The organism is Methylophaga thiooxydans DMS010, from assembly GCF_000156355.1.
Classification (GTDB): Bacteria; Pseudomonadota; Gammaproteobacteria; order Nitrosococcales; family Methylophagaceae; genus Methylophaga; species Methylophaga thiooxydans.
On the sequence record NZ_GG657906.1, the window covers coordinates 148248 to 205231 of the forward strand.

Below are 56984 nucleotides of genomic sequence, written 5' to 3' on the forward strand. Positions count from 1 at the left end.
TTTATGTTTACGCCGTATCATGTCCACACGAAACTGTAGGCCATTAAGACGCCGCAAGTCGTCTTTGGTTTTCGCATGCCCTTTAATGTATTGCTGGAGTGTTGCAACTCGCTTTTGTTCGAAAGCAATGCAATCTTGTTTGGCTAATGTGGCCCATTCATCAAAGTTAAATGCCATGGGGTACCCCCCTGAGCAATATGCATCAGTGTTTAACTTTATGACAGTGTCGTGGGGAAACAGTTGCCTTGAGTCCAGGCATAAAAAAACCGGAGCCTGAAAAACAGACCCCGGTAAGGGTATAACCAGAACGGTTATTACGGTACAGGCAGGTAAATTAATTCGCCTGCTTTCATATCCGGCACCATGACAGATTGACCATCTACAGATAATGCAATATCGGCAGCGGCTTTAAAATTATCGGCAATCAGTTGTGGTGTCGCTTCTGGCGTGCTTAGCTGCCACACCTTGCCATTTTTCCAGTCACTGACATAAAGAAAACCACGTGTATCTTTGACGAGCCCATCAGCGCCACCAAAACCTTGGTTAAGGTGCTGCGTTTTTCCTGATGAAAGATGCGTACGGTATAGATCACCAGTGCCGAAATCAGCAACGAGTAGGGTGCCTACGCCATCCATCAATAAGCCGTTAGGACGTTTGATGCCTGAGTCGCTATTAATGACTTCGCTGACTTTGCCATCGGTAGTGATTTTGTATACGCCACCATGAGTACCATCTTCTGTGCCGCTATCTGACACGTAAACAGTACCGTTACCATCAATCTCGACATCATTCAGAAATTCGGCTTTACCCGGAAAGTCAGATTTATCGGCAACGATAGTCACATTGCCATCCATATCAATTTTGAAGACTTGATTGATATCAGCAACGTAGATTTCGTTATTCCACAAGTCGATGCCTTTCGGATCGTTCAAGCCAGCTGCCAAGGTTGTCTTCGTGCCATCGCTGTGGATGATGCTGACTTGACCATCGCCACCTTTACCAAACTCACCGATTTCACTGATAAATGTGCGGCCATCGGTGTGACTCACCACAGATTCAGGCATGGCAAAGCCCGTCAGTTTATTGGTGTTGGTTTTGACGGGTGTTGTGCTCGCTTGTTGCTGACCATGACTAACACGATAGATGACGCCATTGTAGTCGTCAGATACAAGTAATGAACCATCTGGCAGCTCTAAAACATCTGTCGGACGGCCCCATGCTTCACCATCATTTAACCAGCCATCAATGAAAACTTCCTGGCCACTGACTTCGTGGTTATCATCAAAGGTCACACGCATCAGCTTATAGCCGACAGGTTCTGTACGGTTCCATGAACCATGCTGAGCAATAATGGCATCGCCTTGATAATCCGTTGGGAACATTTTGCCCGTGTAGAATTTAAAGCCAAGATTAGCGGTATGTGCCTGAAACTCAACTTCAGGGAAAGTCACATCTTGTGGTGGCTGTTTGTCTTTCCAGTCATCATGACGTGCTTTACCGCTGGCGTAGAATGGGAAACCAAAGTGCATACCGGCTTTTGGTGCCGCATTGAGCTCACCCGGTGGGTTATCATCGCCCATCATGTCGACATTATTGTCGGTAAAGAACAGGGTGCCGGTTTCAGGTTGGAAATCCAGACCGACGGAGTTACGCACACCGTGGGCATAGATTTCAGCATCAGTACCATCCGGGTTCATCCGCATGATAGTGGCTTCATTACCACTGACATCACAAATGTTGCATGGTGCACCCACTGTGACATAGAGCTTATTATCGGGCCCGAAGCCAATATAACGCCAGCCATGGTGCGCTTTATCAGGCAAGTCTTCAAAGACGACTTCACGCATTTGGGCAAACGGTAACGTCAGATCAAAGCCTGGCGCCGCATAACGTGCAATGCGGTTTTGCTCTGCGACGTACAAGTTGCCTTGATACATTGCAACACCATTACCGATTTTAAGATCATCGAGAATAGTGACTACATCATCAGCTTTACGGTCTTTATTCTTATCAACCACCGCGTAAACGATTTTGCCACGGGTACCGACGAATACGGTGCCTGTTGATTGGCCAATTGTCATTTGGCGGGCATTAGGTACTTCTGCATAAACTTCAATATTGAAGCCATCCGGCAGATTGAGCTTATGCAAGTTAGCTTCAGCATCAGCACGATCAGCGATGGCGGGTAAAGCCATCATGCCTAGTGATGTTGCTGCGAGCGTTGCGAGAGAAAGTTGTTTCAATTTCATGATTCCTCCATTAACAAAAATTGTCCAGCCTCAGGCTTCGAGGAAGGGATAATCGATATAGCCGCGTTCATCGCCGCCATAAAAAGTGCTTGGGTCTGGTTCGTTCAGTGGTGCTTGCTTGATATAACGAACCGGTAAGTCAGGGTTAGCAATAAACAGTTTGCCGAATGAAATGGCATCAACATCACCGTTTTGAATCGCATCGTTGGCTTTTTCAAGGGTGTAGTCGAAATTGCTCATATAAACGCCATTCCAGAGTTTGCGAAGTGTTGAAATATCAAACTCAGGGCCTGCAGCTCCTGGCGCATCTGTCCCCATTTCAGTGATATGTAAATACGCTAAACCATACTGATTTAATTTTTCGACGGCATAGCGGAAGGTTTGCTCAGGCTGGCTGTCTTTAATATCGTTAAAGGGTTGCAGCGGGGAAAGACGAACACCCACGCGATCGGGGCCCCAGATTTTGCATACTTCATCCATCACTTCAAATAACAGGCGGGCACGGTTTTCAAGGTTGCCGCCGTATTCATCTGTACGCTGATTGCTGCCATCACGCAGGAACTGGTCGAGCAGATAACCGTTGGCACCGTGAACTTCAACACCATCAAAACCAGCAGATAGGGCGTTATAAGCGCCTTCTCTGAATTGCTCAATCACAGTGGCAATTTCATTGCTAGTCATTGCCTGAGGTGTTTCGTAAGGTTTCATGCCTTCATAGGTCATGACTTCACCGGCAGGTTTAATAGCAGAAGGCGCCATAGGCAGGCGACCACCCGGCATCATGGATGAATGACCCACGCGGCCACAATGCCAGATTTGCATAAAGATTTTACCGCCGGCTTGATGCACGGCATCGGTTACTTCCTTCCAAGCCTTGACCTGATCCTGGCTATAAATTCCCGGAATGTTGGGGTAACCGATGCCGTCTTCGGTGACCAAGGTCGCTTCGGTAATAATCAAGCCTGCTGAAGCACGCTGACGATAATATTCAACCATCATTTCAGTGGGGACTAAGCCTTCGCCAGCACGGTTACGCGTCAGTGGCGCCATGATAAATCTATTTTTTAAGGTTAATGCACCCATTTGCAGTGGTGATAGCAAATCAAGTGCTGGTTTTACACTGTCATTCATGTGTTGTTCCTTGTTGATTAAGCGTTATACGGTGACGACGATTTTACCCAGTTGGCTGTTTGATTCCATAAACTGGTGAGCTTTGACGATGTCATCTAACGGAAAGGTTTTCGCGACAACGGGTTTGAGCTGAGCGCTTTCTAGCCAACCGTATATTTCATCGCGTGCCGAGGCTAACGCCTGAGGGTTACTCGTGAATTCGAATAAGGTGTAGCCACGAAGGGTGATTCCTTTAGCCAGTACGGTGAATAATGGGAAAGGCGTAGCCTCACTACTCAGCGCACCATATTGGAAAATAATGCCTTGTTGTGCGGTGACCGCAGCAAGGGTTTCGAGCATCGGCCCTGCCACCGGATCAAATACAACGCGCACGCCCTGGTTATGCGTAATTTTGTTAACTGACTCAATCACATCAGCCTCATCACTGACGACAACATGCTTTGCGCCGTGATCTAACAAGGTTTGTTTTTTATCACTGCTACGTGTCATCGCGATGGGCACAGCGCCAACAAGGTTGCAAAGTTGGATAGCAGCCAAACCGACACTGCTTGATGCCGCTGGAATCAGTACATAATCATCCGGTTGGATTTTGGCAATATCGATCAGGGCACCATAAGCAGTGAGATATTGCATCCAGATACTGGTTGCTTCTTCAAAGCTTAAATTAGCAGGGTAGTGGGTGACAGCTGATGCCGGGACATTGGTTAGCTCTGCATACACGCCATATTGATTCATTGAAAAGTTAGGGATGGTGCTGACCGCATCGCCGACATTAAAGCCTTCAACACCGTCACCTAGTGCGGTAATGGTGCCGCTTGCCTCGTAACCTATTTTCGCGGGTAATTCAGGGGCTTCCAGGTATTGACCACGACGGAACATCGCTTCAGCACGATTCAGACCGATGGCAGCAACCTTAATTTGTATTTCACCTTTTGCTGGTGCGGCGACATCTTCCTCAATGAGTTGTAAAACATCCGGCTCACCAGTTTGCTCAAATTTAATGACTTTAGACATAGTTAGATCCTTAATTTACAGGCTGGCTTCGAGCACTTTACGACTTTTATCTAAATCGACATCTCCGTGTTCACCGAGCTGGTTCAGGCCATGTTCACCAAGTTGCTTGATCATGGTGGGAATCGCATCAGCAGGAATTTGATAATCGCTTAATCGCGTTTTCACGCCCATTTGTTCAAAGAAATCACGTGTTTTGGTAATGGCCATGTCGATACGGCTGTCATCATCACCATCAGTAATGTTCCAGACACGTTCTGCGTATTGCAGTAATTTGTCGTGTTTGTGTTCACGCTGTTCTTGCATGATGCTGGGCAGGATAATCGCTAATGTTTGAGCATGGTCTAAACCATGTAATGCAGTTAGTTCATGACCAATCATATGCGTCGCCCAGTCCTGTGGTACGCCTGCACCGATTAAACCATTAAGGGCTAATGTCGCTGTCCACATAAAGTTTGATTGCAAGGTGTAATCAGTAGGCTTTTCCAATAATTCGGGACCCGTCTCGATAAGCGTTAATAGCAAGCCTTCGGCAAAGCGGTCTTGTACTTTGGCATCGACGGGATAGGTCAGATACTGCTCCATGATGTGGGTATAGGCATCAACAATACCGTTGGCTAACTGTCTTGGCGGTAAGGTGTAGGCTTTTGTTGGATCCAAAATTGAAAACTCGGGATAAACCAATGGACTCTTAAACGCCAGTTTTTCTTTCGTTTGATAACGGGTGACGACTGAGTTGGCATTCATTTCTGAGCCGGTTGCTGGCAGGGTTAACACTGAACCAAACGGTAGTGCTGTGTGTATGTCTTTAGCACTATTTACCAGAATTTCCTGCCATGGGTCGCCTTCACAATTCACGGCAGCCGCAATGAACTTGGTGCCATCAATGACAGAACCACCACCCACAGCCAGTAAATAATCCAGCTTATTGTCTTTAATCTGTGCAACTGCACGCATTAATGTGGTGTAACTCGGGTTCGCTTCAATGCCACCAAATTCTTCGGAATAGCGTGAGTTCAAAGCAGCAGTGACCTCATCAACAGTGCCATGTTTTTTCGCGCTTTGCCCCCCGAAGAGAATTAAAACGCGGGCGTCTTTAGGAACCAATTGGTCGATTTCTTTGATTTGTCCTTCGCCGAAAACAATACGGGTAGGATTAAAAAAGTTGAAATTATTCACGGGTAATCCTTAATTAGTAATTTAATAGACCAGTCGTCTAGTTTTTAGGCAAATAAAAAGCCTCGTGGACGTTGAGACTAAGGCAAATTGAGTCGAGCGTGTAGCGCGTTCATTGCTACCTCTAGGGCACTATGATCACGATTGACCTTAGTCAGAAGTGTCGCGCCAATCCAGAGATAATAAATTTCTTCTGTGACAGTTTGTGCATCACCGTCGATTTCTATTTCTTTGTTATCGATCGCTTCCTGAACACAGTCAGCCAAGCGATTGATAATGCGGTTCGTGCCTTGCTTTAAGGCAAGCCGCATGGTTTCAGACAGATCAGTGACTTCACCACTAATCTTTACAACCAGGCATTTGTCGGTTGTGGTGTCGTTGCATTGGCTATTTTTCCAGTTGCCAAAGAAGCGGAGAATTCGCTCTACAGCTGATGCGCCGTCATTACGCAACTTTTCATCCAGAAGCAGCATGTACTGATCAAAGTAATTTTCCAGCAGCGCGCTACCGAAATGCTCTTTAGAGTCGAAGTAATGATAGAAGGAGCCTTTCGGTACTCCAGCGGTTTTGAGAATTTCATTCAAGCCGACCGCAGCAAAGCCTTTACCCAAAATAATGGTTTGGGCAGTGCTTAAAATATGTTGTCTTGTGTCGCTAGAGCGAGAACGAGCTGCTTGATTCATGGTGTGCATTGTTTCACAGAATAGACCAGTCGTCTAGTGATAATTTATTCATGACCTCAGCATGATAAATATTTAGATCACAAAATATTGGAACAAGCCTTGCTTGGTGTTAGTCTGAGGGTGAAAGCGGCCTTATCTAGGCATAAATAAACCGATTCGGGTGCCATGGCGCTTTTCCAAGTTCACTATATGCACTAATTAGGTGCATGTAACGCAAGGGGGCAAGATGGGCGACATCTGGCAACAGGCGATTGAAAACGCGCAGCAACTGCGACGTAATTTACATCAGCATCCGGAGCTAGGCTGGAATGAAGTTCGTACGGCTGAGCTGATTAGAAATGAACTAACGCAACTGGGTATTATCTGGGAAGCCTGTGCCGAGCTTGGTACCTTAGCCAGACTTAATCCTAATGGTGTAGGACAACATATTGCTTTAAGAGCGGATATGGATGCCTTGCCAATTATCGAGCAAACCCATCATCAATGGCGCTCGTCACACGAGGGCTGTATGCACGCCTGTGGTCACGATGGCCATACCGCAACCCTACTTGCTTCAGCGCGTTGGCTGAAATCTGTTGAAACCCAATTACCCGGTCCGGTGACATTATTATTCCAACCCGCAGAAGAAGGCGGCCATGGTGCACTCAAAATGATTGAGGATGGCGCTTTGGAGGGTATCGATTTTATTTATGGTTGGCATAACTGGCCGGCAATTCCCTTTGGAAAGATAGTTTGTCCTGATGACATCGTCATGTGTGGCAATGGCACTTTTACCATTACATTAGTAGGAGAGGGGGGGCATGCCAGTCAGCCTGAGTTGTGCCGTGATCCTGTTCTTGCAGCCAGTGCGGTCACCCTCGCTTTACAACAAATTGTAAGTCGCCATATTGCACCTCAACAGCCAGCGGTAGTAAGCGTCACATCTATTGAAGCACCGAGTGGGCCGACAGTTATTCCAGCAAAAGCGGTGTTGGCTGGCAGTATCCGTGTGCCAGACAAAACAACACGTGAACAAATCAATCAGCTGATTACGACGATTAGTCGCCAAACTGCCGCGGCTTATGGCGTGGAATGCGAGGTTGAGATTTTCCCTCGTTACGAAGCCACCATTAATCATGCCGAGCACGCCGCCATTGTCAGACAGCAATGGCAGCGTGATAACGGCGCTGACAGCTTGGATAATCAGATCCGTGTACCCGTGATGGCATCAGAAGATTTCAGTTACTACTTACAACACATACCGGGTGCCTTTGCCCTGATTGGTGCAAATGATGGGCCTGACCATCAAGCGGTCTGCCACAGCCCGTTTTATGATTTTAATGATCGACTAATACCTGTTGTTACCCGTTTGTATGCGCGCTTGGTCGGTGCGCCTATAGCAGAATAACCGACTGCAATGTGCCGTTGCTAACACAACGGTTTGATCCAATTTTGGAGGTGTTAAATGAGTGTATTTGATCAGCGTGAGTCCAATATCCGTGCCTATTGCCGTGTTTACCCTGTTGTATTTGACAAGGCTAACAATGCAAGACAAACGGATGAGGACGGCAAGGAATATATTGATTTCTTTGCTGGGGCCGGTGTGTTGAATTTTGGACACAATAACGAGCGCATGACCAATGCAGTGATTGAATACCTTCAATCAGGTGGCGTGATCCACGCGCTCGACATGAAAACGACGGCCAAACGTAAGTTTATGGAGCGGTTTGAGAAGATCGTACTTAAGCCTCGCAATATGTCGCATAAGATGCAATTTGTTGGGCCAACGGGCACGAATGCGGTTGAAGCCGCGATGAAGTTGGCTCGACGTGTGACAGCCAGACAAGACATCGTCGCCTTCACTCGTGGTTTTCATGGCATGACGCTGGGTTCGTTAGCCGCCACTGCCAACCGATATTTTCGCGGTGCGGCGGGTGTGCCTTTGAATCATGTGTCTCACCAACCATTCGGTTGTGAAAAGCCCTGCCTGGGCTGCGAGGCTGGTTGCGGTGTCGAGAGCCTTGAGAGATTACGCGGTTTGTACCGTGATACATCAAGTGGTGTGACTCCGCCAGCAGCTTTTCTATTAGAAACAGTGCAAGCCGAAGGTGGGGTGAACGTAGCTTCTAAAGAATGGTTACAAGCAGTGGCAACGTTGGCAAAAGAAGTGGGCGCCTTATTGATTGTGGACGATATTCAGGTTGGCATGGGGCGTACCGGTTCATTCTTTAGTTTTGATGATATGGATATCGATCCTGACATTATTTGCCTGGCTAAAGGTTTAGGTGGTCTGGGTACGCCGATGGCGATGAATCTGATTAAACCCGAAGTCGATGAGTATTGGTCTCCTGGTGAACACACGGGTACGTTCCGTGGGCAAAGCATTTCATTTGTTGCCGGTAACGAGGCATTGAGCTATTTCGAAGACGATGATTTGATGGACGAAGTCAAAAGCAAGGCAGCCATCATGAATCAAGCATTACAGCCTTTAGATGAACAATTCACCATGATTCAGGTGCGGGGCAAAGGCATGATTATTGGCTTGGATGTCTCGACTGGTGAACGCGCCAAGGCGATTGTTGAAGAGTGCTTTAAAGCCGGACTGCTTATTGCGAGTTGCGGCACAGGCGGCAGGGTTGTGAAGTTGATACCGCCGTTAACGATTCCTGATGAAGACCTTGAGAAAGGCTTAAAAATTCTGGTCGATACCACGCTGAAAGTCATGGAGGAAACAGCATGAGACAACGTGATGATATGACATTCCCTTTTGAGGAATACGAACGCCGATTGAGTGAGTTACGGGTACGCATTGCCGAGCGTCATTTAGATGCTGTGGTAATCACTGACCCTGAAAATATTATGTACATGACCGATTATCAGACAACCGGTTATTCATTCTTTCAAGCGCTGGTGGTGCCATTAGAGCAAGAGCCTTTTATGATTACGCGGGCAATGGAAGAGTCGAATATTATCGCGCGTACATGGGTAGAGAGAACGCGACCTTACCCAGATACCGGTGATGCGATTCAAATGTTGGTTGATGCTTTGCGTGAGTTTGGTCTATCTAATAAGCGTATTGGCTATGAACGTAATAGTTATTTCTTTCCTGCCTATCAGCAAGATTTTGTCCATACCACGTTAACCGATGGCAAATTACTGGACTGTTTCGGCATTGTGGAAGAAGGGCGCGTGTGTAAGTCAGCGGTAGAAATCGAGTTGATGCACAAAGCGGCGGCTGCTACAGAAGCGGGTATGAAGGCAGGGCTTGAAGCCTCGGCTGCTGGCGTCACAGAAAATGACATTGGCGCAGCGATCAGTGCCGCGATGTTTCGTGCCGGTGGCGAGCCACCTGCCGTTATGCCCTATGTAACATCAGGGCCTCGTACGATGATTGGTCATGCGACATGGGAAGGCCGGACGGTTCAGCCGGGCGAGCATGTTTTTCTTGAAGTCGGTGGCTGCTATCGTCGTTACCATACGGCGATGATGCGCACGGTGGTGCTGGGTGAGTTATCCGACTCGATGTACAAAGCACAAGAACGCATGAAGTTAGCGTTGGACTCCCTGCATGATTATGTGCAGCCGGGCATGACGGTATCTGATGTTGATAACCTGATAAGAAATATCATCTCCAATAACGATATCGGTGCCAGACTGGTAACACGTTCAGGGTATTCAATCGGTATCGCTTTCCCACCAAGTTGGGATGAAGGCTATATCTGTAGTTTGAAACAAGGTGAGTCTGCGGTGCTTAAGGAAGGCATGACCTTCCATGTTATTCCTTGGATGTGGGGTGTGGATGGTAATAAGACCTGCGGTATTTCTGACACGATTTATATTACGTCGGATGGGTGTAAGTCGTTTTTCAATATGGATAGGGACTTCACGGTGAAACCAGACCAAGCTGACAAAAAGCTGATTGATCTTGGTCAGGCGCGAGCCAACGAACAATCAAAAGACGACCAGAAAGACCCAAAAACAGGCAAAACGGCCAAACAATCCAAATGAGGTGATGATGTTAACTGCAACCAATCCCTACACTGGGCAAACTATTAAAAATTATGATGCGTTGGATGAAGCCGGAATCAAACAACGCATTTCAGCAGCCAACATTGCGTTTGAACACTGGCGCTTGCAATCGCTGGAACAGAGAAAAACCGTATTGAAAGCGGTTGCTGCCAGTTTGCGAGAAAATAAAGTGTTGTTAGCCAAGCTGATGGCAGAAGAAATGGGCAAGCCTATTAAGGAAGGCGGTCCTGAAGTAGAAAAAGCCGCGTGGTGTGCTGAGCATTATGCAGATCATGCTGAACAATATTTAGCTGATGAGGAGTTAGCTTCTGATGCTTCCAGCAGCTTTGTCTGCTATCAGCCGTTAGGTACATTACTAGGCGTTTTGCCATGGAATGCACCGCTGTGGTTAGCTTTTCGTTACCTCGCACCAGCGTTGATGGCGGGTAATACCTGTGTGATGAAGCATGATCCGAACGTACCGGGCTGTGCAGAAGCCATTGAAAAGGTGTTTAAAGAAGCCGGGGCACCAGACAATATTATGGTGAATTTGCCGGTTGAAACACCGTTGGTAGAAAAAGCCATTCGTGACCCACATATAGAGGCAGTATCATTCACAGGATCAGCGGGTGCTGGGGCAAAAGTGGCCTCAATGGCAGCATCAGAAATTAAACACGCTGTATTGGAGTTAGGTGGTTCCGATCCCCTTATCGTATTGGCAGATGCTGATCTCGAAGCGGCAGCCGATGTCGCCTGCCTGTCTCGTATTATTAATGCCGGACAGTCTTGTATTGCGGCTAAGCGCATTATTGTCGAAACGTCAGTTTATGATGACTTTGTTGGCCGTTTATATAAGCGTTTAGAAAAGCTCAAACTCGGCGATCCACTGGATGAAGGCACCGATGTGGGCCCGATTGCCCGGTTTGATTTACGTGAAAACTTGCACAGGCAGGTAACCGAAACGATTGATGATGGGGCTAAGTGTCTATTGGGTGGGAAAATGCCTGAAGGCAATGGCTTTAGTTATCCGGTGACGATGTTAATTGATGTCACAGCTGAGATGTGTGCATTTCGCGAAGAAACCTTTGGTCCGATTATGTGCGTAACGAAAGCTGATTCTGCTGAACACGCCTTGAGTTTGGCTAACGATACCGAGTTTGGCTTAGGTGCAGCGGTGTGGACGCGTAATGCCGCATTGGCTAAAGACATGGCGATGAAACTCGATGCCGGGCAGGTCGCTATCAATGGTATTGTGAAAACCGATCCGCGTTTACCAAGTGGTGGTATTAAACGTTCAGGTTATGGACGTGAGCTTGGTCCACATGGCATCAAGGAGTTTGTTAACGCGAAGCAGATCTGGATTAAGTAAGCCGGCGTTTAGGACGAAATTTACGTTTATACCAAAGCCAGCCGCCTGCAATGGTTAGTATTGTGGTTAATAAACCGCAGATAAAGACCAGCAGGCGGCCCGGCATGTGAAGGGCCTCACCACTATGCAATGGAAATAACCAGAATGCGGTTTTTTGTCTGACGCTTAGCTTGTCATAGTTTTGTTCGGCCAACACCTGGTTGGTTTGTGGGTGTAGCCATAACATCGAGCTCCCGCCTGTTTTACGTGGATCATTGGCTTTTCTTATTGTTATGGTTGCGGCGGGTGATGCAGTCGTCGGCTGACCAATACGCATCCATTCTGCATCAGGCCAGTGCGTTTTTACTGACGGCAGCCAGCTATCAATAGCGATGGATTGTGCAGGATCGTTATCGACTACCAATTTAGGTGGTTGTGGCCGATCAAAAATCGCCTCAGTTTGATCATGAAAAATCATGCTGATACCCGTCAAGATAAGTATTACAAACACGGGTAGAGAAATTAGTCCCGTTAAAATATGCCAGCGTCTGAGTTTGCCAATCAGGGGTGTTTTTCGGTGTTTTCTTGCCAGTAGCCAATCCCATGCCGCTTTACTTTTGGGCCAGCCCAAATAAACGCCGATGATGACATTAAGCAGTATCAATATGGCGAGAAACCCTAGAAATAAGGCGCCATATTCATCCAGTAACAAGGTGAAGTGAAGCAGATAGATAAAGGAGGTGAAGTAGTGCCCCCATTCTCTAACAGCCGTCACCTCTGCCGTATACGGATTAATCAGCACTTCCATGCGTTTGCCGTAATAGGGGGACTGTTTCTGCATTTCGACATAAGCCATAAAAACAGTATTTTCATGACGAGGTTTACGCAGTGAGCTTACATAAGACGTGTCAGGCAATGCGGTTTTGGCTGCTGACATCACCTCACTGATAGGGGCTGGCGAAGACCCAGCCACCACGTTTGTCAGTAGAATATCCGAGTTAAGCCATTCATCAATGGCATGATCAAACACGATAATCGACCCGCTGATGCTTTGCAGCAACAGCGGGATCAATATAATCAGACCACTTATCTTATGGAATTCAATCCAGAATTTACGCATTCGCACAGACTATCGACTTCTTCTTAAAAGTCCAGAGAGTAGCCAAGTGTCACCGTACGGCCACGACCTTTGAAGTATCTTTCATCAAGCGTGTTTGCCGTTTGTGAGTAATAGTCAAAGTAGTCTTCATTGAGTAGGTTTGCAAAAGCAAGGTTTACGCGACCTTTAGGAAGTTGGTAGGCCAATGACGCATCGACTAATGTGTATCCATCAAATTTGATTTCATCATCGCCAGGTTCTTCATCAAAGTTGCGATCAAAGTTATGGCTGATCTGGATGAAGGAGGAGAGTTTAGGCGTCCAGCTGGCATTCCAGTTTGTAATTAAACGGTTCGGTGGGATGTTGTTACCATCAAGATCTGAATCAATCGTGCCATTGTCATCCGAGTCATAGCGTCCACGGATATAGGAATAACTAAGTTCAATGCGATGATCGTCATTTGCTTGAATACCGAGTGTGGTTTCAACGCCATTGATTTCTGTTTTTTCACGGCGAACAAAATAGGTGCCGCCGACATTTTCAAGGCGTGAACCTAAGTCAGAGTCGGACTCATAATAGCTCACCTCAAAATCGATGGGCTGCCAGTTAATTCGAAAGCCGATTTCACGATTATCGGTTAAAACTGGCTGTAAGTTGAGGAAGTCATTTACATTTTGATTTTCTGTGCCAATACCACGCAATACTCGTCCCACATCAGGCATACCAAAGCCTTCTGAATAGTTAGCAAAAACGCTCAACCATGATAGTGGTGAAACGACAATGCCAGCGTTATACAGTGTTTCGCTAAAGTCAGGATCACCCCCTTCAACATCAACACCGCCGGCACCATTAGTAGAGTGAATGGTATGGAAGTCATCGACATCCAGTTTCGCCTTTTCATGACGAATACCCGCATTTAAGACCAGGCTATCAACAGGTTTTAATTGTGCTTGCAGGAAAGGTGCATAATTTTTGAATGTGGTCTCGGGAACCCAACTACGGTTTGTGGCGGCAAGTTCTTGTTCAGTGGTGTCATGCAGGATATCCATACCACCTGTTAATGACAGTTTGTTATTCAACAAATCATCTTTTGTTAAAGAGAACTTCGCGCCTTTTTTGATCGAACTGGTTTGAGATTGATCATAGAGTGTACCGTCAGGTGCAATAGACGGATCCTGAAATGAACCGAATATGCCTGCACCAAATAACGCTTCAAATTCTTGGCGATAGGCTTGAGCTTTGAAGTGCATGCCAGCTAAATCGTAGTTGTCATACTTAATAGCGGTGGTTGTGACTTCATTGTGTGGGGCCTGGCCGGGCGGTGTTTGTTTGATTGATGTTGCCGGTGTTTTGGTATCACGATCGCCCGCGACAGAGAGGTAGTCGTTATCACCATCTAATTCATAACGGTTGAACTGAAATTCAACATTTTGGTTATCAGTCAGCCAGTAACCCAGTTTGGCAAATACATCATAACTGCGCGATGCCATGATATCGCCCTGCGTGTTGTCGACACCAATAGCATCATCATCCGCATCCAGAAATAGACCTTGTTTTTCATAACTTAGCCCAAGCGCATATTCCCAGTCATTTTGGCTACCTTGTAAGCCATAACTGGTTCGATAACCCAATGTATCGTTGTCTGCTTCACTGGTTGGCATCGTGACCTGAACATTCATGTTTTGATCCAATGTGTTCGCTGTAGGTCGACGGGTAATAAAATTGATAATACCGCCCGTTGCACCCAAACCATGAATCGCGCTCGCACCATGAATCACTTCAATCCTCTCTACCATAGATAAATCAATAGTATGGCCATCACGCTGGGCATCACGAAGAGGGTTAGATTGTGGAATACCATCAATCAGAAACAAAGGCGCTCTTCCACGGAACGTTTCTCCCGCACTAGACAATTTTTGTCTCGCCGGTGTGAACGAGGGCAGTAAACTGCTGAGGACTTGCGACGCATCTGGAGAGATTTTGAGTTGCTGCTCGATTTGTTCACGGTTGATAACGGTTACAACCTGCGGTGAATCTTTCAGTTTTGTTTCCGATCGCGTTGAGGTGATGGTCATTTCATCCAACTCGATAGCCTGCTCGGCAAATGCCATCGATGAAAAATAAAGCGAGGGAATGATAAAGAGGGTGTGCTGTGCAATGGGTTTTAATTTCACCATTTTCTCCTGCTGTGCTGAAAATGGTAGATAATCTTAAGCTAAACGATAACGATTATCAATAGCGATAAAGGTGGGTGTAATTAAAATTAAGAAAGTATTTAATCCGAAACCGGGAAATCTGGCCTGATATGTAGATAAGACAGATCCGCGTAATCGTTAAAAACGCCTGTGATTTTTCAGCGCTAACAATGCCTCAGCGATCGGAATAGATTTAAATGAATCTAAGCGTATATCTTGTTGAACTGTTTAGAGTCAATAATCATGATACCTAGTGGTTTTATTCATTTTCTGAATTTACGCTTAATTGATAGTTGTTGTTATCTGTAATTCGAAGATGGAATTCAATCGGCCTACAACAGACTTCACAGTCCTCAATATAGTCCTGATCAGCATGTGAGCAATCAATAATGACAGTGAAAGATTCCCCACAATAGGGACACATGATGGTGCTTTCTTCAAGCGGGTGGAGCATGACAATTCTCCTCAATTACGGCGATGAGGATCAAGCAATAGCTTGTCTGAATTCATTGTGACATAGATAGGATGCAAACATTACTGCGGGTATGAAAATAGATGTCTTTTATCACCCAAACCGATACCAGAGGCAATGATCTCAAAGCCTAAATCCCGATAAAACTGTAATAAAGCCGGGTAGTGATCAACCGCATCGAGTTGAATGCGGGCATTACCGACATGGTCGAGACAATACTGCATTAATGTTTTGCCGTAACCTTGTCCTTGTGAAGAAGGAGAGACCGCAAGTTGCGTGATGTAATAATCCGCTGGCGGTGCATCTGGCCAGCAATCTTGGTAGTAGGGCGCAGCGTCGGTGCCCAACGCGATACAGCCGACGATGACAGCGTTGACTTCGAGTACATAGACTTGTTTGTCTTCAAGGTTTTGAGCAACGGCCTGTTCATCATATACCCCAAGCCAGTGCTGCATGCCTTGCTGGTTCATGGCTTGAGCACAATCAATCAATAGCTCAGTGATAGCGGTAATATCTTGTTGTGTGGCTGGTCTAATCTGTTGAGGGTTCATAGTAATGTGAGGCCAATATTTGCAAATACACACCATAGGACTATCAGTAATGCTGACCATTTGAATGTGTGCAGCAAGACAAAGCCTATCAATGCAATGATGATGTCAGAAGCGCCATTAACAACGCTTACCCATATCGGGTCATAGAGTGCGGCGGCAAGTAAGCCAACTACCGCGGCGTTGATGCCAGCGACAGCATTTGCTGCAGCAGGGTAGTTGGCCAGTTTTTTCCACAAGGGAAGTATCGCACCGATTAATAGAAAACCAGGTAAAAAGATCGCTGTCAGGGCAACAATGGCACCGGTAAGGCCACCGTTATCACCTGGCAACATAGCACCTAAGTATGCCGCGACGGAAAATACAGGCCCTGGTACTGCTTGAGCGGCGCCATAGCCTGCTAGATAATCATCCGCTGCGATCCAGCCAGGCTCCACCACGGTGGTCTCAAGCAGTGGTAACACGACATGACCGCCACCAAAGACAAGTGCACCAGCACGATAAAAAGCGTCAATCACAGCAAGCAAACTGTTGTGACTCGAAAAAAGCGGTAATAAAAATAATAAAACAAAGAAAACAATTAACAAGCACCAAGCGGTGCGATCGCTGTGGCTAACATGTAGTTGGTCAGATAATAGGTGATTTTGACCACGACAAAGAATGAGGCCACTAACGGCACCCGCAACAACAACGATCATCTGCATCGCTATCTGGTTGAATACCAGCAGCAGCAAGAGGGAGGCGACAGCGATAAACCGTCTACGCCAGTCAGGACAGAGTTGCTTAGACATGAGCCAGACAGCTTGTGCGACGACAACAAGCGCGACTAATTTCAGGCCGTGAATAGCAGCGTCACTCACTGAGTCAGATAAATACGGTAACCACTGTGCAAAACCAAACAGTAAAACAGCAGAGGGCAATGTGAAAGCAGTGAAGGCAGCGATACCACCCAACCAACCCGCTCGGAGCAAACCGAGACTAAACCCCATTTGGCTACTGGCTGGTCCGGGTAAAAACTGACACAAAGCCAGAAGTTGAGCAAATTGTGCTTCCGTGACCCATTGGCGTTGCTCAATGAATGTATGACGGTAATAGGCAATGTGTGCAATCGGCCCACCAAAAGAGGTTAGCCCAAGCTTTAAAAAAGCAAGGAAGACTTCTTTCACAGAGCCGTTATCTCTCATCTAACTCATACCTGTTTTAGTAAAGATGCATCCTGCATTATCCCTATCATGGTCAGTAATACAACTTGTTTTATACTGATGCTGAATAGTGCATATTGGGTTCAGCATGAGTGCGTGCCCAGACTTTTTCATGAATGTAGAACGCGACCGTATTAATCGCAGGTTCTACTAATGCCATTGCACCACCTACTAACAGACTACCTGTCATTACATAGCCAACAGTGAAAGCGACACAAAAGTGGACGACGGCAAAGCTGATTGTTTTTGTCATGATTATTTCCTCATAAATCTTAACTGAGAATGATTATCATTTATACTTAGGTGAGAAGCAAATAAGAAAAATCGCTGACTGTGATTGAAAAATCCATTTAATGAAACGTGATTGTAAATCGATAAAAGCGATTGACGCTATTTAAATAATCTGTTTTACATATGACCAAATATCATTAGACTTGTTATTGTTTTAGAGCTTAGCGAACACCTTAAGCAAACTGTTGGTTAAGCAGATTATTACTAAACAAGGAGGCAACTACATGAGTACCATTGATATTGGTATCAACAAGCAGGATAGAGAAGATATTGCAGAAGGTCTGAAGCGCCTGCTGGCCGATTCTTACACTTTGTATTTACAAACACATAACTTCCACTGGAATGTGACCGGCCCTCAGTTTCGTGAATTGCACCTGATGTTTGAAGAGCACTACACAGAGCTCGCCATCGCAGTAGATGATATTGCTGAACGTATTCGTACTCTCGGCGTTGCGGCACCAGGAACCTACAAAGGCTTTGCCGCATTAAGTAGCATCGAAGAGGTAGAAGGTGTACCTGCGGCGGCTGAAATGGTTGTGACATTGACCGAAGGTCATGAGCAAGTCGTCAAAACCTGCCGTGATGCTTTGAAAAAGGCTCAAGAAGCAGATGACGAATCAACGGCTGCATTAGTTGGTGACCGTATGCGAGTGCATGAGAAAACGGCCTGGATGCTCAGAGCAATGCAGTAATAGCCGTGACAACACAGTTACAAAAAAAAGGAGCTTCGGCTCCTTTTTTTATTTCAACTCACGAGTGACGTTTTTCTATTAATTGCTTTAGTTCTTCCACCTGTCGCGATAAATCGATCAGCGTCGGTTCGCCAGCATGATCGATTTGCCATTGTTCCGCATTTTCTTGTTCCATCGTGTTCACAACGATACCAATTAACATATTCAAAAAGGCGAAGGCGTTAAGAAAAATAAAGGTAATGTAAAACACCCAGCTTATGGGATAAACCGCCATGGTTTCATACATCACATCGGTCCAGTCTTCAAAAGTCATTACGCGAAATAAAGTCAGCATGGACACTGTGATATCACCCCATAATGTAGCGTTAATATGAGCGAAAAACGTGGTGCCGACCGCCGCGTAGATATAGACAATAATAAACATTAACAGGGCGACATAACCTAGCTGCGGAAGGGCTTTAAGCAGTGAATTCAATAAGGTGCGAAGTTCAGGAATGACCGACACCATCCTGAGTACGCGAAAGATTCGAATTAGGCGACCCACTAACGCTAATTCACTGTCTTCGATAGGAATCATGCTGACGATAACGATCAGTGTGTCAAAAATGTTCCAGGCGCTTTTGAAAAAATTCCGCTTCTTTTCTTCAGCAAAAAAACGAATGGAAATTTCAAGCAAGAAAAATAGCGTAATGCTGTAGTCTAACCACTCAATAATTGTCAGAAATTGCGGTGAAATATCATACGTTTTGGCACCCGTTAATAAGGCAGAAAACAAAATAACGGTCACTACAACCATTTCGAATAGTTTGTTGCTGCGAATGGTATTAAATAGACTGGCAATACCAAAAGGGCTGTTGGGTTGAACGCTTTCCATCATCTCTCCGAAAATCTATGATTGCTGGCGAATAATAAGCTTTACCAAGATTTATGCAAGTCAGCATGTCACATCGACAAGACAGTATTTGTGTTATGTTCAACCAACCATTGATGAGAGGCATTACTTATGACAACGACATTGAGAGATATTGTAGGTCTTGGGCATGAAGCGACAGGCTTGAGCGAGTCAGCACTGATTATGATTGATTGTCAAAACACCTACCGGGAAGGTGTGATGCAACTCGACGGGGTAGAGGAGGCACTGTTACATGCCAGAACGCTGTTGAATTTGGCACGTGATAAAGGCGTCCCTATTTTTCATATTAAACATGATGGTGGCGAAGGCTCACCGTATGATTTGAATACAGCGCTGGGGGATATTGCTGAAGAGGTGGCGCCTGAAGATGGCGAGCATGTCATTGTGAAAAACTTTCCTAATGCCTTTATTCAAACGCCCCTGGATGAGGCGTTACGTAGCCGAGGTATTGAAAATATCATTTTAGCCGGGTTTATGACGCATATGTGCGTCAACTCAACAGCGCATGGTGGTTTTAACTTGGGTTATAAGCCAAGCGTCGTTGCCAGTACGACAGCAACACGAGCCTTGCAGGCCCCAGATGGTTCAATAATTTCAGCGAAACAAGTTCATGAAGCCGCCTTAGCTTCAACACGTGATTTGTATGCCGCAGTTGTTAATGAGGTGTCAGACTTACCTGACTAAACATGAGAGGCTAGCTCCCTGCATAAGCTCAAAGCAGATGCGCCACGCAGACGGAATGGATCGAATGCTGTGTTGTCAGGTTGACGCAAAGTTGTGTCGTCCTCTACGCTAGAAACAGGGATGTACAACATATTCCATTCAGTGAAAGAGCGCTCTGAAATTTCTTTGTAATCAAGTAACATCACGTGGTCGTGCCGCTTGTCATTTTGAATTTTACGATAGAGTGCATTGATTACAGAACGAGACCCTTCAAGACATTGTAGGAAAGTTTCACCGTTAAAGCAGAGTACGCCAGTGACATCAGACTGGCTGTTGTAAGCCTCAGCGTGAGTTAAAATTTCATTAATATCGTCGTCGCACCAATCAGGTGACTTGATGCTGGCATAGACAAGGCTCACAAGATACATATCGGACTCCGGCTATTTGGGCCACTGCTGTGGAACACGCTTTATTTTGCTGACGTCGTAGCCCATGGCTTCGATAAGAGTCACCATGTAGGCGTAATCGGTATCGCTTATCTGCGGTTGTCTCGCCATCATCCAGACGTAATCACGTTTGTTTCTGGCAATGATGACTTGGCTGTAATCGTCGGTCAGGTAAACGATGCGATAATCTGCTCTGATCGGCCACACAAACTGCATACCCCACAACGCATTACTTGGGTGGTCTTTGACAAAGCCTTTTGGGTGATAGGTTTTAAGCTCGCCATCAAAACTGCCATCGCGAAAAGTAAATGTGGTGGCAATGCTGCCATCCTCATTGAGCTGATAGGACTCGACTGCATTGTGCGCCCCCTTTTCGATATAGGAGGGGATATTGGCGATCACATACCAGTCACCCATAAACCGATCAATATCGACGTAATCGACCGGTGCAATCGGTGGGTGTGAGACACTCTGACAACCGAGCATCAGAATGGATAAGATTGATATCAGTCCCGAGCGAATTTTGTTCATAACACTAGCTCCTTTTGAGGCAGTGTTTCGCTTGAGCTGTGAATTTGTCGTGAAGCGCTTTAATGGCGCGAGTTGCCCTTTTTTTGTGCATGTTCCACTGCAAATTCATACAAATCGACCAAATCTTCTTCTGTCACATCAATATAGGTTTCCATCTGACTCAACGCCCAGCGGAAATCATCTTCGTATAATGGTCTGAGATTATCTTTACTGTGTTTGAAGGCGTTGTGATGCGGGTGGTGTTGGTGGTTCAGTGGGTAACGACGGCCAGGTATCAGGTTGTTAAGAATCAAGGTCAGCACGAGTAAAATAAACACATTAGCAGCGATAGTGATGTAGGCAAAAGCCCAGCCCTGCGCGACAATCTGCTCCCCACCTATAATCGCAATCATCGCTGTGGCAGCGGCAGGAGGATGCATGCAATTTAACAGATACATGACAAAAACAGAGAGCGATACTGACACAGCAAGGGCATAACTTAAGTCTGGAATAAGTTTACAACAGCCAACGCCAATAAAGGCAGCACATAGATGCCCGGCTAAAAGCTGCCAAGGTTGGGCTAACGGACTGTGTGGAACGGCAAATAATAAAAATGTAGAGGCGCCCATCGATGCAAGTACAACAGGGTTGAACATGAGATAGGGCGACAGCGCATTGATAAAATAGCTGAGAAAAAAGATTGCTATACAAGCACCTAGTGATGAAAACAGCCGCTCTTGCCAGGCAATCTCAGTTGTGGAGCACTGTCGGTAAATTTGTTTCAGCGTCGCTATCATGCATGTTCCCATTCTAAAAATACGGGAACTAAACGGTGAAAAAAAGAGCCTACATCCCGCAGGCTCAAAACAAACCGAAGAAGAGGAGTAACTCTTCGGTTATAACCGTGACTATTACAAGATCGAGGTTCTCTGATTCTCTTCTCAGGCGCACTAACCGAGCTGGCCGGATAATTGCTTGATGTGAACAGATATTGTGACGGAGTCACGCCAATCTTGATAAAAATAAAATGGTATATTGCATACCTATTTGATATCAGCATAGTATTAATAGTATTCAAAGGAGTCAAGTTTTTATGCAGCTCACAACGCACTCGGATTATGCGCTCAGGTTGCTGATCTATCTCGCTATCCACCCTGGGGATAAACCAGCAACAGTGAAAGATGCCGCCGAGCGTTATGGTGTGTCTACAAATCATTTGGCTAAAGTTGCGCAACGTCTCGTTCAGGAAAAGCTTGTTATCAGTCAGCGAGGCAGAGGCGGTGGTCTCAAACTGGCGACAACACCAGAGTCAATCAATATCGGTCAGTTAATTAGAAAAACTGAAAATCTTGAACTGCTTGAATGCTTTGGTGATGACTGTGCCTGCCCCATTGAGTCAGTCTGTATTCTGTTCAGTGCTTTGCGTAAAGCCCAGAAAGCTTTTTTTGATGTACTCGATGGTTACACCTTGGCTGATGTTGTTAAAAATAAACACCGACTGATGCAAAGCCTCAATGTTGCCTGAATGCTTTTCCCTTATTGAGGTGTTTCGTGTTCCAAACTTCCGGCAGGTCCAAAAAACTCATAATGAATCTGTGAGCTTGCGACGTTGTTATGGCGTAAAAGCTGATAACACTGTTGCAACATAGGTTCTGGCCCACACAAGTAAAACTGTGTATGGGCTGTTGAGGTAACTAAGTCTTGTAACAAGGCGTCATCAATAAAGCCTTCACTGTCAAAACGCTGATTGTTGCGATCGTTTCCATTAGGGTCGCTATAGCGGCTATGCCATGTGAAGTTATAGTGTTCATTAGCCAGTGAGCGTATTTCTTCTTCAAAAGCATGTGAATCACCATTGACTACGGCTTGGATCAGCGTGACATCAACGGCATTTTTGTTATCCAGCACGGTATGTAGCATGGATAACAACGGCGTGATGCCGACGCCACCAGCAATAAACACAATATGATTCGTACTCGTTTTGTCGAACGCTTGTAATGTGAACTCACCGCAGGGTGGGCTTATAGCAATAATATCGCCTTCTTCAATAGTATCGTGTATCGCGTTTGATACCACGCCACTGGGTGTTGATATTGATGCGAGTTCGCGTTTTACACTTATTCGGTAATGCTCGGAGCCCGGTCGGTTCGATAAGCTGTAATTACGTAACGTCGATACCCCGTCAGCCGTTGGCCACTTAACAGTAATGTATTGTCCCGATGTATGTGGCGTTAGCGGCATGTCATCAGCAGCTTGTAAGTACAATGAGCTAATCGTATTGCTGCTATTTTCACGCTTTACCACTTTGAAGTCTTTGAACCCTTGCCAGCCAAATGACTTTTGGTGATGATCATAAATTGCTTGCTCACGGTTGATAAAAATTTCCATCAGGTTTGAATATGCTTCTGCCCATGCATTGATTATTTCATCTGTTGCTGCATCCCCTAACAGCGTTTTTATTGCAGCCAACAAGTTTTCACCAACAATTGGGTAATGTTCTTTTTTAATCCCCAAAGAAGCATGCTTTTGTGCAATTAACTCGACGGCATCCGCTAACTTCTCGGGTTCATCAATATGTTCGGCGTAAGCACAGATTGCACCTGCGAGGGCACGTTGTTGTCCACCCGAATGCTGATGGGCCTGATTAAAAAATGGTTTTACTTCTGGGTTATTTTTAAACATGCGTTCGTAGAATAAGGTGGTCAAGGCTTCACCATGTTGCTGCAAAACCGGTACGGTAGCTTTAATGACATTGATTGTATTAGGCTTTATCATGACCTTCCTTAAAGTGGTAAATAAAATACATATTTAAAGGATGCATGGTATTTGTATCTTAAATAAGCGTCAAGTGATGATTTGAATGTAACGGGTGCTTGGCATAAAAGAGGTGAGAATCACGAATGCAGCAATGGAAAAAAAAACAGCGTGCCTTACTACTAGAACAAAGGACGTGTTTGTCTACAGCAGAACGAAATGATAAACAGGTCGCTGTCATGCAGACAATTAAAAAGTATTTAACCAAGCAAGCTGCATCCATAATTGGGATCTATTGGCCAATAAAAGGAGAGTTGGATTGTCGAGATCTGGCGGCAGCGTTGATTGATGATGGCTGGCAAGTGGCCGTTCCTGTCATCAATAAAGAAACAAAAACACTCGATTTTGCGTTATGGGCACCAGATACCGAGATGACAATGGGAGTATGGAATATACCGATTCCTGTACAGCCAACATGGGTAAATCCGTCGTATTTTTTGGTACCGTTGGTGGGATTTGATGAAAAACATTACCGACTTGGCTATGGTGCCGGTTATTACGACAGGACATTTGCCGCTATTAATAAACCCGTTAAAACAATCGGAATCGGCTTTGAGTCAGCTCGTTTAGAAACGATCTTTCCACATCAGTTTGATATTGCAATGGATATCATCGTCACTGAAGACGGTCTACATGTTAGAAATTACGGTTTGTGAGGATATGCTATGTCACAGGTGAATACCATCGGAATGATTCTGTATTTATTACTCGCTATTTTTGGTGGGTTTTTGACGGGCTTATTTAGCCGCTATGCCTATCAAGCAGCCTTCAATGACTTTGGTAAAGCGATAGCGGTTGTGTGCAGTATCGTGTTCTACGTGGCACCGGTTTGGGCGTTATTCAGCCTGTTCAAGAGTGATGATCTGGATGTGTTTTATCTATTACTGATGGCGAGCTTTGCAGCTGGTGTGCTGGTATTTAATAAGATTGGCGGTGAGCAATCTGATGACAGCCACTATTCACCACCCGATTAGCTCATGAACAAAAACTATCAGACACAAAAAAGCCCCTTGCGGGGCTTTTTTTAGGCGATTAATCCGAAGATTAACGGTTACAAATGTACATTGTTACTTCGAAACCGAAACGCATGTCTGAATATTCTGGTTTAGTCCACATAATTAATTCTCCAAAAATGAAAGTGCTTGCATTTCCTCAAGCGTTGGAAAAAATTATATCGATATCTGACAAATAAAAATATCAGCAGTTAGCGCTTTAATGCTCAGGATTATCCTTAGCTTTCCAGAACGTTAACAAGACAATCCCTGCTTTAAAAAGGTAAAGTCTGACTCATGACAACAAAACTAAAACTTTACTTGGCGCTGTTAGCAGGCTGTTTGTTGATAGCGCTTATCCCTATGCAGGCGAACGTGGGTGATCAACTCACAAGTATGTTGAAATTAACACTGACTGTTTACGCCTTGGCGAGAGGCTTGAACGCGGTGATTTCTGTTGCTCAGGGAACAGAAATGTCTATTGAACCAATGGGGGTAGGGGTCACATTAACGCCTGGGGAGATCTTAGATCCACTCAATGATTTGATTGAGCAGGTATCAACAGTGTTATTGCTAGCTTCAGCTTCGCTGGGTGTACAAAATATTTTATTAAGTTTAGGCGACCACGTTGCTATTCGTATTGGCTTGGCATTGTTGATCGTGATCACCATTATTATTTGCGTGTTGCGAGGCATTACTGCGACGACCAAACACACCTTGATCAAGACAGTAGTTATATTAACTTTGCTTAGATTAGTTGTGCCTGTCGTTGCTGTGGTTTCACACCAAATGCAAGATTGGCTGACGGTAGAAAGACAACAAGCACTTCATACATTGCAGTCGACACGCGATGATGTGGATACGCTCAATGCACGTAGTACTGAGCCAGATCGCTCATGGTTCGATGGGTTTAAAAACCGTTTGGATATTCAGGCGAAACTCAATGATGTTAAACAGCAAGCTGAGCAGGGCGTTGAGGCGGCGATTTATTTGTTAGCAGAATTTGTGTTGATTATGGTGCTAGTGCCATTGCTGTTTATTTATCTGATGTTGAAATTACCCGCGCGAATTCGATTGTAAGAAAAGTGGCACGGGCTCTTGCTAATACCACGCTACGATGCGGCAGATTGCTTGTCGTTTTTTTGGTTAAGGCTTGTGGCAACCTTATTTAATCTATCGAGAAGTTCAAAAAATTCTTCTGATGACAGTTCGGTATGGCATGCCACTTTGTTTTGTACTTCGGCGATAAAGGGTTCTAGGTTTTTTGACTTCTCTGTCAGATAGAGTCGAACGATACGCTCATCTTGATCCGTGCGTTCTTTATGAACCAGACCGGCGCTTTGTAAGCGTTTGATGATGGGTGACAGCGTGCCAGAGTCAAGTTTGAGGCGTTTCATGACATCTTTGATGGCAATGCCGTCCTTTTCCCAGAGCACAAGAAGCACTAAATACTGAGGATAGGTCAGTTCGTATTCGTCCAAGAGACTTCGATACAGGCGGGTGATGCTGTTTGTTGCTGTATATAGAGCAAAGCACAGTTGGCTGTCGAGTTTCAGATTCTCAAATTGGCTCATAACGTTAGTTTCCTTTCACAGTACTGATGCGACACAATCATATTGTGTACAGCCTACTAAATAGGCTTATCAGATGTATATTAACGTGAGAGTGAGAAAAGTTGTGGCAAAGTTTTTTTGTTTTTTGAATATTGCGTGCAAACAGGCTAGCAATAGCCCCACAAAGTAACTTAGATAAGGTAAAAAAACAGCTTAGATAAGACGCAGTTTAGGCAGGTGAAGACGGATTTGTGATTTGATTTCTTCAACGCTGTAGCGAAATACGATAGGGAAGACCTCGCTTTGACTGTCTGGTTCGATAAAGGGCGTTAATTCGTAGCCTTCAAAAAATAACTCTGCACGGGCGCGGCAGATATTCATGACGCCACCACTAAACGCTGGATTGTCTTTAGCCAATATGTTTTGTTGCCCCATAACCCAGTTCAGGCTTTGCCATTTTTGATGACATGTTTCAGATAATTGTGCGATTTTGTCTTCAGCAATGCTTGCGTCATTCTCGATAGTCGCCAACGTATCACGGGCAGATTCAGCAAAGCTTTGATTGAAAATGATAAAGAACATCACAGCCAGTGGTGCAATAAATGGCGAAAATTTCATAGTGACCTCACTGTAACGCTATCAATAATATTCACTTATTTGATAGTTGATGGCGTGAATATGAAGTGAAAACGATGATTTTAATAGTAGCATTTTAATTGCACGCAATAAAAAAGCCCCGAGAGGGGCTTTCTATAAATAAGTGCGAGTGTGCTTACTTGTCGAGAATTTTGACTTCGCGTTGGGGGAAGGGGATTTCGATGCCGTGCTGCTTTAAGACATCCCAGATCATTAATAATAAATCTGCACCAACACGGTTTGGGCCATCGTCCACACCATCCATCCAGAACTCAACCAGGATATCGACGCCGGAGTCGGCAAAGCCTTTGATTTCCGCGTCAGGACGTTCTTCAATCGGAATATCATCGCCACTGATTACCTGTGGGTGACTGTTTGCGACCTCTCTAATAAGTTCAAAAAGCTGATGAAGATCGGTTTTGTATGCGACCTGAAACTCAAGGGCATAACGTTGTTTGGTATTTTTATGAGTCCAGTTGGTAAAGCTGGTTGTAATGAACTGTTCATTTGGCACCATAATATCTTTACCATCGAAGGTTTCTAGGGTTGTGGAACGCATGTTTAGCTGGCGAATCGTACCGCAACGACCGTCTTCCATTTCTACATAGTCACCGACGCTAAGTGAACGATCCAGTAACAAAATAATGCCTGAAATGAAATTAGAGGCTATGGCTTGTAAACCAAAACCAAGCCCTACACCGAGCGCACCACCAAACACCGCTAGTGCGGTCAGGTTGATCCCCATTATTTGTAGCAATAACAGAAATACGATGAAAAAGAGGGTGACTTGAAATAACTTGGCGAATACTTCACGGGTGCCAATATCCAAGTCATGCTGATTACGGATAATCTGTTGACCGGCACTGTTTGATAGACGGCCTAACCAGAACAAAACCGTACCGAAAATAACGACGCGAGCAACGCCATAGGCAGAAATCTTGAAGTTCCCAATCTGTAATGAGATGGTTTCCAGATAGGCGACGACCTCATCAAGCCAGCCAAACACATGTAACACAGCGATCGGCAAGATAAACCAGATTGCCAGTTTTCGAAATAATTGTTTTTCTACAAAGCGGTTAATGATCGAGTATAGCATAAAGATAACGGCAAAACTCAGTCCAACACGAAGTAGCCAGCTTTGGTGTATTAATTCCTGTCCAATATCAACGGCAATAGACAGTGCCAACACCATCATCAATGGCAATATCAATTCCCGTAAACGATAGATCCCTTGTCGTAAGTTCAACACAGGGCCTTCACTTGGCTGCTGTTTTAACAGCGGTGAGCATGTCTTAAGAAACTTAGTGACAGCAAACGCGAGTAACACCGCCAACAAAATTAGCCCCAATTGTGAATAAAACTTAGGGCTACTGAGCCAGTGCATGGTGTTACTGAGAAGCTGCTCTAAGGTCGATTGATAATCTTTTAAGTCCATGTGGATGCTTTCTTATTTTATGTTTTGTGTGTTTGCCAATGTAGGTGTTTGGGCCATTAATCGCAACAATTGATGTTTTAACTGAACTATAACACCGTGTGGCAGGTCAGCATTCTGTTGATTTCAATTGTGACCCTCGTATTTATCTATGTAAGGAGCAGTAATGACTATTCCATTTGATATTAAAAATAAAGTGGCGCTGGTGACAGGAGCAAACCGTGGAATTGGAAAATCTATTGTTGAAACCTTTCTTGCTCATGGCGCTCGCAAGGTTTATCTGGCTGTTCGCGATCTTACAACGGTAACCGAACTTGTAAACAGGTATGCCGACAGGGTCACACCTATTCACCTTGATCTGACACGGCCTGAAACCATCATTGGTGCGGCAGCCAATGCCCAGGATGTCAACGTTGTGGTTAATAATGCCGGCGTGCTAAAAAATGCAAGTCCACTCGAACCGGCATCCATTCCAGCTTTGGATCTGCAGATTGAAGTTAATGTAAATGGTTTGTTGCGTATGGCACAGTCGTTTGCGCCAGTGTTGAAAGCCAATGGTGGTGGTGCGTTTGTCCAATTAAATTCGGTGGCGTCCTTACGCTCATTTCCTGCTTTTGCTACTTATGCCGCATCTAAAGCAGCCGCTTATTCCATTACGCAAGCATTGCGTCAGCAACTGGCGGAGCAAAACACCGCTGTTTTGAGTGTTCACCCGGGCCCAATTGCTACCGATATGGCAAATGAAGCTGGCCTTTCTGAGGTCGCCGAGCCTGTGAGTCTGGTTGCTGAAGGAATTATTGAGGCATTAAATAAAGGAGAATTTCATCTGTTTCCTGACTCCATGGCGAAAGAGCTTGGACTCGCCTATAAGTCATTTGCTGAAAAGGTTATAGAAGCACCAGTAGATACAGAATAAAAATAATGCATAAAAAAAGCCCCGCAGAAGCGGGGCTTTTTTATTGGTCAGACTCGCCTTAACGAGTCTAAGCTGAAACTGGCTTACAGCGCAGTAATGTTTTCAGCTTGTGGACCTTTAGCGCCTTGAGTTACAGTGAACTCAACACGTTGGCCTTCGTTCAGCGTTCTGAAACCGTCGCCTTTGATTTGGCTAAAGTGTGCGAAAACGTCTGGGCCAGATTCTTGCTCGATGAAACCGAAACCTTTAGCTTCGTTAAACCATTTCACAGTACCAGTAGTTGTAGACATAAAAAAATCCTAAATTTATCAATAAATAATATGCCTCATAACGAGGCGGGTATAGCTGGAAGGTATGCAGAGTACTTATTAACAAACAGGACGAGCTACTGATTTGGTAATGCATCGAAATGAAAAATAAATATTCAGATCAACTTTCAAGCTAAGGTCAATGTATAGGGAATTACGGTAGCTGTCAAAATTATTTTTAAACTGAAGTAAAAGCCAGACATGGCGGGCTTTTCGATAATCAGACTCATAGACTAAGTTGGCGCTATCAAATAATAATGCACGGCAAATCTTCTTTTACAACGCCAGATCATAAAAAAATCGGCACTAAAACACCTCAAGCACTGCCAAGCTTATGCTGACCTCACTGAATATAGCCTTTGGAATAGTTCTACCCCGTGAGTTAGAACGATACAGCGCTTCGCCTTACTTTTAACAGCTTACTTATACTCCCACTCAGACTATTACGATGACGCGTAAAATTCCATCGTTAGTCAGTTTGTTGATCTGCTATCAAAGTTGTCTATTGATTCCACCCATGACGCCGCTTAAAGAAAGCAATGTTTATCGTTCTTATAGAGCTAAGCTGTTTAGGTTTGTAAGATGTTTTAAGTGCTAGCAGAATAACGTTCACGACTGCGCAATACAATTTGTGCAAAAGTTAAGCTATTATCGGTCGTAAACATTAATTCTAAACAAAGTTTCAAGGTGGGGTAATGAGCATGGAGCATACGCAGGATTTTATGCCGCATGGATATTGTATTTCTTGGGATGTGCCGCTACTCACATTGCATGTTTTGTCAGACTTTTTCATCGCCTTAGCGTATTTTTCAATTCCGGTTGGCATTATTTATTTCGTCAGTAAAAAAGACGATGTCACCTTTAAACCTGTTTACTACCTTTTTGCAGCTTTTATCTTAGCCTGCGGCATTACCCACCTCATGGGCATCATCACTCTATGGTTGCCTGTGTATTATTTGGCAGGCGTTTTTAAATTATTGACTGCAATTGTTTCGGTCGCGACGGCGATTTATCTCATCCCTAAACTCTCAGATATGGTGGCTTTACCGGAGCTCAATGAGCTCCTGTTACTGAATAAGAAATTGACCGATGAAAACCAGTCCAGAAAAAAAGCTGAAATGGCGCTGGAGCAAAGCAGGACGAAACTGGCTGAGACCAATAAAATGCTATCAACCGTTTTGGATGCTATTCCGGTACGTGTTTTTTGGAAAAATCATGATCTGGAGTTTCAGGGCGTAAATCGCGTATTACTTGAAGACGCGGGTATGAACGATGTTTCAGAGATCATCGGTAAAACAGACTACCAGCTGCCATGGGCGGATTTCGCAGATAAATATAAAAAGGATGATAAAGCCGTACTAGATAGCGGTAGATCGATGCTGCAAATCGAAGAAGAGTTAGTGGATAGAAACGGAAACCGCTTGTGGGCTAAAACAAACAAAGTGCCTTTACTTAATGATAAGAATGAAGTCATTGGTGTGCTCGGTACATTTGAAGACATAACGCAGGCCAAAATAGCTGAGCAGGAACTCATTGTTGCTAAAGAGCAGGCTGAACAAGCGAATATTGCCAAGAGCCAATTTTTGGCGAACATGAGCCATGAGTTACGAACCCCACTTAATGGCGTGATAGGTACACTCAATTTGTTAGCTGCAACATCGCTAAACGCTCGCCAAAGTAATCTGGTAAATATAAGCAAGCACAGCGCCGAATCCTTATTTGGCTTGTTAAACGATGTGTTGGATTTGTCCAAAATCGAATCAGGCAAGTTAGAGTTGGAATATCACAACGAAGATCTTGATGAATTACTGGCAGAAGTAGCCAGAGGCATGGCAGGGCGTGCTGAGGAGAAGGGTCTGGAATTACTTTGTCCCGCTCACTTTATGTCCTCCTGTGTGGCCAAAGTCGATCGTTTACGTCTGCGTCAGATCCTGAATAATCTGATAGGTAATGCGCTTAAATTTACAGAAAAAGGCTCGATTACTGTCGATATGACGGTGATCAAAAAAACGATGCCTGAGGCGACATTACGCTTTAGTATTTCAGACACTGGCGTAGGAATTAGTGAGCACGATCAAGCCTTATTATTTGAACGGTTCAAACAATTGGACGGCAGCTCGACTCGGCCACAAGCAGGTAGCGGACTCGGACTCGCGATCTGCAGACAATTGGTTGAGCTTATGGGTGGGCGAATTGGTGTAAGCAGCACACTGGGTCAAGGCTCGACATTCTGGTTCGAAATAACGACTGAACTGGTCAACCGCAAAGGTCAACCACACCAAGATTCGTCACTTGCTGGTATGAGTGTGATTGTTTTAGCCGAAAACCCCACCTACAAACGTTACTTTGCAGATCTTCTTGCTAACTGGAGCGTACAACACGAAATCGCCGATTCAATCGATCTATTTAAAGAAATCTTATTTGAACACCATCATGATCAGACTTGTGTTTTGATTATGGAAACAGATTATTTCTTAAACCTTGATATCACCGCGCTTTTGTCTCAACTCACGTTTGATGTGCGATTTCTATTGATGACATCGCAAAGTCAATTAACACAAGTGCCTGAAAAAACACAGCAACACGATTGTATTTTATTGGCTAAACCGCTTATGCAATCTGAAGTATTCAATGCGTTGGTGGGATTACGTAATGATATGCCAACGAAACAGTTACAGCAGCCAATCAAACCAGTTGAAAATGCTCAATTCAAAGATAGAAAAATTTTATTAGTTGAAGATAACAGTACCAACATCATTGTGGCGAAAGGGCTAATTCAAATGTATGGACCAACGGTTGAGGTCGCCGAAAATGGGGAACTCGCGCTAAACATCCTGAGCAAACAGCGCTTTGATCTGATCTTTATGGATTGTCAAATGCCGGTTATGGATGGCTATGAGTGTACCCGTCTGATCCGCTCAGAAGAAGCATCTGTAATCAATCACCGTATTCCTATCATTGCTTTAACTGCGAATGCGATGCGTGGTGATAGAGAGGCCTGCCTTGCCGCCGGGATGGATGATTATATTTCCAAACCGGTTGATGCGGATACGATTCATCAAATGTTGAAAAAATGGTTAGCTCAGGAAGATATCACTCAAGGAGAACTACCGATAATGGATGAATCATTAGAAAGTACAACGCCCGTATTTGACAAAGCAAACTATAGCAGTCGACTGATGGATGATGATAATTTGATGAAGCAAGTTGCGCTTAACTTTGTGGCAGATATGCCGCAACAGCTGGAAAAACTCAATGAAATGATTGCGTCAGAAGATTATGAGCAACTGGCAGCACAGGCACATAAGCTTAAAGGTGCCGCATCAAATATGGCTGCAGAACAGATGCACGATCTGGCTGTTGAATTTGAACTGGCTACCAAAGAGCACGTAATGGAGAGGGTAGCGGCCCTTTATCCGATGCTAATGCAGGCATTTGACCAACTGCGAGATGAGTTGGATAAAGAATTGGGGCTAGACACCTAAATAAAATACACGTGTGTCTTCAACGTTGACAGGGAACATAAGTTGAAACAATTAATTGGTAATTATTCAAAGCATCCGCCCGCGGCGTGGTTAGTGCTATTGCTTTCGTTAATGGTTACCGGTTGGGCGTGGTTTGTCGCCTCTGAGGCGGTACAGCAACGTGCCAGTGAACGTTTTGAGTTTACGGCTAGTGATATCTCTACTGCGATTAGCAAACGCATGAATGAATATGAACTGGCACTACGAAGCGGACTCGCGGTGTTTCATGCAAGCGATTCGGTTACTCGAAAAGATTGGGAATATTTTGCTGATACGATCTATCTCAACAAATTTTTCCCCGGTATTCAGGGGCTTGGCTATAGTGTCATGCTCGCCCCTGAAGAAGTCGCAGCACATGAGTCGGCAATCCGGCAACAAGGTTTCGACAATTACCAGATAAGGCCCGAAGGTATTCGTGAGCAATACAGCGCGATTATATTTTTGGAGCCTTTTGATTGGCGTAACCAACGTGCGTTTGGCTATGACATGTTTTCTGAACCGACCCGTCGTGAAGCAATGGAGCGAGCTCGTGATACGACTGACTTTGCTGCATCAGGGCGAGTGACTTTAGTTCAAGAAACAGAGCAAGACGTCCAGTTTGGTTTTCTCATGTATCTACCGTTATATAAGAAAGGTAGCCCGCTCACCTATGTTGAAGAGCGCCGTGAGGCATTACAAGGCTTTGTTTACGCCGCATTTCGGATAGGCGATTTGATGGCTGGTTTATTGGGTAGTGCTCAGCAAAACGTTAACTTTGAATTATATGAAGGGAACCCAGAAAAGGGTGTAATGTTGCACAACAACGCGCCGAATAATGTTGTTCACTATAACTCACCAGATAGCGAAGACAGTTTTAAAGCAACCCATAAGATTGATGTCGGTGGTCAGACATGGTCATTGTATGTCTATTCTGATACAGGGTTTATTTCACAGAGTGAGTTGAATCAGCCAACATTTATCGTTGTGACGGGCATTTTGCTTGATATCTTTCTCTTTTTTCTGATTTCTTATTTAGCTAAAGGGCGAAATCAAGCACGGGTATCAGAACAACGCGCTATCGTTGATTTTCAGAATTCACAACAGCGACTTCAGCTTGCAGCTGATGCCGGTAATATGGGACTGGCAGAATGGAACCTCGAAGAGGGTAAGCTCTATTGGGACGATCGCATGTTGGCGCTTTATGGTTATACCCAGGGTACGTTTGATGATGGTATGGCTGCTTGGCAGCAGCGCGTTCATCCTGAGGATCAGGCCGAGGTCATCAAGCAAGTTGAAACGGCGCGTCAGTTCAAACAGCATTTTGATTTGCAATTTCGCATCGTCTTACCGAGTAAGGAGATTCGACACATTGCAGCGAGTATTGTCGTAGAGCGCAATAGGACTGGTCAGGCTGTTCGCATGGTTGGCTTTCATTACGATATTTCAGAGCACAAACAAGTCGAAGCCATTCTCAAAACAGAGCGCGATGATGCTGAGTCTGCAAATCGCTCACGAGGCGAGTTTTTAGCCAATATGAGCCATGAAATTCGCACGCCGATAAATGGTGTTATGGGCGCGATGAATTTATTAGCTGATACGCCGTTAAGTGCATCTCAGCACAATCTATTAAATATTTCTAAACGTAGTGCAGAGTCACTGCTCGGCATAATAAATGACATTCTTGATTTATCGAAAATTGAGTCTGGTAAGTTAGAAATAATTGAAGAAGAAGTCGCTTTAGTTAACACCCTTTGCGATGTGGCGCGTTTACTTTCTGCCAAAGCAGAATCAAAGCATATCGAATTACTGTGTCCTGCCCACTACCTTGATGAGGTTAGCGTTAAGGTTGATGGTTTGCGTCTGCGTCAGGTTCTGACCAATCTGTTGAACAATGCGATTAAGTTTACTGAGCAAGGTAGTGTCAAATTGAGTGTTGACGTGTTGAGCCAGACATCAGACAAACTAAAACTTCGCTTCAATGTGGTTGATACAGGACAAGGTATAGCTGCCGATCAACAAGCCTTATTATTTCAACGCTTCCAGCAAGTTGACAGCTCCTTAACACGACGTGAAGGAGGGTCGGGCTTAGGGTTATCGATCAGCAAACAATTAGTCGAACTGATGGGTGGCACCATTGGCGTAGAAAGTGAACTCGGCATAGGGTCAAGGTTTTGGTTTGAGTTAGACCTTATGAAAGCAACGCAAAATCAACCGATTAAGCGACGTCTATTTGATGATATGCAGGTTTGCGTTCTGAAGCCAGAGGAAATCTACCAACATTTTTATACATCCGTATTTTCTGCTTGGGATATTGCTCATACACAGACCGATGACTATAGTCAGGCATTAGAGACGTTGAGCTCATCGGCATGCCCCAACAAAGTCTTGATCGTTGATGCGACTTATTTAAATGACAAGGCATTAATTGCTAATCTGGCGGCAACCACGGATAAAATGCACAACATTTATTTATTCGTCGTTTGTCCACAATCGATGCTAGCAATGATTCCACAGGTGGTGACTGATCAGGCAGATCAGATTATCAGCAAACCGCTCATACAATCTGAACTCTATAACGCATTCTTATCCGTAGTGGCTGAAAATGTAGAAGAAAATATCATGGAGCAAGCGCCTGTAGCGGAGTCATACAAACAGTTTAATGCCAATGTTCTGGTGGTTGAGGATAACACGACTAATATTGTCATCATTCAAGGCCTGCTGAAGAAATTTAATGTCACCACGGATGTTGCCGAAGATGGCGAGCAAGCACTGAATTTATTGGCAAAAAATAATTACGATTTAGTCTTGATGGACTGTCAAATGCCAGTGATGGACGGCTTTGAAACGACGCGAACAATTCGCAAAGCGGATAGCGATATTCTGAATAGAGAAATACCGATCATTGCGCTCACTGCACAGGCAATGCGCGGTGATGAAGCCGCTTGTCGCGAAGCAGGCATGGATGATTATTTGAGTAAGCCGATTGAACCGCGATTGTTGTACGACAAGTTAAGCAAATGGCTGCCCGAAGCAGGTAAAGATCAATTAGCATCGTTATAGCGGAACTCCACGTCCGGTTGGTGTTCTCAACCACATGAGCCTGTTGGCTGATGTTAAGGAAAAGCAGATGTTACGTGCGTTGGTTTTATTCCTGTTGGTTTTTCATCCCACCGTATGGGCCGTCGACTTTTCCAGTCAGTCTCAGGCTACAACAGTTGTCGACTTGTACACATCAGAAAGGTGTAGCAGTTGCCCGCCGGCAGAACGTTGGTTATCAACACTGCAACATGATGATGCGCTTTTCGACTCTTTATTACCGATGGCATTTCATGTTGATTATTGGGATCAGCTCGGTTGGCCGGATCGCTTTGCCACAGTGGAAAACTCAAATCGCCAGCGAAACTTAGTGCGAGAAGGGCTTATCTCACAGGTTTACACCCCCGGCATTGTCATTAATAGCGAAGAATGGCGTGGTTGGTTTCAAGGTCTGCGCCAACCACCGACTCACACCGAACAACGGGGAGCATTACAGGCCAGCCTGAAAGGGAAACAGTTAGTTGTCCAATTTGAGCAACCCGATAATTTGGTACTTAATATGGCGTGGCTTGGTAATGGTTTAGAAACTACCGTTAAGGCCGGTGAAAACAAAGGTAAAACACTTCAACATGACTTTGTTGTATTACAGCATTGGCAACAAACAGGTAAGAAAAACTGGCAAGTCACAGTGCCACCCGCACCAGACAGAGGCCAACAACAGACCGCGCTTGCCATCTGGTTAACCAAACCCGGCTCTTTAGAGATTATTCAGGCAACCGCGACGTATATAGATTGATAGAAAGGTATCACACGTAAACATGGACATTTTAGTAAACAGAGAAGTGGATCGAGATTGGGCTATGTCTGATTCTACAGGCATAGAACGGAGTGTCTTGAGACGTAATGATCAAGGTGGCAGGACATTTATTATCCGAATGAAAAAAGGCGCACATTACCCACAGCACAAGTATCAAGGCCATGCTGAAATCATGATACTAAATGGTCAAGTGCTGATAAGTGGTGTGGAACTTAGCAAAGGCGACTACTTACATACTCGCCGTGGTGAGGCCCATGATATTGTAGCTTTGACCGATGCGGAACTGTTTATTTCTACTGAACAGGCGATGACGCTAATCACTTAAGATGTGGCGTTTAATTCATTACTGTTTGCTGCTAATGTTGGCTGTTAGCGTGACCGGTTGTGATCCATTTGCATCGCCAGACTCAATGATGGATGAGTATTTGAGCCGACTAGCTCGGGTATTGAATGTTGAGAAACAACAAACGGCACTTGAACCGATTCGATTGATTCCAAGCGTGCGTGATCGCCGTGCTGAAATACCCAAGATTGATATTAGTGTGCTTGAGTTTTTGTCATTGTATGGCTGTGAGTTACAGGTTGTGGTGGCAGAGCGTAATTCGATTTTGGGGCGTGTGATGTCCCCGTTAAACCGTTTGCGTTATAACTTACGTTTTATCGCAACGGCCCAAGAATGTTTAGCTAATACTGATAAGCCAGCGCTAAAGCACAGTCTGCAGCAAGCCATTGAGCAAAAACAACAACTACTCTCCTCAGTTGCCTGGAATGCAGTATGGGCTGGTGAGCCGATGGCTGCATTATTGAGCGTTTCTAAAGGTTATTACCTTGCTGATACCCATCATGTGACAACGTTAGGTCGCTTAGTTGCAGGGCTTGAGAAAACACGGGCTATCCTCACACAACTGCAAAGCGAAGCGATTGATGCCGACTTGACCGAGATGGGCGACATTCAGCAGCAATGGACATTTGGCCATCATGCAGGCCAGTTATTGAATAGCGTGACCATGCTGACAACGCGGTTGGAAGATGCGACTGCCTTAATAGAGCAACGATTGCATGTAAAACCATTGTGTTATAAGTCGAAGTCAAACCCACACGCTGAGCGAGTAAAAGGCGTGTTTTTCAATGTTTATATAGGTCGAATACAACCGTATCTTTCTGAGGTCAGTCGTGCAGGAAAACTGGTGTTCGGTGAGTTGGATAAGATAGCGTTAGCACAAGCTTCCATAATGCCTGCAGGTTTCAAATCGTATCATTTAGATGTCATTAGCATGACAAATAAAAACGGTGTTTGGCAGCAGTTTGATAAGGCGATGACTAGTCATACAAAAAGTTGGCAGGCATTATTGGAACAATGTGGTATGCAGCCACGTGCCAGTCAGTCGCTTAGTTGATTTTGAACCTGGTTTTTACCTGCGCGTTTGGCAGTATAGAGAATTTTATCTGCTTTGTTTAAGCCAGATAAAACAGTGTCTAGCGGGGTTAGTTGGCAGACGCCGATGCTAACGGTTATGCCGACCTTTTGCTGCTGGGTATGAAAGAAAATATTGGCGACTTTTTCTCGAATTCGCTCAGCCAGTTCAACGGCTTCAGTTTGTTTGGTTTCTGGTAGCAAAATTGCAAACTCTTCACCGCCAATCCGACCGAAAATATCATAGCTGCGTTTTATTGCCATAATACCGTGACAAAACAGCTTGAGTACTTCATCACCGACTTCGTGGCCAAACTGATCATTGATCTGTTTGAAATCATCAATATCAAGCATCAATAAACACACTGGATGTTCATTACGAACGGCGCGTTGTAATTCTTTTTCACTTTCAGCAATAAATGCGCGACGGTTCCAGATATCAGTCAGTTCATCAGTATTGGCAAGGTATTCGAGGTTTTTAGACAGATTTTCAAGCTTGAGGTTTTTTTCAAGCAGTTCGAGATTGACTTCAATCATATTACGAAACTGAACCATTAAGCGTTCTTGCTTATCGGTATATTGGTGCGCTTTTGTGTCCAGTACGCACAGGGTGCCGAAGATATCACCATTGGGCCAGTGGAGTGGGAAACCGAGGTAGTTCACTAAATTGAATTCAATATCAGGGTTATTGCACCACTCATCACTTTCAAGTGCATTGTTGACGAAAAGACGTTGATTCGTGTTGATGACGCGCTCGCAATAAAGGCCAGAATTATGGCATCTGTCTGTATCGCCGACATTGAATGGGTTTAAGCTGGATTCGTTTTTAGCAAAGACGGTGAACTCGTCTTTTGTCAGGCTCATTATCAGGGCAACAGGCACTTCCATAAACTCGGCAAGTATCTCAAGGATACTTTGCCACTCGACGAGCAATGTCTCTCGGACCTGTGGATGCGGTGCGATTGTTTTATTTGTCACGTCCCGACCTCTTGATTAGCTTTTCAAAGCTTACAGTAAGCATACCACCAAAACTACGGAACACCCGCAAATGAGGGGGTAGTTTGATCTGGATCAAGTTATAACAGCGCGTTTAGGATAAAAGTCGGGTAAGCATAAAAACTGGCTAAGTCAGCGCTACTCTGAATAAAAAAAGGCGCCTTGAGGCGCCTTTTTATCTAGTCGTAGCTATAATGCTTTCGCAGAGGTTTGACCACTTGCCAAAAGCTATTTAGGCCTTCTGGAAACTCAACATAGTCACCGGCAACAACACGCACGGGTTCTTCACCGTCTGGGGTCACAATGATTTCGCCTTCCAGTACGTAGGCTTTTTCGGTTTCATCAAAATCGAGTCTAAACTCTGAAACGGGGCAATCCCAAATTTCCCAGCTCTCTACGCCCATTTCTTGTAAGCGTGATTGGCTAGGATTTTTTTCTATTTTAATTTGAGGCATAAAAATCCTGATTTGATAATAAGTTATGGTTTTGGCTTTGAAGCCAACTCTCGTTGGGAGCTGCCACTAATGGCTGGCGAATAATAGCAGAATCATTAAGCTTAGATGACACAAATTTAGTTAGTTTATGTAGCTACAGCAAGCGATTCTGTGGGCAACGTGAGTGGCTAAGCAGCTTAGAATGTAAGCGTTGCTGCCATTTCACCATTGAGTTTAACCAGGCATTCCAGTGTGGTTTTTGACTTCCAATGGCAATCAGACACAACTGTCGATTGCTCATAATTGCCCGAAAAACTGGCATCAGTGTAGTCATACGGTAAGCTACCTGTAATGACGTTATCACCATTGATGATAACTTGATGTTCAAAGCTCAATTGATTGAAACGACCAAAGATTTCCATTTGTGCTGTTTCACCCGCCGGGCGATAAAATTGTTTGGGTGAGGCGGTTGTGCAACCGATGAGAGAAACTAAAAGGCTTAGCAAAAATACTTTTTTCATAGCGTGTCCGTATTAAAAATCAGAATGTGTTCACAAACTCATCCAATAGTACAAAATGATGTTGCAAAGTCACAAGCTATATCGAACTGATCGCTATTTGAATAAGACTGTGTCGCATCTGGTAGGATCTGCCTGTGAAAAAATACAAACGCCTGTTACTTCGTTACCTGCTGCTAGTGTCGCTCGCCTGTGTCGTGCTGAGCTTGCTCGTTGTTGTGCCTTTTCGTTGGGTCAATCCGCCGCTGACGATGGTCATGGCCGACCGGTGGATTGCTGAAGAAGACGAGTTTTACCTTCACCACGATTGGCTGGACTGGCACCTCATGCCCAAACAAGCAGCTTTAGCCGTAGTGACCTCAGAAGATCAACGCTTTCCACTGCACCAGGGGTTTGATGTCGATGCCATTGTAAAAGCCGTTAAACAGGCGAATAAAAGTGGACAACTACGTGGGGCAAGTACGATTAGCCAACAAGTGGCTAAGAATATGTATTTATGGACCGGACGCAGCTGGCTTAGGAAAGGCCTGGAAGTCTGGTTTACCCTACTTATTGAGTTGACCTGGAGTAAACAGCGAATTTTAGAAGTGTATATGAACATTGCAGAGTGGGGAGATGGTGTCTTTGGTATCGAAGCGGCCAGTCGTTATCACTTTGGAATAGCGGCAGGGCAGCTCAATCCCATGCAGACGGCTTTATTAGCATCTACGTTGCCAAGTCCTCTGAAATATGACCCCGCACGACCAGCAAATCATTTGATCGAGCGAGCACGCTGGAATCTTGAGCAACAGCGTAAACTCGGCGGTGTTCAATGGCTAAAGCCACTCGAAAACTAAAGCTGGCAACAGCGTCTTACTGATCAACGTAAAACGTGGAGAACTTGCCGCAAGATAAGTGGTGAGTATGGAAAACCTGATAAGTTGAGTTTTTTATTGAAAGGCCGGTAAACGCTTGCGTTTGCATTTCTATCTGGGCTTTCTACCAAAAAAAGAAAGTGATTTGAATCTTATTTTGTGATAAAGATCACATTATTTTTGTCAAGGAAGACACAAAACAAAAGGAGTTGATATGAACATCGCCGACATGTTGAGAACCTCGGGTCGCGTTTGGGGTTTTACGCTTATTGGTATCGCCATTGCAGTATATGTCTGGTTTTTTCTGCCTGAGTCGGAAGATCGCCTAATGATCAGTGGCTGGGCGGTAACTGTAGGGTATCTCACTGGCTGGTTGCTGTCTTTGCTACCCAGCAAAAAGGCGGAATAACAGCATCACTTCAGTTAATCGCAAGTGCTAAAGAGTACTCATATTTATCAATCGTATTTTTATCGATAATGGCGCTTTTCAGCTATAACACCCTAGAATGCATCTCAGTGGCTTTTTTGGCTTATCAGATCTATAGTGAAGCTAAGCCAAATAGTTGATTTAATATGAAAGTTTTAATTGTTGATGATGCTGAAATTGATACATTATTGTGTCAAAAAATTGTTGAAAGTCTCGGCTATACTCCTATTACCGTGTCTTCTGCAGTAGAAGCGCGCGAGCTACTTAATCAGGATGGAGCACCTGATATTATTATTCTTGACTGGATGATGCCGGAAATGGATGGCATAGATTTATGCAAAATCATCCGCCGCTCACGACTCATTATCGAGCCATTTGTATTAATAATGACGGCCAACTCAGATCGTCATGCAGAAGCAGAAGCACTGAATGCCGGTGCTGATGATTTTATCTCAAAACCGGTTAATCGAATCGATTTAGAGGCAAAATTAAAGCTAGGTCGACGACTGATAAAAACCCAATTAGAGCTTTTAGTAGCCAATCAGCGCCTGAAGGAAAAGCTTGAGTTTGATTCTGTGACGGGACTGATGAGTCGACAAGCCGGATTGCATGCAATTGTGGCTGCCTTATCGCGGTTATCACGACAGCAGCATCAAGAAGGGCTTTTTATTCACTGCCTCATTCGCTTTAGCAGTAAGCAGCAACATCATTTGAAACATGATTTGTTGGATAAAATATATTTTGAACTCGCCAGTAATCTGACCGAGGCGCTGAGACAAAGTGATGTGATGGTGCGCTTTAAAGACGATGAATTTTTATTTTTTGCCGAAAGTGATTCAGATAGCCATCAAATTGTCTTATCACGCGTTGAAAAGGCGATTCAGAAAAATAATATCAACAGCTATGACACAGCACTTGAGGTTGCCACCTTGGTGGCGGGGTTAGTTGTCACTTCAGAGCAGGCATTGACATCCGTTCCGGTGTTATTACAAAACACAGAAGAACTTTTGTCACAGCTAACCGCGACACACAAAACTATTGGTCTGAGTTACCTGGGTTCCAATAAAAACCCAGCAAAAATACTGGATTTTACGCGATTCAGAAAAACAAATTTCCCTCATAAATCTTGATCATCTAGTTGTCCAGCAAAAATGTCGGCTAACATGATCTTCCTGCATGACAGAAACGCATTACTCCACATATAATAATGATTAATACTATTAACTATACGCAGTAAGTTATTAATTGTATTGGACAAATAAAACAATTTATCGCGTATGGTGGTTATCGAGTATGATAAAAACACTGGGTTATTAAATAGGGAAAGGCCATGGATGCACCTAAGATACCTACTGATGAAGCTGAGCGGATAAAAGCCCTTCTCAGTGCCGATATCCTAGACACGCAAAATGAACCTATGTTCGACAACCTCACAACGTTGGTTGCGGATGTCTTTGATGTTCCGATAGTCGCGATTTCTCTTGTCGACGAAACTCGTCAGTGGTTTAAATCTATTCATGGTCTAGATGTGTGTGAAACATCCCGAGAAGTTTCTTTTTGTGGTCATGTTGTGCATCAGAAGGTGCCCATGGTGGTCGAAGATGCCCGCCAAGATACGCGTTTTTTTGATAATCCTTTAGTACAAGATGGTCCAGAAATTGTTTTTTATGCTGGCGTGCCCGTTTTTTATAAACATCGTGGCGAAAAGTATCCGATAGGTACCTTGTGCCTGATTGATTACAACCCCAGAGACTTTGATCAAACAGCATTAAGGAGGTTGAAAGCTTTTGCTCATGAGATTGAGCTTATTCTGGACATGCGAAGAACGACAGAAAAAGCTGAAGCCGCAAATGACGCAAAGACGACTTTCTTGGCTAATATGACGCATGAGTTGCGGACACCTATGTCTGGCATCATCGGCATACTTGATATATTGGGGCAGAGTACATTAGACAAAGCGCAGTTAAACCAGGTCAGTTTAGCGAGTAAAAGCGCTAACCAAATGCTGTCTGTTATCAATGATATTCTCGATTTTTCTAAAATAGATGCTGACAAAGTTACCGTTAACCACGAAGCATTCAATCTGTATGAGGTGTTTAGTAGTGTTATTGAAACATTTGCTTTACACCAACAGAGTCAGAAGAAAAAATTTATTCTTAATTGTCAGTGGGATAAAACGCTAAACGTGAATGGCGATCCAATGCGTTTAAGGCAAGTATTATTTAATCTGCTGAGTAACGCCGATAAATTCACGACGAATGGCGAGGTTGCCGTCACAGCAAAAGTGTTTGATATTGATGCTGAAAATATTCGAATCAACTGTGACGTAAGCGACACGGGTATCGGGATAGAGCAAGATCAGTTAGAAAGACTATTCATACCGTTTGAACAACTCGATAATGCGTCATCACGAAAGTATGGCGGTACAGGACTGGGTCTGGTGATATCACAACGTTTGTGTGAATTGATGGGCGGGTCTATTAGCGTTGAGAGTAAACTTGGCCATGGCTCAACGTTTAGATTTTTCATAACCTTGCAAAAGACTAGCGTGGTTTCCGATGAAGAGTGTGACGAAGTTACCTCTATCGAGAATAAAAAAAGTACCCTATCACAGCTTTCAGTATTGCTTGCTGAAGATGATTTAACAAATCGTTTTACACTTGAATATTTCTTAACGCACCTCGATATAAGCTTTGATTCAGCACTTAATGGACGTGAAGCTCTTGAAAAGTTGAGTCACAACCAGAATGACAAACGTTACGATGTCATATTGATGGATTGCCAAATGCCAGAAAAGGATGGTTTTGAGACCTCAAGGCAGATAAGAACAGAACACCATTTAAGCCCTTACAAGCAGGTGCCTATCATTGCTCTAACCGCGAATGCATTAGAGGGGGATAGAGAAAAGTGCCTACAGGCCGGAATGACTGACTATATGACGAAGCCGGTTGATATCAATACCTTGATAGATAAACTGTATAAATGGGGTGTTAGTAATATTTGAGGTGGCAATGTGGCGTCTCGCTATGACCAAAAATCTAACCTTACGTTATCGGCTCAGTACCTTGTTGGCGTTGCACACAGGCATTAAAAATTTGCTCATGAATGTCATCGGCCGTCTTTTCTGCTGGCTCCACAAAAACGCGTTCTGCAATAATCAATAAGTCAGTGCGGCCTTGTGACTCTTCGTAAATCTGTTTGATTTTGGCTTCAAAGCTATCCCAGTTATCACCTTCAGATTGTCGGATTTTTTGGATTTCAAGCGCGGTTCCCGCCTGATACGCACAACTGGTTATTGTGCCGCGTTGTATCTCTTGTGCAGATAAATTCACAGACAATAAAAAGCCAATAAGCCATAAGCATCGTTGCATTGAAAGCCCCTAATAACAGCAGAGTTATGATTACTGTAACCCCCCAAACTGATACAGACAACTATCACAGCTGAGACTTTGATTTAGCTGCTCAGTTGATATGCGGGAATTGGAAATTGAAGGCAATACATGGCATGTTAGAGACATGTCATATTGTAAAGCGGTTTTATTGATAACGATGGCAGCATTACTTGTTGCCTGCAGTAAAGAGTCCGATACAACAGGACCAGCCAGAACCTATCAGGAGATTATCGATTCTGGTGAATTGCTGATTGTTACCCGAAATGCCCCCTCAACTTGGTATATCGACGCCGACGGTGAACCAACGGGGTATGAGTATGATCTGGCAAAAGCGTATGTACAGCATCTCAACCTAACCCCACGGTTTATTATTAAAGACAGTATCAAAGCTGTGTTTGATACATTGCGCAGCGGTGATGCAGATGTGGCGGCAGCCGGTTTAACCGTGTTGCCAACGAGACAAGCTGAGTTTTTAGTTGGGCCTGAATATAACCGCGTACATCAGGTGCTTGTTTGTCATCGCGATGGTTACAAACCCGAAGGCTATGATGAATTATCAGAGATTGACATCGTCGTCGCTGAGGGCAGTAGCTATGCAGAGCAATTAAATGAGATTAAGCAACAAAATAATCCAACACTGACATGGCAGGAAACAGATGACTATTCGACAGAAGAATTACTGGAAAAAGTGGCGGAAGAAAAGGTTGACTGCACCGTAGCTGATTCGACGATCGTCAAGATTAACCGTCGTTATTTCCCTGAGTTGATGGTCACTATGCAATTGACTGAGTCACAAGACATTGCTTTGTATCTTCCTCAGGGGCTTACACCATTGCAGAAAAAGCTTGAACAGTGGTTTAAGCGTTTCCAAACATCGTCACAAATGAAAAAGCTAACTGATCGATATTATGGTTATTTCAGAGAGTTTGATTATGTTGACGTAAGCGTTCTCAAACGTCGTATTGATAAACGACTGCCGCGATACAAAAGGCATTTTAAAGCAGCTGCCGATAAAAATGAATTGCCTTATTTAACTCTGTTAGCACAGAGTTATCAGGAGTCTCATTGGGATGAAAAAGCCATTTCACCGACCGGTGTCAAAGGCATCATGATGTTAACCCAAAATACAGCCAAGGCGATGGGCATTGACGATCGCACTGATGCTAAACAAAGCATTATGGGTGGCGCCAAATATTTGAGAAAAATGGTTGAGCGCTTCAACGATGACATAAAACCGGATGATAAGCTCTATCTGGCACTGGCCGCATACAATGTTGGTCGCGCGCATATGCACGATGCGCAGAGTCTTGCCAGAGAGTTAGGCTTGAGTCCTTATGATTGGCATGACATGAAGCAAGTTCTACCACTGTTGTCACAGAAAAAATATTACAAAAAGCTTAAATATGGCTATGCAAGGGGGATAGAGCCCGTACGTTATGTGCAACGAATTCGCGAGTATCAGCATATCTTGGAAAACGAATTACAGTAATCAAAATGCAATATCGCTGTCATTACTCAGGCAGAAAATTCGTACTTCCAGCGTATAGCGTTCGGTGCCATCATATTTTCAACACTAAAACGAATCATGCCGGTGGGATCACTAGCCTTACCAATGACAACATAACGTCTGCCTGATTGGGTAAAACCAACGCCGCGATGTTCATCAAACTCTTTTATCGGGCTGCTATTTCGCAAGGTAAAAGGCAATAGCTCATCGCCATCTTCTAGTGGCTTGAATGGCGGCACAACCTCAGGACGCTGACGTAGTCCGACAAAAATTTCTTCGTCACTGGGAAGAATCAAGATATTCCAGTGATAAAGCGTCATCACAATATTGGCATTATCATTCATGGGTGTTGTTAATGTTGGAAGGTATCACATTCGTCCATAGTGCCTGTTTTTAACCCTACTTTAAACCAGCTATACCGGCATGACGTCATACTTTGATATGAGTCTCTTTTGTCTGCCACGCCACTTCATAGACATATCAGCGTTGATATTTCAGGAAATAATAGCAGAGGGAAGGGGGGCAGTTTGCTGTTGGGCGTTTGTCAGTGACAAAATTGATGGCGGTTTGCTGGGTTGTCGTTTTGCCGGAGAGTCGGCAGAAGAGTTTCTTGGTGGGTGCTGAGGGGTTCGAACCCCCGACCCTCGCCTTGTAAGGGCGATGCTCTCCCAGCTGAGCTAAGCACCCCAAGAAAGCGAGGCATTCTACATACCTTTTACTAGTTTGCCCACCCTAATTTCAGGTTTTTTTTATTTTCCTGATAATGACCGTATTTCTGTCGCTGGCAAGTAAAGCAAATGACAAAAAAGGGGAATGCGTTGGCATTAAAAGTCGCCACGATTCCCCTTTAAGTTTTAATGACTTATCGTTATTGATATCAAGCAGAAAGCATACAGGCTAGCTGCTGTAACAATGACTCTAGCGTAATGTTCTGCTAAATAAATTCAATGCTAATTGATAGCCAAGCATGGCTGTTTGCGCGTCGTAGCGACCGCCATCACCTTCATCACGCATAAAGGCATGTTCGGCATTAAACTCATGCCAAGTGAATGTGATTTCAGTCTGGTTGAGGATATTATGGATTTTATCCAGACCTTCACGTGGTACATGGTTATCCTGTTTGCCCCAAATCATCAGCAATTCGCCGTTAATATCATCAAGGCGTTCCATGCTGTGTTGCCCTGGTTCGTTTGGAATCTTCTGAATATGTAGATCAGTCGCATAGAAGCAGGCGGTGCCTTTAACTTCTGGTTGTAAAGCAGCACGAAACGCCAAGTGACCACCGATACAGTAACCCATTGCGCCGATATGCCCATTGCTCCACGGTTGTTGTTTTACAAATGCGATCATGGCGGCATTATCAGAGTCATAGCCTTGAACATCTTTGGCTTCTTTGTCGGCGTTGCCTTTATCACGACCAGCATCGTCATAGCCTAGAACTGTCCCGATAGGATTGAGCTCATGGAATACTTCAGGAACCAACACGGCATAACCATGACTCGCCATCAGTCTGGCAGCGCGTTCAATAGGGCCGGTTTGTTGAAAGATTTCTGAGTAAAACAGAATGACAGGGTAGGCTCCGTCAGCAACAGGACGGTGAATATAGGTACGCATCACGCCGGTAGGGGTATCGAGATCGACAAAGTGACTTTGAATTTTCATAGTGAACTCTTAAAGTTAAAAAGTAAGATAGAAATTAGGAATTTGAATAGCGGAGATTGTATAACGTAACGCCACTGTTCATATAGTGGCTGAGCATATTTCTGTTCAGCTAAAGCAGTGAATAATACAATGCGTCACTGTTATTGCTATAGTCAAAATGGGAGAACGGGCAGTCAAGCACCAGACATGCCTGTATAATCGAACGCCATTGATGGCTGTTTCGATAAGAAGAAGCTCGAATCTATTTGGTTGATAAACCTCATTCAGCCCCCACAAAAGCCAGAAGTTAGACTAAACAGCAATGCTGCTGATGCGGCTTGTGATAGCTATTTGCTTGGTTTTTCGTGTACAAAATTTACAGTGTTTTAAGGATCTAGAATGTCGAAAATTATTTACACAAAGGTCGATGAATCACCTGCCTCAGCAACCTATTCTCTATTGCCCATTATTCGTGCATTTACCAAGACAGCGAATATTGATATTGAGATCAGTGATATTTCGCTGGCAGGCCGAATCATCGCGACTTTTCCGGACAATCTGACGACTGAACAAAAAATCCCCGATCACCTCACTGAACTCGGTAAGCTGACGCAAGATCCGACCACAAACATTATCAAGTTACCAAATATTTCTGCTTCCATTCCACAACTGCGTGCTGCTATTAAAGAGCTTCAGTCGAAAGGTTACGACCTGCCGGATTACCCCGATAGCCCAAAAACAGATGCAGAACAATCTATTAAAGAACGCTACGCCAAAGTCTTAGGCTCAGCCGTCAACCCTGTATTGCGTGAAGGTAACTCGGATCGACGTGCACCGGCTGCCGTGAAAAACTATGCTCGCAGCAACCCACACTTTATGGGGGAGTGGCAAACTGACTCAGCAACAGATGTGGCACATATGGAAGCAGATGACTTCTACGGCAATGAACAATCCGTTACCTCGTCAAGCGCGAACGAATACAAAGTCAGCTTTGTTGATGCTAACGGTAATGAAACCGTTCTTAAACAAGCCATTCCTGTTTTACAGGATGAAGTGATCGACGCTACGCTACTGAGAGCAAAACAATTGCAAGCGTTTTACGCTGATGCGATTGCTCAGGCGAAACAACAAAATATTCTGCTTTCATTACATCTAAAAGCGACGATGATGAAAGTGTCTGATCCGATTTTGTTTGGCTTTGCGGTGAAAGTGTATTTCAAAGAGTTGATTGATAAACACAGCAGTCTGTTTGATGAGTTAGGTGTCGATTTCAACAATGGTTTAGGTGATCTATATAGCAAACTCAGCACGGTTGATGCTGACACCAAAGCACAAGTTGAAGCGGATATCGCAGCGGTCTATACCAAACAACCCGACTTGGCGATGGTGAACTCGGATAAAGGCATTACCAATTTCCATGTACCCTCTGATGTCATCGTCGATGCGTCAATGCCAGCGATGATTCGTGCAGGCGGTAAAATGTGGGACAAAAATGGACAACAGAAAGATACCCTGGCAATGATTCCAGATCGTTGCTACGCCGGTGTTTTCAAGACGGTCATTGATGATTGTAAGAAAAAGGGTGCTTTAGATCCCACTACGATGGGAACGGTGCCTAATGTGGGCTTAATGGCTAAAAAAGCCGAAGAATACGGTTCACATGATAAAACCTTCCAGGCCAAAGCTGATGGACAGATTATCGTCATTGATTCGAAGGGTGAAACCATCTTCAATTTTGATGTAGAAGAGGGTGACATTTTCCGTATGTGCCAAACCAAAGATGAGCCGATTCAGGACTGGATAAAACTGGCTGTTTCACGCTCTCGTTTATCAAACACGCCAGCTATTTTCTGGTTGGATGAAAACCGTGCTCATGATGTGCAGCTGATTAGCAAAGTGCATCAATACCTGCCCGACCATGACACAACGGGATTAGATATTCGTATTCTGAATCCTGTTATCGCCACCCAGATTTCACTGGATAGAATGCGAAAAGGTGAAGATACGATCTCAGTAACCGGTAACGTTTTACGTGATTACAACACAGACTTATTTCCTATTCTGGAACTAGGCACCTCGGCAAAAATGTTATCCGTTGTGCCATTAATGAAAGGCGGTGGTTTATTTGAAACCGGCGCCGGTGGTACTGCGCCTAAATTGCTCGAACAGCTTCTTGATGAAAACCACTTAAGTTGGGATTCGCTGGGTGAGCTGATGGCTTTAGCTGCATCTCTGGAGCACTTGGCAACTACGCAAGATAATGCAAAAGCGAAAGTGTTGGCTGATACGCTTGATGCGGCGACTGGCAAACTATTGCAGGAAAATCGTTCGCCCAAGGAAGCAACGGGTGAGATTGATAATCGTGGCAGTCATTTCTATTTGAGTCTGTATTGGGCGGATGCGCTGGCAGCACAGGATGATGATGCGGCGCTGAAATCATTGTTTATGCCCATTGCACAAGCGATGAAAGAGCAACAAAATAAAATTGTCGAAGACCTGGCAGAAATTCAAGGAGAAGGTGTTGATATGGGCGGATACTACCTGCCTGATGATGCCATGATGATGCGTATTATGCGTCCTAGTGAGACATTTAACGCGATTCTCGACCAGCTTGGCTAGTCGACACCATGCTGTACTAAAAAAGCCCTCTTCATGAGGGCTTTTTTTTGTCAAAGTACTGATTCAATCGCTTTGATGAGTTTTTCAGAGTCAGGTTTGACTCGTGCTGAAAACTGGGCCAAAACTTTACCGTCACTATCGACAAGGTATTTATTAAAGTTCCAGCCTGGTTCCTGGGTGCGTTTATTGAGTTCACGGAAGATGGGATTAGCGAGCTGACCTTTAACATAACTGGGCGCGATCATCGTAAAAGTGACACCGAAGTTTTGACGACACACCCGTTCAGCCTCTTCTTCACTTTTAGCTTCTTGATTGAAATCATTACTGGCAAAGCCCACTACAAACAAACCTTGATCTCGATACTGCTGATGCAAAGCCTCCAGTCCTTCAAACTGCTTGGTAAAACCACAATGACTGGCAGTATTAATGATTAGTAGTGGTTTCCCGGCCGCTGCTTTATATAAATTGATGGTGCCCGCTGAGTGAAGTAAGGGCAAATCATAATTTAGAAAATCAGTACTAACGACTTCATCAGCGCCATAGGTTCCGACAGTGGACGTCGCGAAGAATAATGCAACTAGCGTGTTAAACATGCTGTTTCCTATTTAGGTTCTAGGCATCTGACTGATTGCTAAAAGAGATAGTTCTCGGTGAAAGCCATACTCACTCAAGCCGAGTAACCAAATAACTTCTGTGATTTGATCTTTTCTGAGACCACCTCAGGCACCAGTTCTTCCCATCCTTTAGTGTTGCTGGTAATCATTTTCAACACGTCTGGTGAAAAAATTTGCAGATAATCTTCATTGAATTCATTGATTTGCTCAATGTGATTACCTTGCTTTAAATACTCGTAAAGATAGGTTTGTTTGGCATCGACTTTGAGATTATCCACTTTGAACAGTGTATCTGTTTGGGTATCTTTATAAGGGTAAATGTAGAGCTTAACGTTGTTTTTAAACAGCCGACCAAAGCCCTCTAGAATACCACCGTTCAATGAGGTGTAATATTCGTCATTGAACAATTCAACCAGACTATGAGCGCCCATGGTGAGACCAATCCGGCGGTTGGTGTAACGTGATAAGTAGGTCGCCAGTCGATAGTATTCCGGGTAATCAGAAATCATTACCGTGTGACCAGCGGCTTCTAACACATCAGCGCGGCTGATAAAGTCTTCGATATCAACGCTATCATCATCACCTTTGCGTAAGTTATGCATGGTGATTTCCATAACAGAAAGTGTTTCTTCAGGAGCGGAATCATCTTCAGCTTCAAACTGCTTTCTGGCGGCATTGAGCATATCAATATTGACGTGGGTAACTGGACGGAAACGGCCGCGTTCTACCAACACATTTTTCTTTCGCAAATGCTCAGAAGGTTGTAGCACTTTGCCATCAGCTGAAAACATCGCTGCATCACTCAAGCCCAGTTGCACCAGCCGTAAACTAATAACACGGTTATCGACATGGATAAAGGCATCACCATGTAAGTCCACCATATCGACTTCAATCCGATCCGTGGTCAGGTTATCCAGCAATGATTTCACCAGCAGATCGGGGTTATGGCTTAAATGGAAGGCGCCATAAATCAAGTTCACCCCGATAATGCCCAAGGCTTCTTGTTGCAAGGCATTTTCATTATCCAGCATGCGTACATGAATGATGATTTCGCTTGGTGCAGCATGAGGTTCCGTTTGAAAACGGATACCCAACCAACCATGACATTCGTTCGTGCCATGATAATTACGTGCAGAGACGGTATCAGCAAAGGCAAAAAAGGCCGTTTTATCACCGCGTTGCTCACTTAATCGCTCGATATTGAGGTCGTATTCGAGCTCCAACATGTCTTCCAGACGTTCACGACAGACATAACGCGATGCTTTGCCATAAATATCATCGCTGACCTTCATATCATATGCCGAGATACTTTTAGCAATCGTGCCGGCAGCACCGCCAACTCGGAAAAACCAGCGAACAACTTCTTGCCCAGCGCCAATTTCGGCAAAAGAACCGTAACGCAAGGCATCAAGATTGACTTCAAGCGCTTTAGCACCTGCTGATAATGTTTTGTTTTCCATAACGCCCTTATAAGATGAAATGTACAGCCGTCGATTGTAACGTCTTAGCGTGACAACTGTAATGCAGGATTAGTCAAACAGCAGTCATTAAGCGATTTAGATTATTTGTAAATATGATGACATTGAGGAAATGCAGTGGTCAGGACTCAATCCCCGTCAAGTCAGTCAGACACATAAGCTATGTTTGATGTCTCTGCTGTATTGCATAAGGTGATAGCTTTCAAGGCCACTGCCTTCAGATGAATGTATCACAAAGCCGCTGGATTTATAGAAACTGATGGCTTGTTGATTTTGAGCCAGACATTTCAAGCTCAGTTCTGTGTGAGTTGATTTACACGCATCCAGTAGTTTTGTACCGATACCTGTTCTTAAAGAATCAGTACAAACGTAAAGATGATGAATGAAATTTGCTGGTTCCCAAACAGAGAGAAACCCGACGACTCTCCCAGACTCCATAGCCACCCAGATTCGTTCGCCTTCTGTATCACGATCAAAATCAGTTAATGTAAAACCGCTGCAATCTAGCCATACAAAAGTCGCTAGTCTGGTTTCAAGGTATAGCTGACGTAAGGGGACTAACAAGTCCGAATCAAACGTTCTGATTTCCATTAACTATCCTTATTAAGGGACTCGACTCGTCCAGGGCCATGCCGTGACGAGGGAGTCTCCTGAACGTTGTTACACGTTACTAGATGCATCAATGACCAACTTTCGAACAAGGCTTTTGTCTCAAATAGTCTTTTTTTTGCACAACGTGCTCTGAGTATAAATGAAGGTAAAGTGATTCGATTCTATAGGCGTTAAGCAAAAACTGTCATCTTTGTGTGAGGATATTGGCCTTAATATAACTCGCCAAATATATCCAGATAGGTGAGGTAGAGCCGAACATCGAATTCTAATTGGTGATAGTTCGGTTCCATATGCGTGCAAAGCTTATAAAAAGCTTTGTTATGGTCTTTCTCTTTCAAGTGGGAAAGCTCATGTACCACGATCATATTCAGAAATTCTGGCGGCGCTGTTTTGAAGACTGACCCTATTCTCATTTCATTTTTGGCTTTGAGCTTATTGCCTTGAACACGCGATACGTAGGTATGTAACCCCAATGCCTGATGCAGTACATCGAGTTTGTCGTCATAAACCACCTTACTGAGGGTATTAGACTGGCGCAGGTATTGGCTCTTTAAGTCCATCACGTATGAATACAAGGCTTTGTTCGTTTTAATGTCGTGAGTATAGGGGTATTTTTTTTGCAGGAATTGCCCCAGTGTTTCTTGAGAAATGGCTGCTCTAATCTGATTGAGAACGGATTCTGGGTACCCAGTTAAGTATTTTAATTGCATAAGAGAAGCTTTTTAACTGAAAATTTGATGGGGTCGACAAACTATACCGTAGCTGAGTGCTAGCCAAATACTATTTGAAGATAATGCGACTTATCTACCAAGAGTGAAACAACATTAGAAGTCATATCGTTTTCCATAACCTTATGGCATCATAGCCGTTCTAGCTCGCTTTTCGTGGGCACATTACCTACTATTTTTTTAGAGCCTGCCAATCAAGGGTATGTTCGAGTACGCGTTGGAGTCACGCAAATGAATGCTTTACAACCTGAAATCGTTATCTCAGATCTGGATCTTAAACGTATTGAACAGATCCTCACGACTTTGTCACACAGTGAACTTGAGAAAGTAGCAACACTGGAAGATGAACTGGAAAGAGCCAACGTCGTCGAGCCTGTGGCTATTCCCGTAAATGTTGTCACGATGAATTCGACGGTTAAGTTCAGCGTGTCTTCGTCGCAGCAGACATTTTGCCTGACCTTGGTCTACCCGAAAGATATGACTAACGACGGAAAAACCATCTCGATTCTTGCTCCGGCAGGCAGTGCTATGCTGGGCTTGTTGGAAGGCGATGAGATAGAATGGCCCACCCCCGATGGCAAACCTATGAAAGTTAAAGTAGAAGAAATCCTCTATCAGCCTGAAAGAGTAGGGGAGTTTCACCGTTAGGGTGAAAAGGTGTGAATCCTAAAAATAAAAAGCCCCAACGAAAGTCGGGGCTTTTTTGATCAGTGTTGCTGGTCACCAAGAAGTTCTTGGCTGGCTGCTTTTAACAGCCGTCTGACTTTCGGGCTATAACCAACCAGCAAACCGGCACCTAGCGTGACGGCGGCCGATTTACCAGGATGCGTTTCAATTACATCCATCAGGCCGGTTTCGGACAGTACATCAAGCAACTGCTGAAACTCCTGTTCTGGTTGCGTCGTCTGCTCGTTAGCTGAAATTTCAGGTTGCCGGGTCATGAACTTGGCAACCAACATGACAATGATCGCAAGCGAGAGAAAAAGTAACGCTGTTAACATGGCAGCTATCTCCGAAGCCATCTCTTTACCCAGCCAAGTATAGACAGCCAGGCCAGCAAACCCGAGCGCAAACAAACCAAGCAGTATGGTGAGTATCGTCGCCAGAGTTGTGATCCGGAATTTAGCATGCCATTTCATTATCAACGCTCCTATTGAGTGAGATTAGCGATCGAGTAATTTACCAATCACAACACCGACACCAAACGCGACTGCCATACTGGTGTAGGGACGAGCTTCAACTTCCTGTTGAGCATGAGTGATGGTTTGTTGAGCGTGCTTTTGTGCTTGTTCTGCACTTTGTTTGACTCTGGCCTGCCCTTGTTTAGCATAGTCAGATGTCAGAGTTTTCAGCGTTTCCGTAATGTCACCGAAGTCTTTACGCAGGGCTGATACCTGTTCCTGAAGTTCTTGGTTGTTAGCCTGTGTAGCCATGGTTTACCTCCTATTGTGATTCGTCGCTATCTGTCTGATGAATACTGCGCTGTCGATTAGTTATCCATGGCATCTTCAGCTTCGTCTGCTGCATCTTCGATAGCATCACCGGTTTCTTCAACACTCTCATCGATGTTTTCACCCATTTCTTCAGCCGGACCTTGTTGATCACAAGCGGACAACAGACCTGCACCTGATAAGGCAAACATCAGCATGAGAATGCGGACAAACCATGCAGTAGAACGTGTGTGTGTATTCATAGAACCTCCTGTGTTAATAAAAATTCACGGCATTTACGTTCTGACGTGAATGTGTGTCTACCATATCCAGATGATTTCACTCATGCCTTAACCTAGGTTAAAGACAGCACGATAAAGATTTTTTATTCTAAAAATGAATTCAGTTCCCATAAGAAGGAGGAAAGTTATGTTAAGTTGGGCTTTAACATTTTTAATAATTGGTATTATTGCTGGCGCATTGGGTTTAAGTGGCGTGGCTGGAACAGCGACAAACATTGCTTGGATATTATTTGTGATTGGCTTGGTCCTCGCTGTGTTTTTCTTTATTACTGGTCGCAGACCACCGCTTGAATAGACCGGAGCTTGCCGCAAGGCTGGCAAAGAACCCAATGAAAATTCATTGGCTCACGTGGCCGCACACCGACAACAGTGAGCAAATATGGATACAAGGGTTCAGGAACCGGGCAACAATAGCTACCTCATTCCTCAGTTTGAGAAAATGACTACGCTAAGTGAACAAGAGCAGTCCTTATTGGCTGCTCTGGAGCAGGATGTCAGACATTATCCTGCTGACACCACGCTCACCGCGGAGGGCGAATACAGCGAACGCTTGTTTATGCTGAAGTCCGGTTGGGCCTGCGCGACGCGCTTTTTAGTCGATGGACAACGACAAGTGCTGGATATCTTTTTACCGGGGCAAATTCTTGGCTTGCGGGAAATGGGGCTTCGACACTCGCTCTCCGAGTTCTATGCCCTTACCGATGTGCAGGCTTGTCCGTTTCCAAAGCAACGCCTGACTGAGATTTTTGAACAAGCGCCACGCTTGACTGACTTGTTCTTTCTCGCCATGGCTCGCGAACAGTCTATTTTGATTGAACGGGTCACCAATATTGGCCGACGCACGGCGACGGAACGCCTCGCACACTTTCTGGTCGAAATGAAAGTGAGGTTAAACCTGCGGGATATGGCCTTTCATTTGCCCATTAACCAAACCATGATTGGTGACACCTTAGGGCTGACCTCAGTACACATCAGCCGCACACTCAAGCAACTGTCGGATCAAGGGCTGATTACGTATCAAAACGGTGATTTGAAGCTGCTTGACCTTGACGGCTTAATTGAATTGTCCGGCTTTGAGCGAGCTTACCTTGAGATCACCCCGGACTGGACGCGACTCTAAATTCATCATTGAACACCTTTAAAACAAGGAGATAATAATGAAAACCATTACTTTATTTTTGACCCTGGCATTCAGCCTGAGCTTAACTGCCTGCAACACAATGGAAGGTGTGGGTGAAGATGTGGAAGCCGCCGGTGATGCTATTGAAGATAGCGCTTCGGAAAACAAACAATACTAAGCGACTAAGCCTTAGCAAAAAGCCCCCGTTTTCGAGGGCTTTTTTATTGTCATGACAATGGCAAGTCGGTGATTTTAATTGCTCTGAACATGGCGCA

The 56984-nt window shown here is 44.5% G+C and carries 62 protein-coding genes and 1 tRNA gene (1 of these 63 only partly in view); 26 read left to right on the forward strand and 37 right to left on the reverse strand.

Features of this window, described 5'->3' with window-relative positions; genetic code table 11:
* The 6 genes from MDMS009_RS16795 to MDMS009_RS14530 form a co-directional block, all read right to left on the reverse strand.
* On the reverse strand, positions 1–177 hold a 177-nt coding region (locus tag MDMS009_RS16795; protein WP_154647059.1), incomplete at its 3' end, for a DUF3135 domain-containing protein.
* A 137-nt stretch (positions 178–314) separates the two neighbouring features.
* A complete protein-coding gene (locus tag MDMS009_RS14510; RefSeq protein ID WP_008292178.1) occupies positions 315–2249 on the reverse strand; it encodes a PQQ-dependent sugar dehydrogenase in 1935 nt (644 codons plus the stop codon).
* Positions 2250–2279: 30 nt separating this feature from the next.
* Positions 2280–3380, reverse strand: a complete 1101-nt coding sequence (locus tag MDMS009_RS14515) for an alkene reductase (RefSeq protein WP_008292110.1) — start codon at positions 3378–3380, stop codon at positions 2280–2282.
* 24 nt (positions 3381–3404) lie between these two features.
* Positions 3405–4394, reverse strand: coding sequence for a zinc-dependent alcohol dehydrogenase family protein (locus MDMS009_RS14520; RefSeq protein ID WP_008292287.1), 990 nt, complete (start codon positions 4392–4394; stop codon positions 3405–3407).
* Positions 4395–4409: 15 nt separating this feature from the next.
* Positions 4410–5570 (reverse strand): iron-containing alcohol dehydrogenase, encoded by a 1161-nt coding sequence (locus MDMS009_RS14525; protein ID WP_008292118.1) that lies wholly within the window; start codon positions 5568–5570, stop codon positions 4410–4412.
* A gap of 77 nt (positions 5571–5647) precedes the next feature.
* Complete coding sequence (locus MDMS009_RS14530; protein WP_036314921.1) at positions 5648–6250, reverse strand: TetR/AcrR family transcriptional regulator; 603 nt, start codon at positions 6248–6250, stop codon at positions 5648–5650.
* Positions 6251–6476: 226 nt separating this feature from the next.
* Between MDMS009_RS14530 and doeB2 the strand changes: the two genes are divergently transcribed.
* From doeB2 to MDMS009_RS14550, 4 genes are read left to right on the forward strand one after another with little or no spacing between them, the layout of a single operon-like run.
* Positions 6477–7637: a N(2)-acetyl-L-2,4-diaminobutanoate deacetylase DoeB2 gene (gene doeB2 / locus MDMS009_RS14535; RefSeq protein WP_008292183.1), complete on the forward strand. Its 1161-nt coding sequence runs from the start codon at positions 6477–6479 to the stop codon at positions 7635–7637.
* 57 nt (positions 7638–7694) lie between these two features.
* Complete coding sequence (locus MDMS009_RS14540) at positions 7695–8969, forward strand: aspartate aminotransferase family protein (RefSeq protein ID WP_008292268.1); 1275 nt, start codon at positions 7695–7697, stop codon at positions 8967–8969.
* Positions 8966–10237 (forward strand): ectoine hydrolase, encoded by a 1272-nt coding sequence (doeA, locus tag MDMS009_RS14545; protein ID WP_008292251.1) that lies wholly within the window; start codon positions 8966–8968, stop codon positions 10235–10237. The genes MDMS009_RS14540 and doeA overlap by 4 nt, the downstream gene beginning before the upstream one ends.
* A gap of 7 nt (positions 10238–10244) precedes the next feature.
* Positions 10245–11606, forward strand: coding sequence for an NAD-dependent succinate-semialdehyde dehydrogenase (locus MDMS009_RS14550; RefSeq protein WP_008292209.1), 1362 nt, complete (start codon positions 10245–10247; stop codon positions 11604–11606).
* Here the strand turns inward: MDMS009_RS14550 and MDMS009_RS14555 are convergent.
* The 6 genes from MDMS009_RS14555 to MDMS009_RS14575 all read right to left on the reverse strand — a co-directional run bounded on the left by MDMS009_RS14555 (position 11599) and on the right by MDMS009_RS14575 (position 17354).
* Positions 11599–12705 carry a PepSY-associated TM helix domain-containing protein gene (locus tag MDMS009_RS14555; RefSeq protein WP_081443643.1) on the reverse strand — a complete coding sequence of 369 codons (1107 nt, stop codon included), beginning with the start codon at positions 12703–12705 and terminating at the stop codon, positions 11599–11601. The genes MDMS009_RS14550 and MDMS009_RS14555 overlap by 8 nt on opposite strands.
* Positions 12706–12728: 23 nt before the next feature.
* Positions 12729–14861 carry a TonB-dependent receptor gene (locus tag MDMS009_RS14560; protein ID WP_008292181.1) on the reverse strand — a complete coding sequence of 711 codons (2133 nt, stop codon included), beginning with the start codon at positions 14859–14861 and terminating at the stop codon, positions 12729–12731.
* Between the two features lie 277 nt (positions 14862–15138).
* A complete protein-coding gene (locus MDMS009_RS16165; RefSeq protein WP_008292244.1) occupies positions 15139–15333 on the reverse strand; it encodes a CPXCG motif-containing cysteine-rich protein in 195 nt (64 codons plus the stop codon).
* An 80-nt stretch (positions 15334–15413) separates the two neighbouring features.
* Entirely contained in the window at positions 15414–15902 is a 489-nt protein-coding gene (locus MDMS009_RS14565) for a GNAT family N-acetyltransferase (RefSeq protein WP_008292073.1), read from the reverse strand.
* The gene (gene chrA, locus MDMS009_RS14570; protein WP_008292236.1) at positions 15899–17083 is read right to left on the reverse strand and encodes a chromate efflux transporter; all 1185 of its coding nucleotides are present in this window, start codon (positions 17081–17083) and stop codon (positions 15899–15901) included. The genes MDMS009_RS14565 and chrA overlap by 4 nt, the downstream gene beginning before the upstream one ends.
* Before the next feature lie 70 nt (positions 17084–17153).
* The gene (locus MDMS009_RS14575) at positions 17154–17354 is read right to left on the reverse strand and encodes a DUF2061 domain-containing protein (RefSeq protein WP_043888405.1); all 201 of its coding nucleotides are present in this window, start codon (positions 17352–17354) and stop codon (positions 17154–17156) included.
* Between the two features lie 262 nt (positions 17355–17616).
* On the opposite strand from MDMS009_RS14575, the gene MDMS009_RS14580 reads away from it, so the two are divergent.
* Entirely contained in the window at positions 17617–18084 is a 468-nt protein-coding gene (locus tag MDMS009_RS14580) for a Dps family protein (protein WP_008292051.1), read from the forward strand.
* Positions 18085–18142: 58 nt separating this feature from the next.
* Here the strand turns inward: MDMS009_RS14580 and MDMS009_RS14585 are convergent, their stop codons facing one another.
* Complete coding sequence (locus MDMS009_RS14585) at positions 18143–18958, reverse strand: ion transporter (RefSeq protein ID WP_008292290.1); 816 nt, start codon at positions 18956–18958, stop codon at positions 18143–18145.
* Between the two features lie 129 nt (positions 18959–19087).
* Between MDMS009_RS14585 and MDMS009_RS14590 the strand changes: the two genes are divergently transcribed.
* The gene (locus MDMS009_RS14590; RefSeq protein WP_008292291.1) at positions 19088–19681 is read left to right on the forward strand and encodes a cysteine hydrolase family protein; all 594 of its coding nucleotides are present in this window, start codon (positions 19088–19090) and stop codon (positions 19679–19681) included.
* Here MDMS009_RS14590 and MDMS009_RS14595 read toward each other — a convergent pair.
* From MDMS009_RS14595 to MDMS009_RS14605, 3 genes are read right to left on the reverse strand one after another with little or no spacing between them, the layout of a single operon-like run.
* Complete coding sequence (locus MDMS009_RS14595; RefSeq protein ID WP_008292188.1) at positions 19678–20088, reverse strand: BLUF domain-containing protein; 411 nt, start codon at positions 20086–20088, stop codon at positions 19678–19680. The genes MDMS009_RS14590 and MDMS009_RS14595 overlap by 4 nt on opposite strands.
* Before the next feature lie 12 nt (positions 20089–20100).
* Complete coding sequence (locus MDMS009_RS14600) at positions 20101–20637, reverse strand: lipocalin family protein (protein WP_008292250.1); 537 nt, start codon at positions 20635–20637, stop codon at positions 20101–20103.
* Between the two features lie 59 nt (positions 20638–20696).
* The gene (locus MDMS009_RS14605) at positions 20697–21425 is read right to left on the reverse strand and encodes an HPP family protein (RefSeq protein WP_081443644.1); all 729 of its coding nucleotides are present in this window, start codon (positions 21423–21425) and stop codon (positions 20697–20699) included.
* 284 nt (positions 21426–21709) lie between these two features.
* Between MDMS009_RS14605 and MDMS009_RS14610 the strand changes: the two genes are divergently transcribed.
* Positions 21710–22141 carry an RrF2 family transcriptional regulator gene (locus MDMS009_RS14610; RefSeq protein ID WP_008292100.1) on the forward strand — a complete coding sequence of 144 codons (432 nt, stop codon included), beginning with the start codon at positions 21710–21712 and terminating at the stop codon, positions 22139–22141.
* Between the two features lie 11 nt (positions 22142–22152).
* Here MDMS009_RS14610 and hmpA read toward each other — a convergent pair whose 3' ends face one another.
* Positions 22153–23391 (reverse strand): NO-inducible flavohemoprotein, encoded by a 1239-nt coding sequence (hmpA, locus tag MDMS009_RS14615; protein WP_008292079.1) that lies wholly within the window; start codon positions 23389–23391, stop codon positions 22153–22155.
* A gap of 125 nt (positions 23392–23516) precedes the next feature.
* Between hmpA and MDMS009_RS14620 the strand changes: the two genes are divergently transcribed.
* A complete protein-coding gene (locus MDMS009_RS14620; protein WP_008292058.1) occupies positions 23517–24086 on the forward strand; it encodes a 5-formyltetrahydrofolate cyclo-ligase in 570 nt (189 codons plus the stop codon).
* Between the two features lie 9 nt (positions 24087–24095).
* A complete protein-coding gene (locus tag MDMS009_RS14625; protein ID WP_043888406.1) occupies positions 24096–24404 on the forward strand; it encodes a hypothetical protein in 309 nt (102 codons plus the stop codon).
* A 70-nt stretch (positions 24405–24474) separates the two neighbouring features.
* Here MDMS009_RS14625 and pqqA read toward each other — a convergent pair whose 3' ends face one another.
* Positions 24475–24546 (reverse strand): pyrroloquinoline quinone precursor peptide PqqA, encoded by a 72-nt coding sequence (gene pqqA, locus MDMS009_RS16620; protein ID WP_081443609.1) that lies wholly within the window; start codon positions 24544–24546, stop codon positions 24475–24477.
* A 173-nt stretch (positions 24547–24719) separates the two neighbouring features.
* Here pqqA and MDMS009_RS14630 point away from each other — a divergent pair, with 173 nt between their 5' ends.
* Entirely contained in the window at positions 24720–25502 is a 783-nt protein-coding gene (locus MDMS009_RS14630) for a hypothetical protein (protein ID WP_008292233.1), read from the forward strand.
* A 32-nt stretch (positions 25503–25534) separates the two neighbouring features.
* Here MDMS009_RS14630 and MDMS009_RS14635 read toward each other — a convergent pair whose 3' ends face one another.
* The 3 genes from MDMS009_RS14635 to MDMS009_RS14645 all read right to left on the reverse strand — a co-directional run bounded on the left by MDMS009_RS14635 (position 25535) and on the right by MDMS009_RS14645 (position 28046).
* Entirely contained in the window at positions 25535–25996 is a 462-nt protein-coding gene (locus MDMS009_RS14635) for a MarR family winged helix-turn-helix transcriptional regulator (RefSeq protein WP_008292083.1), read from the reverse strand.
* Positions 25997–26188: 192 nt separating this feature from the next.
* The gene (locus MDMS009_RS14640; RefSeq protein WP_008292222.1) at positions 26189–26593 is read right to left on the reverse strand and encodes a hypothetical protein; all 405 of its coding nucleotides are present in this window, start codon (positions 26591–26593) and stop codon (positions 26189–26191) included.
* Positions 26594–26747: 154 nt separating this feature from the next.
* Positions 26748–28046 carry a mechanosensitive ion channel family protein gene (locus MDMS009_RS14645; protein WP_008292185.1) on the reverse strand — a complete coding sequence of 433 codons (1299 nt, stop codon included), beginning with the start codon at positions 28044–28046 and terminating at the stop codon, positions 26748–26750.
* A 163-nt stretch (positions 28047–28209) separates the two neighbouring features.
* On the opposite strand from MDMS009_RS14645, the gene MDMS009_RS14650 reads away from it, so the two are divergent.
* Positions 28210–28959 (forward strand): SDR family oxidoreductase, encoded by a 750-nt coding sequence (locus MDMS009_RS14650; RefSeq protein WP_008292249.1) that lies wholly within the window; start codon positions 28210–28212, stop codon positions 28957–28959.
* Between the two features lie 83 nt (positions 28960–29042).
* On the opposite strand, the gene MDMS009_RS14655 is transcribed toward MDMS009_RS14650, so the two are convergent.
* Entirely contained in the window at positions 29043–29249 is a 207-nt protein-coding gene (locus tag MDMS009_RS14655; RefSeq protein ID WP_007145321.1) for a cold-shock protein, read from the reverse strand.
* Positions 29250–29962: 713 nt separating this feature from the next.
* Here MDMS009_RS14655 and MDMS009_RS14660 point away from each other — a divergent pair.
* From MDMS009_RS14660 to MDMS009_RS14680, 5 genes are read left to right on the forward strand one after another with little or no spacing between them, the layout of a single operon-like run.
* On the forward strand, positions 29963–32752 hold the full coding sequence (locus tag MDMS009_RS14660; RefSeq protein WP_008292237.1) for a hybrid sensor histidine kinase/response regulator: 2790 nt from the start codon (positions 29963–29965) through the stop codon (positions 32750–32752).
* Between the two features lie 42 nt (positions 32753–32794).
* Positions 32795–35830 (forward strand): CHASE domain-containing protein, encoded by a 3036-nt coding sequence (locus MDMS009_RS14665; protein WP_043888409.1) that lies wholly within the window; start codon positions 32795–32797, stop codon positions 35828–35830.
* 34 nt (positions 35831–35864) lie between these two features.
* Positions 35865–36602, forward strand: coding sequence for a DUF1223 domain-containing protein (locus tag MDMS009_RS14670; protein WP_008292168.1), 738 nt, complete (start codon positions 35865–35867; stop codon positions 36600–36602).
* A gap of 22 nt (positions 36603–36624) precedes the next feature.
* A complete protein-coding gene (locus MDMS009_RS14675) occupies positions 36625–36948 on the forward strand; it encodes a cupin domain-containing protein (RefSeq protein WP_043888411.1) in 324 nt (107 codons plus the stop codon).
* Between the two features lie 34 nt (positions 36949–36982).
* Positions 36983–38020, forward strand: coding sequence for a DUF3080 family protein (locus MDMS009_RS14680; RefSeq protein ID WP_161596156.1), 1038 nt, complete (start codon positions 36983–36985; stop codon positions 38018–38020).
* On the opposite strand, the gene MDMS009_RS14685 is transcribed toward MDMS009_RS14680, so the two are convergent.
* From MDMS009_RS14685 to MDMS009_RS14695, 3 genes are all read right to left on the reverse strand, one after another.
* A complete protein-coding gene (locus MDMS009_RS14685; protein ID WP_008292117.1) occupies positions 38005–39015 on the reverse strand; it encodes a sensor domain-containing diguanylate cyclase in 1011 nt (336 codons plus the stop codon). The two genes, MDMS009_RS14680 and MDMS009_RS14685, sit on opposite strands and share 16 nt — an antisense overlap.
* 197 nt (positions 39016–39212) lie before the next feature.
* The gene (locus tag MDMS009_RS14690) at positions 39213–39488 is read right to left on the reverse strand and encodes a cupin domain-containing protein (RefSeq protein WP_008292084.1); all 276 of its coding nucleotides are present in this window, start codon (positions 39486–39488) and stop codon (positions 39213–39215) included.
* A 176-nt stretch (positions 39489–39664) separates the two neighbouring features.
* Positions 39665–39988 carry a hypothetical protein gene (locus MDMS009_RS14695; protein ID WP_043888412.1) on the reverse strand — a complete coding sequence of 108 codons (324 nt, stop codon included), beginning with the start codon at positions 39986–39988 and terminating at the stop codon, positions 39665–39667.
* A gap of 134 nt (positions 39989–40122) precedes the next feature.
* Here MDMS009_RS14695 and mtgA point away from each other — a divergent pair, with 134 nt between their 5' ends.
* The 4 genes from mtgA to MDMS009_RS14715 all read left to right on the forward strand — a co-directional run bounded on the left by mtgA (position 40123) and on the right by MDMS009_RS14715 (position 44270).
* Positions 40123–40821 (forward strand): monofunctional biosynthetic peptidoglycan transglycosylase, encoded by a 699-nt coding sequence (mtgA, locus tag MDMS009_RS14700; protein ID WP_008292113.1) that lies wholly within the window; start codon positions 40123–40125, stop codon positions 40819–40821.
* A 232-nt stretch (positions 40822–41053) separates the two neighbouring features.
* Positions 41054–41248: a hypothetical protein gene (locus tag MDMS009_RS14705; RefSeq protein WP_008292065.1), complete on the forward strand. Its 195-nt coding sequence runs from the start codon at positions 41054–41056 to the stop codon at positions 41246–41248.
* 164 nt (positions 41249–41412) lie between these two features.
* The gene (locus MDMS009_RS14710; protein WP_008292107.1) at positions 41413–42396 is read left to right on the forward strand and encodes a GGDEF domain-containing response regulator; all 984 of its coding nucleotides are present in this window, start codon (positions 41413–41415) and stop codon (positions 42394–42396) included.
* 200 nt (positions 42397–42596) lie between these two features.
* Positions 42597–44270 (forward strand): GAF domain-containing hybrid sensor histidine kinase/response regulator, encoded by a 1674-nt coding sequence (locus MDMS009_RS14715; RefSeq protein ID WP_008292064.1) that lies wholly within the window; start codon positions 42597–42599, stop codon positions 44268–44270.
* A gap of 40 nt (positions 44271–44310) precedes the next feature.
* Here the strand turns inward: MDMS009_RS14715 and MDMS009_RS14720 are convergent, their stop codons facing one another.
* Positions 44311–44637: a hypothetical protein gene (locus MDMS009_RS14720; protein WP_008292226.1), complete on the reverse strand. Its 327-nt coding sequence runs from the start codon at positions 44635–44637 to the stop codon at positions 44311–44313.
* A gap of 100 nt (positions 44638–44737) precedes the next feature.
* Here MDMS009_RS14720 and mltF point away from each other — a divergent pair, with 100 nt between their 5' ends.
* Positions 44738–46147: a membrane-bound lytic murein transglycosylase MltF gene (gene mltF, locus MDMS009_RS14725; RefSeq protein ID WP_008292199.1), complete on the forward strand. Its 1410-nt coding sequence runs from the start codon at positions 44738–44740 to the stop codon at positions 46145–46147.
* A gap of 26 nt (positions 46148–46173) precedes the next feature.
* Here the strand turns inward: mltF and MDMS009_RS14730 are convergent, their stop codons facing one another.
* The 3 genes from MDMS009_RS14730 to MDMS009_RS14740 form a co-directional block, all read right to left on the reverse strand.
* Positions 46174–46509, reverse strand: coding sequence for a hypothetical protein (locus tag MDMS009_RS14730; RefSeq protein WP_008292115.1), 336 nt, complete (start codon positions 46507–46509; stop codon positions 46174–46176).
* A 267-nt stretch (positions 46510–46776) separates the two neighbouring features.
* A tRNA-Val gene (locus MDMS009_RS14735) sits at positions 46777–46852 on the reverse strand.
* A 231-nt stretch (positions 46853–47083) separates the two neighbouring features.
* Complete coding sequence (locus tag MDMS009_RS14740; RefSeq protein ID WP_008292262.1) at positions 47084–47827, reverse strand: dienelactone hydrolase family protein; 744 nt, start codon at positions 47825–47827, stop codon at positions 47084–47086.
* A 378-nt stretch (positions 47828–48205) separates the two neighbouring features.
* Between MDMS009_RS14740 and MDMS009_RS14745 the strand changes: the two genes are divergently transcribed.
* Complete coding sequence (locus tag MDMS009_RS14745) at positions 48206–50425, forward strand: NADP-dependent isocitrate dehydrogenase (protein ID WP_008292061.1); 2220 nt, start codon at positions 48206–48208, stop codon at positions 50423–50425.
* A 50-nt stretch (positions 50426–50475) separates the two neighbouring features.
* Here the strand turns inward: MDMS009_RS14745 and MDMS009_RS14750 are convergent, their stop codons facing one another.
* The 4 genes from MDMS009_RS14750 to MDMS009_RS14765 form a co-directional block, all read right to left on the reverse strand.
* Positions 50476–51018: a glutathione peroxidase gene (locus MDMS009_RS14750; RefSeq protein ID WP_008292102.1), complete on the reverse strand. Its 543-nt coding sequence runs from the start codon at positions 51016–51018 to the stop codon at positions 50476–50478.
* A gap of 74 nt (positions 51019–51092) precedes the next feature.
* Positions 51093–52499, reverse strand: a complete 1407-nt coding sequence (locus MDMS009_RS14755; RefSeq protein WP_008292150.1) for a hypothetical protein — start codon at positions 52497–52499, stop codon at positions 51093–51095.
* A 165-nt stretch (positions 52500–52664) separates the two neighbouring features.
* The gene (locus MDMS009_RS14760) at positions 52665–53108 is read right to left on the reverse strand and encodes a GNAT family N-acetyltransferase (RefSeq protein WP_008292263.1); all 444 of its coding nucleotides are present in this window, start codon (positions 53106–53108) and stop codon (positions 52665–52667) included.
* 230 nt (positions 53109–53338) lie between these two features.
* On the reverse strand, positions 53339–53839 hold the full coding sequence (locus tag MDMS009_RS14765) for a YgjP-like metallopeptidase domain-containing protein (RefSeq protein ID WP_008292063.1): 501 nt from the start codon (positions 53837–53839) through the stop codon (positions 53339–53341).
* Positions 53840–54088: 249 nt separating this feature from the next.
* On the opposite strand from MDMS009_RS14765, the gene rnk reads away from it, so the two are divergent.
* Positions 54089–54505: a nucleoside diphosphate kinase regulator gene (rnk, locus tag MDMS009_RS14770; RefSeq protein WP_008292126.1), complete on the forward strand. Its 417-nt coding sequence runs from the start codon at positions 54089–54091 to the stop codon at positions 54503–54505.
* Between the two features lie 59 nt (positions 54506–54564).
* On the opposite strand, the gene MDMS009_RS14775 is transcribed toward rnk, so the two are convergent.
* From MDMS009_RS14775 to MDMS009_RS14785, 3 genes are read right to left on the reverse strand one after another with little or no spacing between them, the layout of a single operon-like run.
* Positions 54565–54996 (reverse strand): hypothetical protein, encoded by a 432-nt coding sequence (locus MDMS009_RS14775; RefSeq protein WP_008292158.1) that lies wholly within the window; start codon positions 54994–54996, stop codon positions 54565–54567.
* Between the two features lie 24 nt (positions 54997–55020).
* Complete coding sequence (locus MDMS009_RS14780; RefSeq protein ID WP_008292179.1) at positions 55021–55290, reverse strand: DUF883 family protein; 270 nt, start codon at positions 55288–55290, stop codon at positions 55021–55023.
* Between the two features lie 56 nt (positions 55291–55346).
* Positions 55347–55550: a hypothetical protein gene (locus MDMS009_RS14785; RefSeq protein WP_008292043.1), complete on the reverse strand. Its 204-nt coding sequence runs from the start codon at positions 55548–55550 to the stop codon at positions 55347–55349.
* 166 nt (positions 55551–55716) lie between these two features.
* On the opposite strand from MDMS009_RS14785, the gene MDMS009_RS16175 reads away from it, so the two are divergent.
* The 3 genes from MDMS009_RS16175 to MDMS009_RS14800 all read left to right on the forward strand — a co-directional run bounded on the left by MDMS009_RS16175 (position 55717) and on the right by MDMS009_RS14800 (position 56887).
* Entirely contained in the window at positions 55717–55884 is a 168-nt protein-coding gene (locus MDMS009_RS16175; protein ID WP_008292235.1) for a DUF1328 domain-containing protein, read from the forward strand.
* An 84-nt stretch (positions 55885–55968) separates the two neighbouring features.
* Positions 55969–56709, forward strand: coding sequence for a Crp/Fnr family transcriptional regulator (locus MDMS009_RS14795; protein ID WP_008292143.1), 741 nt, complete (start codon positions 55969–55971; stop codon positions 56707–56709).
* 37 nt (positions 56710–56746) lie between these two features.
* A complete protein-coding gene (locus MDMS009_RS14800; protein WP_008292106.1) occupies positions 56747–56887 on the forward strand; it encodes an entericidin A/B family lipoprotein in 141 nt (46 codons plus the stop codon).
* A 49-nt stretch (positions 56888–56936) separates the two neighbouring features.
* Here MDMS009_RS14800 and MDMS009_RS14805 read toward each other — a convergent pair whose 3' ends face one another.
* Positions 56937–56984 carry the 3' end of an AAA family ATPase gene (locus MDMS009_RS14805; RefSeq protein ID WP_008292220.1) on the reverse strand. It continues 1575 nt past the right edge of the window, so only the last 48 of its 1623 coding nucleotides appear in the window; its start codon lies beyond the right edge, outside the window — the gene reads right to left on this strand; it ends in the stop codon at positions 56937–56939.

Coding starts and splice junctions, on each gene's coding strand:
- mltF (WP_008292199.1), top strand. CDS start 44,738: ATGCGGGAATTGGAAATTGAAGGCAATACATGGCATGTTAGAGACATG.
- MDMS009_RS14585 (WP_008292290.1), bottom strand. CDS start 18,958: ATGGAAAGCGTTCAACCCAACAGCCCTTTTGGTATTGCCAGTCTATTT.
- MDMS009_RS14655 (WP_007145321.1), bottom strand. CDS start 29,249: ATGTCTACAACTACTGGTACTGTGAAATGGTTTAACGAAGCTAAAGGT.
- MDMS009_RS14600 (WP_008292250.1), bottom strand. CDS start 20,637: ATGAACAAAATTCGCTCGGGACTGATATCAATCTTATCCATTCTGATG.
- MDMS009_RS14675 (WP_043888411.1), top strand. CDS start 36,625: ATGGACATTTTAGTAAACAGAGAAGTGGATCGAGATTGGGCTATGTCT.
- MDMS009_RS14610 (WP_008292100.1), top strand. CDS start 21,710: ATGCAGCTCACAACGCACTCGGATTATGCGCTCAGGTTGCTGATCTAT.
- MDMS009_RS14605 (WP_081443644.1), bottom strand. CDS start 21,425: ATGGGAACATGCATGATAGCGACGCTGAAACAAATTTACCGACAGTGC.
- MDMS009_RS14785 (WP_008292043.1), bottom strand. CDS start 55,550: ATGAATACACACACACGTTCTACTGCATGGTTTGTCCGCATTCTCATG.
- MDMS009_RS14640 (WP_008292222.1), bottom strand. CDS start 26,593: ATGAAATTTTCGCCATTTATTGCACCACTGGCTGTGATGTTCTTTATC.
- MDMS009_RS14580 (WP_008292051.1), top strand. CDS start 17,617: ATGAGTACCATTGATATTGGTATCAACAAGCAGGATAGAGAAGATATT.
- hmpA (WP_008292079.1), bottom strand. CDS start 23,391: ATGATAAAGCCTAATACAATCAATGTCATTAAAGCTACCGTACCGGTT.
- MDMS009_RS14520 (WP_008292287.1), bottom strand. CDS start 4,394: ATGTCTAAAGTCATTAAATTTGAGCAAACTGGTGAGCCGGATGTTTTA.
- MDMS009_RS14745 (WP_008292061.1), top strand. CDS start 48,206: ATGTCGAAAATTATTTACACAAAGGTCGATGAATCACCTGCCTCAGCA.
- MDMS009_RS14510 (WP_008292178.1), bottom strand. CDS start 2,249: ATGAAATTGAAACAACTTTCTCTCGCAACGCTCGCAGCAACATCACTA.
- MDMS009_RS14710 (WP_008292107.1), top strand. CDS start 41,413: ATGAAAGTTTTAATTGTTGATGATGCTGAAATTGATACATTATTGTGT.
- MDMS009_RS14515 (WP_008292110.1), bottom strand. CDS start 3,380: ATGAATGACAGTGTAAAACCAGCACTTGATTTGCTATCACCACTGCAA.
- chrA (WP_008292236.1), bottom strand. CDS start 17,083: ATGAGAGATAACGGCTCTGTGAAAGAAGTCTTCCTTGCTTTTTTAAAG.
- MDMS009_RS16175 (WP_008292235.1), top strand. CDS start 55,717: ATGTTAAGTTGGGCTTTAACATTTTTAATAATTGGTATTATTGCTGGC.
- MDMS009_RS14635 (WP_008292083.1), bottom strand. CDS start 25,996: ATGAGCCAATTTGAGAATCTGAAACTCGACAGCCAACTGTGCTTTGCT.
- MDMS009_RS14690 (WP_008292084.1), bottom strand. CDS start 39,488: ATGCCTCAAATTAAAATAGAAAAAAATCCTAGCCAATCACGCTTACAA.
- MDMS009_RS14775 (WP_008292158.1), bottom strand. CDS start 54,996: ATGAAATGGCATGCTAAATTCCGGATCACAACTCTGGCGACGATACTC.
- MDMS009_RS14730 (WP_008292115.1), bottom strand. CDS start 46,509: ATGAATGATAATGCCAATATTGTGATGACGCTTTATCACTGGAATATC.
- MDMS009_RS14750 (WP_008292102.1), bottom strand. CDS start 51,018: ATGTTTAACACGCTAGTTGCATTATTCTTCGCGACGTCCACTGTCGGA.
- MDMS009_RS14720 (WP_008292226.1), bottom strand. CDS start 44,637: ATGCAACGATGCTTATGGCTTATTGGCTTTTTATTGTCTGTGAATTTA.
- MDMS009_RS14565 (WP_008292073.1), bottom strand. CDS start 15,902: ATGAACCCTCAACAGATTAGACCAGCCACACAACAAGATATTACCGCT.
- MDMS009_RS14780 (WP_008292179.1), bottom strand. CDS start 55,290: ATGGCTACACAGGCTAACAACCAAGAACTTCAGGAACAGGTATCAGCC.
- MDMS009_RS14650 (WP_008292249.1), top strand. CDS start 28,210: ATGACTATTCCATTTGATATTAAAAATAAAGTGGCGCTGGTGACAGGA.
- MDMS009_RS14705 (WP_008292065.1), top strand. CDS start 41,054: ATGAACATCGCCGACATGTTGAGAACCTCGGGTCGCGTTTGGGGTTTT.
- MDMS009_RS14530 (WP_036314921.1), bottom strand. CDS start 6,250: ATGAATCAAGCAGCTCGTTCTCGCTCTAGCGACACAAGACAACATATT.
- doeA (WP_008292251.1), top strand. CDS start 8,966: ATGAGACAACGTGATGATATGACATTCCCTTTTGAGGAATACGAACGC.
- MDMS009_RS14680 (WP_161596156.1), top strand. CDS start 36,983: ATGTTGGCTGTTAGCGTGACCGGTTGTGATCCATTTGCATCGCCAGAC.
- rnk (WP_008292126.1), top strand. CDS start 54,089: ATGAATGCTTTACAACCTGAAATCGTTATCTCAGATCTGGATCTTAAA.
- MDMS009_RS14540 (WP_008292268.1), top strand. CDS start 7,695: ATGAGTGTATTTGATCAGCGTGAGTCCAATATCCGTGCCTATTGCCGT.
- MDMS009_RS14630 (WP_008292233.1), top strand. CDS start 24,720: ATGACAACAAAACTAAAACTTTACTTGGCGCTGTTAGCAGGCTGTTTG.
- MDMS009_RS16165 (WP_008292244.1), bottom strand. CDS start 15,333: ATGCTCCACCCGCTTGAAGAAAGCACCATCATGTGTCCCTATTGTGGG.
- MDMS009_RS14740 (WP_008292262.1), bottom strand. CDS start 47,827: ATGAAAATTCAAAGTCACTTTGTCGATCTCGATACCCCTACCGGCGTG.
- MDMS009_RS14755 (WP_008292150.1), bottom strand. CDS start 52,499: ATGGAAAACAAAACATTATCAGCAGGTGCTAAAGCGCTTGAAGTCAAT.
- MDMS009_RS14590 (WP_008292291.1), top strand. CDS start 19,088: ATGACAACGACATTGAGAGATATTGTAGGTCTTGGGCATGAAGCGACA.
- MDMS009_RS14575 (WP_043888405.1), bottom strand. CDS start 17,354: ATGACAAAAACAATCAGCTTTGCCGTCGTCCACTTTTGTGTCGCTTTC.
- MDMS009_RS14760 (WP_008292263.1), bottom strand. CDS start 53,108: ATGGAAATCAGAACGTTTGATTCGGACTTGTTAGTCCCCTTACGTCAG.
- MDMS009_RS14595 (WP_008292188.1), bottom strand. CDS start 20,088: ATGTATCTTGTGAGCCTTGTCTATGCCAGCATCAAGTCACCTGATTGG.
- MDMS009_RS14670 (WP_008292168.1), top strand. CDS start 35,865: ATGAGCCTGTTGGCTGATGTTAAGGAAAAGCAGATGTTACGTGCGTTG.
- MDMS009_RS14795 (WP_008292143.1), top strand. CDS start 55,969: ATGGATACAAGGGTTCAGGAACCGGGCAACAATAGCTACCTCATTCCT.
- MDMS009_RS14695 (WP_043888412.1), bottom strand. CDS start 39,988: ATGAAAAAAGTATTTTTGCTAAGCCTTTTAGTTTCTCTCATCGGTTGC.
- MDMS009_RS14645 (WP_008292185.1), bottom strand. CDS start 28,046: ATGGACTTAAAAGATTATCAATCGACCTTAGAGCAGCTTCTCAGTAAC.
- MDMS009_RS14765 (WP_008292063.1), bottom strand. CDS start 53,839: ATGCAATTAAAATACTTAACTGGGTACCCAGAATCCGTTCTCAATCAG.
- MDMS009_RS14660 (WP_008292237.1), top strand. CDS start 29,963: ATGAGCATGGAGCATACGCAGGATTTTATGCCGCATGGATATTGTATT.
- MDMS009_RS14620 (WP_008292058.1), top strand. CDS start 23,517: ATGCAGCAATGGAAAAAAAAACAGCGTGCCTTACTACTAGAACAAAGG.
- doeB2 (WP_008292183.1), top strand. CDS start 6,477: ATGGGCGACATCTGGCAACAGGCGATTGAAAACGCGCAGCAACTGCGA.
- MDMS009_RS14715 (WP_008292064.1), top strand. CDS start 42,597: ATGGATGCACCTAAGATACCTACTGATGAAGCTGAGCGGATAAAAGCC.
- MDMS009_RS14555 (WP_081443643.1), bottom strand. CDS start 12,705: ATGCGTAAATTCTGGATTGAATTCCATAAGATAAGTGGTCTGATTATA.
- MDMS009_RS14560 (WP_008292181.1), bottom strand. CDS start 14,861: ATGGTGAAATTAAAACCCATTGCACAGCACACCCTCTTTATCATTCCC.
- MDMS009_RS14550 (WP_008292209.1), top strand. CDS start 10,245: ATGTTAACTGCAACCAATCCCTACACTGGGCAAACTATTAAAAATTAT.
- MDMS009_RS14625 (WP_043888406.1), top strand. CDS start 24,096: ATGTCACAGGTGAATACCATCGGAATGATTCTGTATTTATTACTCGCT.
- MDMS009_RS14800 (WP_008292106.1), top strand. CDS start 56,747: ATGAAAACCATTACTTTATTTTTGACCCTGGCATTCAGCCTGAGCTTA.